This window comes from Pseudonocardia sp. 73-21 (assembly GCF_001899645.1).
GTDB lineage: Bacteria > Actinomycetota > Actinomycetes > Mycobacteriales > Pseudonocardiaceae > Pseudonocardia.
This window is the reverse complement of the sequence record NZ_MKVV01000071.1, coordinates 1-55,937: the sequence shown is the minus strand read 5'-3', so window position 1 is coordinate 55,937 and position 55,937 is coordinate 1. Positions and strand designations below refer to the sequence as shown.

54 protein-coding genes and 3 pseudogenes (1 of these 57 running past the window's edge) are annotated in these 55,937 nt (G+C 72.6%); 25 read left to right on the top strand and 32 right to left on the bottom strand.

The window, feature by feature from the left end:
* Positions 1 to 635: the 5' end (the start) of a glycerol kinase GlpK gene (glpK, locus tag BGP03_RS22735; RefSeq protein ID WP_298796985.1), read on the bottom strand. Its footprint begins 886 nt before the window's first position; only the first 635 of its 1,521 coding nucleotides appear in the window; its start codon is at positions 633 to 635; its stop codon lies beyond the left edge, outside the window.
* A 49-nt stretch (positions 636 to 684) separates the two neighbouring features.
* Positions 685 to 1,515 carry an MIP/aquaporin family protein gene (locus BGP03_RS22730; protein WP_298796987.1) on the bottom strand — a complete coding sequence of 277 codons (831 nt, stop codon included), beginning with the start codon at positions 1,513 to 1,515 and terminating at the stop codon, positions 685 to 687.
* Between the two features lie 144 nt (positions 1,516 to 1,659).
* Here BGP03_RS22730 and BGP03_RS22725 point away from each other — a divergent pair, with 144 nt between their 5' ends.
* The 3 genes from BGP03_RS22725 (at position 1,660) to BGP03_RS22715 (ending at position 4,852) form a co-directional block, all read left to right on the top strand.
* Positions 1,660 to 2,412 (top strand): IclR family transcriptional regulator, encoded by a 753-nt coding sequence (locus BGP03_RS22725; RefSeq protein ID WP_296374780.1) that lies wholly within the window; start codon positions 1,660 to 1,662, stop codon positions 2,410 to 2,412.
* The gene (gene glpK / locus BGP03_RS22720; RefSeq protein ID WP_298796990.1) at positions 2,409 to 3,920 is read left to right on the top strand and encodes a glycerol kinase GlpK; all 1,512 of its coding nucleotides are present in this window, start codon (positions 2,409 to 2,411) and stop codon (positions 3,918 to 3,920) included. The genes BGP03_RS22725 and glpK (BGP03_RS22720) overlap by 4 nt, the downstream gene beginning before the upstream one ends.
* 170 nt (positions 3,921 to 4,090) lie before the next feature.
* Positions 4,091 to 4,852 (top strand): SDR family oxidoreductase, encoded by a 762-nt coding sequence (locus tag BGP03_RS22715; RefSeq protein ID WP_296374784.1) that lies wholly within the window; start codon positions 4,091 to 4,093, stop codon positions 4,850 to 4,852.
* Between the two features lie 214 nt (positions 4,853 to 5,066).
* Here BGP03_RS22715 and BGP03_RS22710 read toward each other — a convergent pair whose 3' ends face one another.
* Positions 5,067 to 5,741: an HAD hydrolase-like protein gene (locus BGP03_RS22710; protein ID WP_298796992.1), complete on the bottom strand. Its 675-nt coding sequence runs from the start codon at positions 5,739 to 5,741 to the stop codon at positions 5,067 to 5,069.
* A gap of 55 nt (positions 5,742 to 5,796) precedes the next feature.
* On the opposite strand from BGP03_RS22710, the gene BGP03_RS22705 reads away from it, so the two are divergent.
* Positions 5,797 to 6,891: a phosphatase domain-containing protein gene (locus tag BGP03_RS22705; protein WP_298796994.1), complete on the top strand. Its 1,095-nt coding sequence runs from the start codon at positions 5,797 to 5,799 to the stop codon at positions 6,889 to 6,891.
* 4 nt (positions 6,892 to 6,895) lie between these two features.
* Here BGP03_RS22705 and BGP03_RS22700 read toward each other — a convergent pair whose 3' ends face one another.
* Genes BGP03_RS22700 through BGP03_RS22690 form a run of 3 tightly spaced genes read right to left on the bottom strand, consistent with a single transcriptional unit; the run spans position 6,896 to position 9,355 of the window.
* Complete coding sequence (locus BGP03_RS22700) at positions 6,896 to 7,741, bottom strand: sucrase ferredoxin (protein WP_298796996.1); 846 nt, start codon at positions 7,739 to 7,741, stop codon at positions 6,896 to 6,898.
* Positions 7,738 to 8,931, bottom strand: a complete 1,194-nt coding sequence (locus tag BGP03_RS22695) for a cupin domain-containing protein (RefSeq protein ID WP_296374791.1) — start codon at positions 8,929 to 8,931, stop codon at positions 7,738 to 7,740. Before BGP03_RS22695 ends, BGP03_RS22700 begins: the two co-directional genes overlap by 4 nt.
* Before the next feature lie 34 nt (positions 8,932 to 8,965).
* Positions 8,966 to 9,355 (bottom strand): BatC protein, encoded by a 390-nt coding sequence (locus BGP03_RS22690; protein WP_299737393.1) that lies wholly within the window; start codon positions 9,353 to 9,355, stop codon positions 8,966 to 8,968.
* 162 nt (positions 9,356 to 9,517) lie between these two features.
* On the opposite strand from BGP03_RS22690, the gene BGP03_RS22685 reads away from it, so the two are divergent.
* Positions 9,518 to 10,318, top strand: a complete 801-nt coding sequence (locus BGP03_RS22685) for a hypothetical protein (RefSeq protein WP_296374880.1) — start codon at positions 9,518 to 9,520, stop codon at positions 10,316 to 10,318.
* Positions 10,319 to 10,399: 81 nt separating this feature from the next.
* Complete coding sequence (locus BGP03_RS22680; RefSeq protein WP_298796999.1) at positions 10,400 to 11,404, top strand: TerC family protein; 1,005 nt, start codon at positions 10,400 to 10,402, stop codon at positions 11,402 to 11,404.
* Between the two features lie 6 nt (positions 11,405 to 11,410).
* Here BGP03_RS22680 and BGP03_RS22675 read toward each other — a convergent pair whose 3' ends face one another.
* A complete protein-coding gene (locus tag BGP03_RS22675) occupies positions 11,411 to 11,728 on the bottom strand; it encodes an antibiotic biosynthesis monooxygenase (RefSeq protein ID WP_298797001.1) in 318 nt (105 codons plus the stop codon).
* A 24-nt stretch (positions 11,729 to 11,752) separates the two neighbouring features.
* Here BGP03_RS22675 and BGP03_RS22670 point away from each other — a divergent pair.
* Positions 11,753 to 12,676, top strand: a pseudogene (locus tag BGP03_RS22670) (glycosyltransferase family 87 protein); the annotation flags it as partial.
* 234 nt (positions 12,677 to 12,910) lie between these two features.
* Here the strand turns inward: BGP03_RS22670 and BGP03_RS22665 are convergent.
* Positions 12,911 to 14,068, bottom strand: coding sequence for a hypothetical protein (locus BGP03_RS22665; RefSeq protein WP_296374797.1), 1,158 nt, complete (start codon positions 14,066 to 14,068; stop codon positions 12,911 to 12,913).
* Positions 14,069 to 14,163: 95 nt separating this feature from the next.
* Between BGP03_RS22665 and BGP03_RS22660 the strand changes: the two genes are divergently transcribed.
* Positions 14,164 to 14,730 carry a MarR family transcriptional regulator gene (locus tag BGP03_RS22660; protein WP_296374799.1) on the top strand — a complete coding sequence of 189 codons (567 nt, stop codon included), beginning with the start codon at positions 14,164 to 14,166 and terminating at the stop codon, positions 14,728 to 14,730.
* Here BGP03_RS22660 and BGP03_RS22655 read toward each other — a convergent pair.
* The 4 genes from BGP03_RS22655 to BGP03_RS22640 form a co-directional block, all read right to left on the bottom strand.
* Positions 14,676 to 15,710, bottom strand: coding sequence for an aldo/keto reductase (locus BGP03_RS22655; protein WP_296374801.1), 1,035 nt, complete (start codon positions 15,708 to 15,710; stop codon positions 14,676 to 14,678). The two genes, BGP03_RS22660 and BGP03_RS22655, sit on opposite strands and share 55 nt — an antisense overlap.
* Positions 15,711 to 15,720: 10 nt before the next feature.
* Complete coding sequence (locus tag BGP03_RS22650) at positions 15,721 to 16,926, bottom strand: FAD-dependent oxidoreductase (protein WP_298797005.1); 1,206 nt, start codon at positions 16,924 to 16,926, stop codon at positions 15,721 to 15,723.
* Entirely contained in the window at positions 16,923 to 17,354 is a 432-nt protein-coding gene (locus BGP03_RS22645; protein WP_296374882.1) for a nitroreductase/quinone reductase family protein, read from the bottom strand. The genes BGP03_RS22650 and BGP03_RS22645 overlap by 4 nt, the downstream gene beginning before the upstream one ends.
* 641 nt (positions 17,355 to 17,995) lie before the next feature.
* Positions 17,996 to 20,299, bottom strand: a complete 2,304-nt coding sequence (locus BGP03_RS22640) for a hypothetical protein (RefSeq protein ID WP_298797008.1) — start codon at positions 20,297 to 20,299, stop codon at positions 17,996 to 17,998.
* 69 nt (positions 20,300 to 20,368) lie between these two features.
* Here BGP03_RS22640 and BGP03_RS22635 point away from each other — a divergent pair, with 69 nt between their 5' ends.
* Positions 20,369 to 20,533: a hypothetical protein gene (locus BGP03_RS22635; protein ID WP_296374807.1), complete on the top strand. Its 165-nt coding sequence runs from the start codon at positions 20,369 to 20,371 to the stop codon at positions 20,531 to 20,533.
* On the opposite strand, the gene BGP03_RS22630 is transcribed toward BGP03_RS22635, so the two are convergent.
* From BGP03_RS22630 to BGP03_RS22610, 5 genes are all read right to left on the bottom strand, one after another.
* Complete coding sequence (locus tag BGP03_RS22630) at positions 20,534 to 21,724, bottom strand: RNA polymerase sigma factor (protein ID WP_298797010.1); 1,191 nt, start codon at positions 21,722 to 21,724, stop codon at positions 20,534 to 20,536.
* 3 nt (positions 21,725 to 21,727) lie between these two features.
* Complete coding sequence (locus BGP03_RS22625; RefSeq protein WP_296374811.1) at positions 21,728 to 22,072, bottom strand: YciI family protein; 345 nt, start codon at positions 22,070 to 22,072, stop codon at positions 21,728 to 21,730.
* 36 nt (positions 22,073 to 22,108) lie between these two features.
* A complete protein-coding gene (locus BGP03_RS22620) occupies positions 22,109 to 22,519 on the bottom strand; it encodes a DUF6069 family protein (RefSeq protein ID WP_296374813.1) in 411 nt (136 codons plus the stop codon).
* A 478-nt stretch (positions 22,520 to 22,997) separates the two neighbouring features.
* Complete coding sequence (locus BGP03_RS22615) at positions 22,998 to 23,642, bottom strand: response regulator transcription factor (protein WP_296374815.1); 645 nt, start codon at positions 23,640 to 23,642, stop codon at positions 22,998 to 23,000.
* A complete protein-coding gene (locus BGP03_RS22610; protein ID WP_296374817.1) occupies positions 23,639 to 25,567 on the bottom strand; it encodes a histidine kinase in 1,929 nt (642 codons plus the stop codon). Before BGP03_RS22610 ends, BGP03_RS22615 begins: the two co-directional genes overlap by 4 nt.
* 179 nt (positions 25,568 to 25,746) lie before the next feature.
* Here BGP03_RS22610 and BGP03_RS22605 point away from each other — a divergent pair, with 179 nt between their 5' ends.
* The 3 genes from BGP03_RS22605 (at position 25,747) to BGP03_RS22595 (ending at position 27,728) form a co-directional block, all read left to right on the top strand.
* On the top strand, positions 25,747 to 26,199 hold the full coding sequence (locus BGP03_RS22605; protein WP_296374819.1) for a nuclear transport factor 2 family protein: 453 nt from the start codon (positions 25,747 to 25,749) through the stop codon (positions 26,197 to 26,199).
* The gene (locus BGP03_RS22600) at positions 26,196 to 26,888 is read left to right on the top strand and encodes a hypothetical protein (RefSeq protein ID WP_296374821.1); all 693 of its coding nucleotides are present in this window, start codon (positions 26,196 to 26,198) and stop codon (positions 26,886 to 26,888) included. The genes BGP03_RS22605 and BGP03_RS22600 overlap by 4 nt, the downstream gene beginning before the upstream one ends.
* Before the next feature lie 213 nt (positions 26,889 to 27,101).
* Positions 27,102 to 27,728, top strand: coding sequence for a maleate cis-trans isomerase (locus BGP03_RS22595; protein WP_296374823.1), 627 nt, complete (start codon positions 27,102 to 27,104; stop codon positions 27,726 to 27,728).
* Positions 27,729 to 27,949: 221 nt separating this feature from the next.
* Here the strand turns inward: BGP03_RS22595 and BGP03_RS36030 are convergent, their stop codons facing one another.
* The 9 genes from BGP03_RS36030 to BGP03_RS22550 form a co-directional block, all read right to left on the bottom strand.
* Positions 27,950 to 28,549, bottom strand: coding sequence for a carboxymuconolactone decarboxylase family protein (locus BGP03_RS36030; protein WP_363094277.1), 600 nt, complete (start codon positions 28,547 to 28,549; stop codon positions 27,950 to 27,952).
* 131 nt (positions 28,550 to 28,680) lie between these two features.
* A complete protein-coding gene (gene trxA, locus BGP03_RS22585; RefSeq protein ID WP_296374825.1) occupies positions 28,681 to 29,046 on the bottom strand; it encodes a thioredoxin in 366 nt (121 codons plus the stop codon).
* Between the two features lie 265 nt (positions 29,047 to 29,311).
* Positions 29,312 to 29,938, bottom strand: a complete 627-nt coding sequence (locus BGP03_RS22580) for a class I SAM-dependent methyltransferase (RefSeq protein ID WP_298797016.1) — start codon at positions 29,936 to 29,938, stop codon at positions 29,312 to 29,314.
* The gene (locus BGP03_RS22575; protein ID WP_298797018.1) at positions 29,935 to 31,386 is read right to left on the bottom strand and encodes a multicopper oxidase family protein; all 1,452 of its coding nucleotides are present in this window, start codon (positions 31,384 to 31,386) and stop codon (positions 29,935 to 29,937) included. The genes BGP03_RS22580 and BGP03_RS22575 overlap by 4 nt, the downstream gene beginning before the upstream one ends.
* A complete protein-coding gene (locus tag BGP03_RS22570) occupies positions 31,383 to 31,601 on the bottom strand; it encodes an SHOCT domain-containing protein (protein WP_296374831.1) in 219 nt (72 codons plus the stop codon). The genes BGP03_RS22575 and BGP03_RS22570 overlap by 4 nt, the downstream gene beginning before the upstream one ends.
* Positions 31,602 to 31,797: 196 nt before the next feature.
* A complete protein-coding gene (locus tag BGP03_RS22565) occupies positions 31,798 to 32,673 on the bottom strand; it encodes a sulfite exporter TauE/SafE family protein (RefSeq protein WP_296374832.1) in 876 nt (291 codons plus the stop codon).
* On the bottom strand, positions 32,670 to 34,043 hold the full coding sequence (locus BGP03_RS22560) for an MBL fold metallo-hydrolase (protein ID WP_298797022.1): 1,374 nt from the start codon (positions 34,041 to 34,043) through the stop codon (positions 32,670 to 32,672). Before BGP03_RS22560 ends, BGP03_RS22565 begins: the two co-directional genes overlap by 4 nt.
* Positions 34,040 to 34,372 carry a rhodanese-like domain-containing protein gene (locus BGP03_RS22555; RefSeq protein ID WP_296374836.1) on the bottom strand — a complete coding sequence of 111 codons (333 nt, stop codon included), beginning with the start codon at positions 34,370 to 34,372 and terminating at the stop codon, positions 34,040 to 34,042. The genes BGP03_RS22560 and BGP03_RS22555 overlap by 4 nt, the downstream gene beginning before the upstream one ends.
* Positions 34,373 to 35,174: 802 nt before the next feature.
* On the bottom strand, positions 35,175 to 36,713 hold the full coding sequence (locus BGP03_RS22550) for a helix-turn-helix domain-containing protein (RefSeq protein WP_298797024.1): 1,539 nt from the start codon (positions 36,711 to 36,713) through the stop codon (positions 35,175 to 35,177).
* A 125-nt stretch (positions 36,714 to 36,838) separates the two neighbouring features.
* On the opposite strand from BGP03_RS22550, the gene BGP03_RS22545 reads away from it, so the two are divergent.
* The 11 genes and pseudogenes from BGP03_RS22545 to BGP03_RS22495 all read left to right on the top strand — a co-directional run.
* Positions 36,839 to 37,837, top strand: coding sequence for an LLM class flavin-dependent oxidoreductase (locus BGP03_RS22545; protein WP_296374838.1), 999 nt, complete (start codon positions 36,839 to 36,841; stop codon positions 37,835 to 37,837).
* Positions 37,834 to 38,949 carry a DUF917 domain-containing protein gene (locus tag BGP03_RS22540; RefSeq protein WP_298797025.1) on the top strand — a complete coding sequence of 372 codons (1,116 nt, stop codon included), beginning with the start codon at positions 37,834 to 37,836 and terminating at the stop codon, positions 38,947 to 38,949. The genes BGP03_RS22545 and BGP03_RS22540 overlap by 4 nt, the downstream gene beginning before the upstream one ends.
* Positions 38,942 to 40,510, top strand: coding sequence for a hydantoinase/oxoprolinase family protein (locus tag BGP03_RS22535; protein ID WP_298797026.1), 1,569 nt, complete (start codon positions 38,942 to 38,944; stop codon positions 40,508 to 40,510). The genes BGP03_RS22540 and BGP03_RS22535 overlap by 8 nt, the downstream gene beginning before the upstream one ends.
* Before the next feature lie 15 nt (positions 40,511 to 40,525).
* Complete coding sequence (locus BGP03_RS22530; RefSeq protein ID WP_296374843.1) at positions 40,526 to 41,377, top strand: xanthine dehydrogenase family protein subunit M; 852 nt, start codon at positions 40,526 to 40,528, stop codon at positions 41,375 to 41,377.
* A 5-nt stretch (positions 41,378 to 41,382) separates the two neighbouring features.
* Entirely contained in the window at positions 41,383 to 41,850 is a 468-nt protein-coding gene (locus tag BGP03_RS22525; RefSeq protein WP_296374845.1) for a (2Fe-2S)-binding protein, read from the top strand.
* The gene (locus BGP03_RS22520) at positions 41,847 to 44,129 is read left to right on the top strand and encodes a xanthine dehydrogenase family protein molybdopterin-binding subunit (protein ID WP_296374847.1); all 2,283 of its coding nucleotides are present in this window, start codon (positions 41,847 to 41,849) and stop codon (positions 44,127 to 44,129) included. Before BGP03_RS22525 ends, BGP03_RS22520 begins: the two co-directional genes overlap by 4 nt.
* Before the next feature lie 32 nt (positions 44,130 to 44,161).
* Positions 44,162 to 46,570 (top strand): xanthine dehydrogenase family protein molybdopterin-binding subunit, encoded by a 2,409-nt coding sequence (locus tag BGP03_RS22515; RefSeq protein WP_298797027.1) that lies wholly within the window; start codon positions 44,162 to 44,164, stop codon positions 46,568 to 46,570.
* A complete protein-coding gene (locus BGP03_RS22510; protein WP_296374852.1) occupies positions 46,567 to 47,442 on the top strand; it encodes a xanthine dehydrogenase family protein subunit M in 876 nt (291 codons plus the stop codon). The genes BGP03_RS22515 and BGP03_RS22510 overlap by 4 nt, the downstream gene beginning before the upstream one ends.
* The gene (locus BGP03_RS22505; protein ID WP_296374854.1) at positions 47,439 to 47,918 is read left to right on the top strand and encodes a (2Fe-2S)-binding protein; all 480 of its coding nucleotides are present in this window, start codon (positions 47,439 to 47,441) and stop codon (positions 47,916 to 47,918) included. The genes BGP03_RS22510 and BGP03_RS22505 overlap by 4 nt, the downstream gene beginning before the upstream one ends.
* Entirely contained in the window at positions 47,915 to 48,229 is a 315-nt protein-coding gene (locus BGP03_RS22500; protein WP_296374856.1) for a hypothetical protein, read from the top strand. The genes BGP03_RS22505 and BGP03_RS22500 overlap by 4 nt, the downstream gene beginning before the upstream one ends.
* Positions 48,230 to 48,710: 481 nt before the next feature.
* Positions 48,711 to 48,874: pseudogene (locus tag BGP03_RS22495) on the top strand (IS5/IS1182 family transposase); the annotation flags it as partial.
* 159 nt (positions 48,875 to 49,033) lie between these two features.
* Here BGP03_RS22495 and BGP03_RS22490 read toward each other — a convergent pair.
* The 5 genes from BGP03_RS22490 to BGP03_RS22470 form a co-directional block, all read right to left on the bottom strand.
* Entirely contained in the window at positions 49,034 to 50,854 is a 1,821-nt protein-coding gene (locus BGP03_RS22490) for a phosphoenolpyruvate carboxykinase (GTP) (protein ID WP_296374860.1), read from the bottom strand.
* A gap of 46 nt (positions 50,855 to 50,900) precedes the next feature.
* Positions 50,901 to 51,758 (bottom strand): hypothetical protein, encoded by an 858-nt coding sequence (locus BGP03_RS22485; RefSeq protein WP_298797029.1) that lies wholly within the window; start codon positions 51,756 to 51,758, stop codon positions 50,901 to 50,903.
* Positions 51,755 to 52,084 (bottom strand): hypothetical protein, encoded by a 330-nt coding sequence (locus BGP03_RS22480; RefSeq protein WP_296374864.1) that lies wholly within the window; start codon positions 52,082 to 52,084, stop codon positions 51,755 to 51,757. Before BGP03_RS22480 ends, BGP03_RS22485 begins: the two co-directional genes overlap by 4 nt.
* A 156-nt stretch (positions 52,085 to 52,240) precedes the next feature.
* Positions 52,241 to 53,236, bottom strand: a complete 996-nt coding sequence (locus tag BGP03_RS22475; protein WP_298797031.1) for a hypothetical protein — start codon at positions 53,234 to 53,236, stop codon at positions 52,241 to 52,243.
* A gap of 135 nt (positions 53,237 to 53,371) precedes the next feature.
* Entirely contained in the window at positions 53,372 to 53,593 is a 222-nt protein-coding gene (locus BGP03_RS22470; RefSeq protein ID WP_296374868.1) for a hypothetical protein, read from the bottom strand.
* A 186-nt stretch (positions 53,594 to 53,779) separates the two neighbouring features.
* On the opposite strand from BGP03_RS22470, the gene BGP03_RS22465 reads away from it, so the two are divergent.
* Positions 53,780 to 54,385: a hypothetical protein gene (locus BGP03_RS22465; protein ID WP_296374870.1), complete on the top strand. Its 606-nt coding sequence runs from the start codon at positions 53,780 to 53,782 to the stop codon at positions 54,383 to 54,385.
* Positions 54,386 to 54,471: 86 nt separating this feature from the next.
* The gene (locus tag BGP03_RS22460) at positions 54,472 to 55,437 is read left to right on the top strand and encodes a potassium channel protein (RefSeq protein WP_298797034.1); all 966 of its coding nucleotides are present in this window, start codon (positions 54,472 to 54,474) and stop codon (positions 55,435 to 55,437) included.
* Positions 55,438 to 55,757: 320 nt separating this feature from the next.
* On the opposite strand, the pseudogene BGP03_RS22455 reads toward BGP03_RS22460, so the two are convergent.
* Positions 55,758 to 55,937, bottom strand: a pseudogene (locus BGP03_RS22455) (cytochrome ubiquinol oxidase subunit I); the annotation flags it as partial.

Below are 55,937 nucleotides of genomic sequence, written 5' to 3'. Positions count from 1 at the left end.
GGGATGTTGAAGAAGCCGAGGAGCTCGTCGTCCCAGTCGAGGGTCTCGAGGTTCATCAGCATCGTGCGGCTGGCGTTGGTCGGGTCGGTGACGTGCACGCCCCCGCTGGTGCCGCCGGTGAGGTTCCAGAGCAGCCAGGTGTCGGTGTTGCCGAAGATCGCGTTCCCCGACTCGGCCGCCTCACGGGCGCCGTCGACGTTCTCGAGGATCCACTGGATCTTGCCGCCGGAGAAGTACGTGGCCGGCGGGAGGCCCGCCTTCTGGCGGATCACGTCGCCGCGGCCGTCGCGGTCGAGTGCGGAGGCGATGCGGTCGGTGCGGGTGTCCTGCCAGACGATCGCGTTGTAGAGCGGGCGTCCGGTGCGCTTGTCCCACACCACGGCCGTCTCGCGCTGGTTGGTGATGCCCAGGGAGACGAGGTCGCTCGCCGACAGGTTGGTCTTGTTCAGCCCGGTCTGGATGACCGACGACGTGCGCTCCCAGATCTCGACGGGGTTGTGCTCCACCCAGCCGGCCTGCGGGAGGATCTGCTCGTGCTCGAGCTGGTGGCGGCCCACCTCGTTGCCGGAGTGGTCGAAAACCATGAATCGGGTGCTGGTGGTGCCCTGGTCGACGGCACCGACGAACTCGGCCATTGAGTTCTCTCCTTCTGCGGTAGCGATGTCCGGCTCTGACGAGCAGGCCTCAGCGGTTCTCGATCGGCTCGGACACCGTGATGTCCTCGCCGGTGGCGGTGGACAGGAAGCCTTCGATCATGTACTTGAACAGTGCCCCACCGATCAGGCCGCCGATGATCGGGGCCACGATGGGTAGCCAGAAGTACACGCTGCCGTGCTGGTCCAGGAACGCGGTGGCGTACCCCGTCACGAACGAGGCGAGCCGCGGCCCGAAGTCACGGGCCGGGTTGATCGCGTAGCCGGCGTTCGCGCCCCACGCCATCCCGATCGCGACGACGAGCAGGCCGACGACCACCGGACCGAGGTTGGACAGCGGGGCGTTGTTCGCGGCCGTCGTCAGCGCGAAGATCACGAAGACGAGGATCGCGGTGCCGACGATCTGGTCGAAGAACGCGGTCGGGATCGTGACCGGCCCGGCCCCGTTGCCCGGCAGCGTCGAGAAGATGCCCTGGGTCTTGTAGGTGTGGCCCGGGTCCATGGCGTTGATGAGGTCCGCGTACACGAACCGGACGATCAGCGCCGCCACGAACGCACCCGCGGTCTGCGCCAGCGAGTAGGGGAGGACCTTCCGCCAGGAGAAGCCCTTGAACGCGGCCAGCGCGATCGTCACGGCCGGGTTGAGGTGGGCTCCCGAGAGCCGCGCCGCCACGTACACCCCGAGCGTGACGCCGAGGCCCCACGCCCACGCGATCGAGTCGTGGCCGCCGAGGCTCTTGTCGGAGCTGGTCACGACCTGTGCGACCACTCCGTTGCCGAACAGGATGAGGATCATGGTGCCCAGGAACTCGGCGCTCAGTTCCCCGACGACCGAGTTCTGCGTTATCGAGTTCTTCGCCATCGAAGCCCTCCGGTTTCTGCCCGCTCCCGTCGCGGGTCGCTGGGGACGCTAGGAATCGACCGGACCTGCGGCAACGCCAGGCGTTCGGCATTGTCGAACGCCCGAACGGGCGAAGGTCACACCAGTCGTCGTAATGTCGGGGTCGTGCCGGGGGCCATCCAGTCGATCGAACGGGCCGCAGCCGTGCTGCGGCTGCTCGGTGGCACGGGCCGGCCGCTCGGCCTGAACGAGATCGCGGCGGCGCTCGACCTGCCCCGTCCGACGGCCCACGGCATCGTCCGCACGCTTCGCGACGTGGGCTTCGTCGACCAGGACATGGACTCCAACCGGTACATGCTGGGCTCGGGCCTGCAGGAGCTCGGCCACCTCCGCGACCGCCACGACCTGCGGGCCGCGGCCATGAACTGGGCCGACGCGCTCGCCGGCAGCAGCGGCCTGGCCGTGCACCTGGGCGTCGTCGAGCACCGGACGGTCCGCCTGGTGCACCACGTCTTCCGCCCCGACGGCAGCCACCAGCGGCTGCGCACGGGCGAGGAGCTCCCCCTGCACGCCACGGCGCTGGGCAAGTGCCTGCTCGCGTTCGCGCCGGTGGCCACGCCCCGGCCCGGTGATCTCGACCTGCACCCGTGGACGGGCCGCACCTGCACCGTCGCCGCCACGCTGGAGAAGCACCTGGCCACCGCCCGGCACCGCGGCTGGGCGGGCGACACCGGCGAGTTCGAGGCGGGCGTCGGCGGGGCCGCGGCGCCGCTGCGGGCCAGCGGCGGCGTGGTGGTGGGGGCGCTGGGCCTGGTCGGGCCGGCGGAGGAGCTGTTCGGGGTGGGCGGCGAGCTGCGCCCGAGGCTGGCCGAGCAGCTGCTAGGCGCGTCCCGCGAGATCTCGGTGGCGCTCCTGTGACCGAGCGCGTCGTCGCCTCCATCGACCAGGGCACCACCTCCACGCGCTGCCTGCTGTTCAACCGCTCGGGCCGGATGCTGGCCGTCGCGCAGCTGGAGCACCGCCAGCACTACCCGCAGCCCGGCCTCGTCGAGCACGACGCGGGCGAGATCTGGCGCAACGTCACCCGCGTGGTGCCCGCGGCCCTGCGCAGCGCCGGCCTGGGGCCGGAGGACCTGGTGGGGCTGGGCATCGCCAACCAGCGCGAGACCACCGTCATCTGGAACCGGCACACCGGCGAACCCCTGGCCCGCGCGATCACCTGGCAGGACACCCGCACCGACGGGATCGTCGCCCGCCTCGCCGAGGACGGCCACGGGCCGCTCGTCGAGGAGATCTCCGGCCTCACCCCCGCCACCTACTACGCGGGCCCGAGGCTGCGGTGGCTGCTCGACCACGTGCCCGGGGCCCGGGAGGGAGCCGAGGCGGGCGACGTCCTGTTCGGCACCGTGGAGAGCTGGCTGATCTGGAAGCTGACCGGCCGCCACGTCACCGACGTCACCAACGCGAGCCGCACGATGCTCATGGACATCCGGCGTCTGGAATGGTCGGACAAGCTGCTCGACGTCCTGGAGGTCCCCCGCCGGATGCTGCCGGAGATCCGCCCCAGCGCGGAGGTCTACGGCACCTGCACCACGGTGCTGCCCGGCGTCCCGGTGTCGGGTGCGCTCGGCGACCAGCAGGCGGCGCTCGTGGGCCAGGCGTGCTTCGCACCGGGCGAGGCCAAGTGCACCTACGGCACCGGCGCGTTCCTGCTGATGAACACCGGGGAGCGGCTCGCGCGCTCCACCCACGGCCTGATCCCGACCGTCGGCTACATGTTCGGCGAACTGTCAGATCGGTCTGGGCTCGTGTACGCGCTGGAGGGCGCCATCGCGATGACGGGGTCGCTGGTTCAGTGGTTCCGCGACTCGCTCGGCATGATCTCCACCGCCGCCCAGATCGAGACGCTCGCGGGCACCGTCGCGGACAACGGCGGCTGCTACATCGTGCCCGCGTTCTCCGGGCTGTACTCCCCGCGCTGGCACCCCGACGCCCGCGGCGTCATGGTCGGGCTGACGTCGTTCATCAACCGCGGCCACCTCGCCCGCGCCGTCCTGGAGGCCACCGGCTGGCAGACGCGCGAGGTCGTCGAGGCGATGGACGCCGACTCCGGGGTGCCCGTCACCCGGCTGAAGGTGGACGGCGGGATGACGGCCAACCACCTGCTCATGCAGTTCGTCGCCGACGTCCTCGACGTGCCGGTGGAGCGGCCGCTGGGGTCGGAGGCGGTGTCGCTGGGTGCGGCGTACGCGGCGGGGCTGGCGGTGGGGCACTGGTCGGACGTGGAGGTGCTGCGCGCCAACTGGCACCGCGCCGCGGCCTGGGAGCCGGCCATGGACCCCGACCTGCGCCGCCGCGAGCGCGAGAACTGGGGACGGGCGGTCAACCGCAGCTACGGCTGGGTGCAGACGCCGGCGGGGGACTGACCGGGCCCGGGCGATCCGGTCGGTCACCACACGGTCGAACGGCAGCAGCGCCGGTGCGGGCCGAGCAGCGGCAGCAGCCGGTGCAGCCCCGCGCCCCGGTCTCGTCCCTGGTGGGCCCGCGCCACCGATCGGTGCCCGCATCCTGCCGCACATCGGGCATGGTGATCCCCATGAAACGAACTGCCCTCGTCACCGGCGCCTCCCGTGGGATCGGCCGCGCCATCGCCCTGCGTCTGGCCGCCGACGGCGCCACCGTGGCCGTCAACTACCGCCGCGACGAGGCGGCGGCGGCCGACACGGTGTCCGCGGTCGAGAGGGCGGGCGGCACGGCCCGGGCCTACCGGGCGGCGATCGGCGACTCCGACGCGGTGGCCGCGATGGTCGACGCCGTGCGCACCGACCTCGGGCCGGTGGACCTGCTCGTCAGCAACGCGGGCACGGCCAGCCGCGGCACGGCGATCGCCGACACCGGCGAGGACGAGTACCTGCGCCTGCTGCGGGTGCACACGCTCGGCCCGCTGGAGCTGGTCCGCCTGCTGCTGCCCGACCTGCGCGCGGCCGGGCGCGCCGACGTGATCGTCGTGTCGAGCGTGATCGTCGACCGGGCCCCCGCGAACGGGGCGGCCTACACGATGGCGAAGGTGGCGCTGGAGGCCGCGGCCCGCACGCTCGCAGCGGAGGAGCGCGGCGCGGGCGTCCGGGTCAACATCGTGGCGCCCGGGCTGGTGGCCACGGACATGGGCGACCGGCTGGTGGCCGCGACCGCGGGCACCACCATCGCCGAGCTCGACGGACGCTTCCCGTTCGGCCGCGTCGCCCGCCCCGAGGACGTCGCCGGGGTGGTGGCGTTCCTGGCCGGCCAGGACGCCGACTACCTCACCGGCCAGCGCATCAGCGTCGATGGCGGGGGCATGCCGGCGGGGATCCTCTGACCCCGGCGGCAGCGGGTGGGGCCGTCGAGGGGAGCCGCGCCAGGCACCGGTGGACGCGCGCGGCGCCGTCGTCGCCCTCGGGCACGTCCCACCCGGTCCGGCCGGCGGGGAGCCCCCGCAGGTGGTTCGCCGGCTCCCGCCGACGGGATGACACGGACGGGGCCGGTCGGACGGCTCCCCCGGTCGGGTGGCCACGTGCGTGCCCCCGATGTCGCTAGGCCGCCGTGACCGTCGCGGACCAGACATCGTCGCCGGTGAGCACCTCGCGCAGGGCCTCGAGGGTGTCCACCACGGTCACCGCGCCGGCCAGCTCGCCGGGCTCGGCGTAGCCCCACCCCACCCCGACGGTGGGCACGCCGTGCTCGCCCGCCCCGTCGACGTCGTGGTGGCGGTCGCCCACCATCACCACCGCGTCGCGGGACGGGTCGAGGGCGAGTCGTTCCAGCACCGACGCCACCACCCTGTTCTTGCCGACCCGGCCGATCGCGTGGTCGGCGCCGCCGACCAGCGTGAAGTGCCCGCCGATCCCGACGCCCCCGACGATGCGGACCGCCAGGTGTTCCGGCTTGGACGTGGCCACCGCGAGCCGCAGCCCCGCGGCCGCCAGCTCGCCCAGCAGCTCGGGCACGCCGGGATAGAGCGGCGTGTGCGTGGCGGCGACGGCGTCGTAGCTGACGCGGTAGGCGGCGATCGTGGCCAGCGTCTGGTCGGGCGTGAGGCCCAGTTCCGGCAGCGCCGTCTCGAACGGCGGGCCCACCAGGCCGCGCAGCTGCTGCGGGGTGAACCGCGTCGGGACGCCGGCCTCGGTGATCGCGGCGGCCAGGTGTTCGGTGATCAGGGACGCGGAGTCGACGAGGGTGCCGTCGAGGTCGAGGAGCACGGTGCGCACTGGTCGCAGCGTACGTGGGCTGGCGGTTCGCCCCGGCGTGAGGTAGTTGTCCGGGGTGACTCTGCGCCGAGTGCTCATCCGGGCCGCCATGACCGTGGAGGACGCGGTGCAGATGGTGCTGTGGCTGATCCTGCGGATCCGCGGCCGGGACCGCCCGATGATCGTCCCGTTCATCGGCCACGGCACCACCCGGCGCATCCGGATCGGCGGCCGCGTCGTGCGCGGCCGGCCGGACGTGGAGGCGCCCGCGGTGGGCGTGCCGGCCGCACCGCTGCCGGGCCCGCGATCGAGGCGGGCGGTGCTGCGCTCCACGCTGGCCAGGTTCCTGACGGTCGAGGTGCCCCGCACGCCGGTCACGGTCGACGCCCCCGGAGGCGCCGCCACCGCCCGCACCGACGACGACGGCTACCTCGACGCCGTGCTCGACGTGCCGGAGCTCGCCCCCGGCTGGCACGACGTCGGGCTGGCCCTGGCCGACGGCACGAGCGCCCGCGCCCAGGTGCTCGTCGTCCATCCCGACGCGCGGGTCGGGCTGGTCAGCGACGTGGACGACACGATCGTCGAGACCGGGCTGTCGCGCGGCTGGCAGTTCCTCAAGGCCACGCTGATGACCGACGTCGGCGACCGCACGCCGCTGCCCGGGGCGGCTGCCCTCTACCGGGCACTGGTCGGCTCCGACCGTCCCGTCTTCTACCTCTCGACCAGCCCGTGGAACCTGCACGAGATGCTGCTGGAGTTCATCGCCCTGCGCCGGTTCCCGCTCGGGCCGATGCTGCTGACGGACTGGGGCCCGTCGCGCAGCGGGCTGTTCCGGATCGGGGCGCAGGAGCACAAGCTGGGGGTGGTGCGCCGCCTGCTCGGCGAGCACCCGCGCCTCGACCTGGTGCTCGTCGGCGACAGCGGGCAGGCCGACCCGGAGATCTACGCCACGCTGGCCCGCGAGCACCCCGACCGGATCCTGGCGGTGTACATCCGGCGCACGGCCACGGCGTCGGCGGCCCGGATCACGGCGCTGGACGAGCTGGCCGCGCAGATCACGGCGGGCGGGGTGCCGATGGTGGCCGTCGACGGCAGCGTCGAGATCGCGGAACACGCGGCGGGGCTGGGGCTGCTGGACCCGTCCGCGTTGAGCGAGGTGCGGGCCGGCTGACCGGTCACGCGGGTTCGAACACCCGCATCCAGCCGGGCGCGGTCGCCGAGCAGGTGAGGGGTCGTCCCGTGTCGACGCGGCGCTCGCGCAGCACCACGGAGACGTCGGGGTCGCGGAAGCGGACGGTCCACAGGTCACCGTCCGCCGTGGCGTCGACGAGATGCAACGCGTCCACCCCGGCGGCGCCGGTCGTGCGGCGCGCGTGGTCCTGAGCGGCCTGGACGGCGGGGGAGTGGCAGGAGCGGCCGCGCACCCAGCGTGGGTCGATCCGTCCGGCGGCGTAGTCCCGGACCACGGCGGGCGCCTCGTCGGCCGGTACGCCGCCGAGCGTGAACCCGTGCGGCAGCAGCACCAGTGCGGGGGCGAAGCGGCAACCGCCGATGTGGCTGCACTCCCAGGTGCGCTCCGGGTCGGCCGCGGCGAGAGCGGCGGCCAGCGGGCGCCCGCGCACGGCGCAGCACGTGTCGTGCCGCCCGTGCGCGCAGACGAGGTGCAGCGGGCCGTCGTACGGATCGCCGAGGGCCCGGGCCGCCGCCACCAGCTCCGACTCCGCGGTGAACGTGCCGGTGCGGATCTCCTCGACGCCCTCGCGGGAGTCGACGCGGAACCAGCGACGCTCGGTCGACGGCGCCGCCCGGCCCGGCCTGCGCACCAGGAGCACCCGCCCGCCCTCGGCCAGCGCCCACGCCGCCAGCGCGTGGACCGCGGCCGGGTCGACTCCCGACTGCGCCAGCGCCACCCGCCCCCAGGGCCCGGGGTGCTCGACGAGGAACCAGCGCCGGGCGGGCGGCGCCGTGCCCTCCCGCGGATCGCCCGTGGCGTCGGCGAGATCGGCGCAACGGGCGGTCACTGCGGCGCAGCCGGCACCAGCACGCCCTCCCGCAGCAGCCGCCGGACCAGCACGATCTGGTCGGCGTCGTCCATGTCCGGCAGGCTACCCACCCGGGCGGGCCCCGCCAGCAGGACGCGGACCGCGGGCCACGTCGCCGCGGGAAGCTCGACCCGCCGGTCGGGCAGCTCCAGCACCCCGTCGACGAACCGGTGGTGCAGCCCGATCCGCGGACGTACGGCGTCGCCGACCGACAGCCCGTCGGCGAACGCCGCCCCGGCCACCGGCCGCACCGGCTCGGGCCGGTTGCCGGTCCAGACCCGTCCGCGCGTCCGGCGCGCGACGGCCTCGGCCGGGATCCGGTCGATCGCGGCGTGCAGGGCCGCACGCACGGCGTCGAGGTGGGGGGCGAGCGCGCCGGGATCGGCGACGTCGAGCCCCAGCGGCAACGACGCCCGCAGCGCCGGATCGTCGCCGACCAGCGCGGTCAGGGCCTCCACCAGCGCGAACCGGGTGACGACGTGCACGCCGACCGTCAGGTGCGCCGACGTCTCGCCGAGCGCCGTGGCGGCGTGCAGCCAGCCCCGGGGCAGGTACAGCGCGTCGCCCGGCTCCAGCACGACGTCGAGCGCGGGCTCGTCGTCGCGCGCCCGGGCGGCGACGGCGGTCGCGTGGTCGTTCCAGGGCTGGCCGCGCAGGGGATCGGCATGGACGGGGGTGTGCACCGTCCAGTGCTTGCGTCCGGCCAGCTGCAGCACGAACACGTCGTGCACGTCGTAGTGGGCGGAGAACCCGCGCGACGACGGCGGCGTCACGTAGGCGTTGGCCTGCACGGGATGGCCGAGCTCGGCGCCCAGACGCGTGCAGAAGTCGATCACCGGCGGCCAGAGGCGGTGCAGGGCCTGCAGGACCACGGTGGTGCCGCCGGCGAACAGGGCGGCGACCCTGTCGTCCCGCACCTGGTCGCCGATCTCCGCGCCCACCCCGCCGGGGCCGGTGAAGGAGGTCGAGTCGACGACCGCGCCGTCGCGGGCCAGCCGCAGGAACGGGGTGCGCAGACCGCGGCTCGACAGCAGCTCGTCGACGCCGTCGAGATCGAGGAGATCGGTGAACCCCGCACCGTGGACGAGCAGCGGCTCGCGCCCCCAGTGCCGCTCGCCGAAGGCGCCGGGGTCGAGGCCGGTGACCCGGGAGAGCGGGCGGTCCGTCACGGACCGCCCCGCCCCCGTCACCGGTCCGGTGACGTCAGTTGGCGCCACTGTCCGCGCCGCCGTCGGCCCCGCCGTCGGAGACGCCGGGGGTGCCGGAGCCTGCGCCGCTGTCGGCCGGGCCCTCGGCGCCGGAGTCGGCGCCGCCGTCGGCCCCGCCGTCGGAGACGCCGGGGGTGCCGGAGCCTGCGCCGCTGTCGGCCGGGCCCTCGGCGCCGGAGTCGGCGCCGCCGTCCGCGCCGCCGTCGGAGACGCCGGGGGTGCCGGAGCCTGCGCCGCTGTCGGCCGGGCCCTCGGCGCCGGAGTCGGCGCCGCCGTCCGCGCCGCCGTCGGAGACGCCGGGGGTGCCGGATCCCGCGCCGCTGTCGGCCGGACCCTCGGTGCCGTCGCCTGCGGTGGTGGTCATGTCGTCGTCGTCGAGCGCCATGTGGTCCTCCTCGTGTCGGGTCACCACGAGCGGTGACGTCGGCGGACTACCCCGTCTCGCCGGATCGAATCACGGTGTCATCGATCTCCACCCGGTAGCGTCCGCACCGTGGATCCCCGAGACTCCGGCCGCGTCGCCCGCGGCCTGGAACCCCTGCACGCGATGACGTACTTCGCGCCCGAGACCGAGCAGCACCTCACCGCAGCCGGCCTGAAGCCGGGACGCATGAGCTACTTCGCGGGCCGAGCCGCGCCGATGGGAGCCGTCGGCGCCGGCGCCGTGGCGGCCACCTTCTACAACTTCAACCCCGCGCTCGTCGCCAGGCACATCCCGGCGGCCTGGTCGCTGGCCACCCCCGACGCGCTCGTCACGGCCCGCTTCGCCGCCGTCGACGCCGCGCTGCGCCGGATGCTGGGCGACGAGGTCGTCGCCTCCGCCGACATGGCCGAGGCCGCCGGGCTCGCCCGCCGCGCCGCCGAGGCGTGCACCGGGGACGGCCGCCCGCTGGCCGCCGGGCACCTGGACCTGGACTGGCCCACCGAGCCGCACCTCGTGCTCTGGCACGCGCTGACGATCCTGCGCGAGCACCGCGGTGACGGCCACATCACGCAGCTGGTCGGCGCGGGGCTGAGCGGTCTCGAGGCGATCATCACGCACACCGCCACGGGCCGGGGCTTCGTGGTGCCGTTCGCGATCGCCAGCCGTGGCTGGTCGCAGGAGCAGTGGGACGCGGGCGTCGCGGGGCTCGCCGAGCGGGGGCTCCTCGACGCCGACGCCGCACTCACGTCCGCGGGCACGGCCCTGCGCAGGGAGATCGAGGACGGCACCACCCGGCTCGCCGCGGCACCGTGGGACCACCTCGGCGCCGAGGGGGCCACCCGGCTGGGTGAGATCGGCGGGTCGCTCGTTCGTGCACTGGTCGGGGCGGGATGCTTCCCGAGCGGCGTCTTCGCCTCCGGTTGAGGCGTCCGTCACGCACGGAACCAGGGGGTCGTGGCCGCCGTTGGGTAAAGCGTCGGTAATGAAGCGAGACCTGGAGGCGTCGTGCTCGAGATCAGTGGGCTCACGTGGGCGGTGACGATCGGGCTGATCGTCGTCCTGCTCGCGCTGGACCTCATCATCGCGGCCGCCCGGCCGCACAAGGTGGGGTTCGCCGAAGCCACGGCGTGGTCGTTGTTCTACATCGGTGTGGCGATCGCGTTCGGCGTCTGGTTCGCCGCGGCGTACGGCGGTGACTTCGGCACCCAGTACTTCGCCGGCTACATCGTCGAGAAGAGCCTCTCGGTCGACAACCTGTTCGTCTTCGTGATCATCATGACGACGTTCGCGGTGCCCGAGAAGCACCAGCACAAGGTGCTGACGTTCGGCATCGTGCTCGCACTGGTCATGCGCGGGATCTTCATCGCGGTCGGCGCCACGCTGCTGTCGCTGTTCTCGTTCATGTTCCTGGTCTTCGGTGCGCTGCTGCTGTTCACGGCGATCCAGCTCTTCCGCCACCGCGACGAGGACCCCGACGTCGAGAACAACGCCGTGGTCAGGGCGGCCCGCCGCTTCCTCCCGGTCACGGAGGAGTACCACGAGGGCAGGCTGGTCACGCGGATCGCCGGCAGGCGGATGGTCACGCCATTGTTCGTGGTGCTGATCGCCATCGGCGGCATCGACCTGCTGTTCGCGCTCGACTCCATCCCGGCCGTGTTCGGCGTGACGGAGGAGGCCTACATCGTCTTCGCCGCCAACGCGTTCGCGCTGCTGGGCCTGCGCGCCCTGTTCTTCCTGGTGCAGGGCCTGCTCGACCGGCTCGTCTACCTCTCCACCGGCCTCGCGCTGATCCTGGCGTTCATCGGCGTGAAGCTGATGCTGCACTGGGCGCACGTCGACATCTCGGCGTCGGTGCCGGAGATCTCCACGCCCGTCAGCCTCGGCGTGATCGTGCTGGTGCTGGTGGTGGTCACGGTGGCCAGCCTGATCAAGACGAGGAGCAACCCGGAGGCGAAGGCCCACGCGGGGAGCCTGCGGGCCACGAAGGAGCCGGCCGAGCGCGAGAGCTGACCCGAATCAACGCAGGCCGGCCCCGCCCAGCGGCGTCAGCTCCACCAGCTCCGGCGGGCCCGCAAGGAGTTCCAGCACGTCGCCGATGCCGACCTCGCCGAGCTCGCCGTTGAGGGCCCGGTCCGACGCCGCCTCGTCGGCCCACACCTCGGTGACCCACACGACGTCGGCCTCGTCGTTCGAGATGTTGATCAGGTAGAGCTCGCAGCCCTCGGCGTCCCGCATGCCGTTCGCGACCTTCAGCAACGTGTCGGCGAGCCGGTTGCCCTGTCCCTCGCGCGCCATCATCCGGACGTACCGGCCGACGCGCCTGTCCTCGGTCATGTAACGACCCTAGGATCACGCGCCATGTCACCGGCGCGCAGGGCCGTCCAGGACGGGGCGTTCCTCGCCCTCACCGCGATGGCCGTCGCCGTGGCCGCCTGGCTGTTCGTCCGCAGCGGCAGCTTCACGTTCACCCGGTTCGTCTCGACGCAGATCACGAGCCACCTCGACTTCGACACGTTCTGGCGCTCGGCGGTGGCGTTCCGGGAGGGCGGCGACATCTACGCCACCGGGGCGACCTACCCCAACCTGAACCCGCCGCTGTTCACCGTGCTGCTCTCCCCGCTCGGGCTCCTCGACGTGTTCGAGGGTTACCGGGTGATGGCGCTGGTGAGCGTCGTGCTGATGGTCGGTTGCCTGGTGGTCGTGGCCCGCGAGACCGGGGCGTCGGCCGGTGACACGGCCGTCGTGACGGCCGCGGTCCTGGTGTCGTCGCCGTTCGTCGCGACGATCGGCCTGGGGCAGATCTACGTCGTCCTCACCGCCGGCCTGACGCTGTACTGGCTGGCCGTGCGCCGCGGGTGGACCCGGGTCGAGCCGGTGGTGCTCGGCGTCGTGATCGCGCTCAAGCCCTCGCTGGCGCTGCTGCTCCTGCTGCCGCTCGTGCGACGCCGCCGGCGCACCGCGGTGGTCGCGGCCGTGGTCGCCGTGGTGGCCTCGGGTGCCGCGTTCCTGCTCGTCGGTCACTCCGCGCTGAGCACGTGGGTGGGGCTGGTGCTGCGCAAGCCGCTGGAGACCTACTTCGACAACGCCTCGCTGCCGGCGACGGTCGTGCGGCTGTTCACGGTGAACGACTGGGGAGACCCGCTGGTGGCGCTGCCCGGTGCCCTCGTCATCGGGTACGTGCTCGCCGCCGCCGTCGTCGTCGGCACGCTGTGGCGGGTCGCCGCGGTCCGGGAGGCCGCGGCCGACGCCGCCGGCATCTGGGCCGTGGCGGCCGCTTCCCTGCTCGCGTCGCCGCTGACCTGGAACAACTACCTGCTGCTGCTGGTGCCCGGCGTGCTGGTCGTGCTCGTCGACGGCCGCCGCCCGGCCGCGTACGCCCTGCTGGCACTGCCGCTGATCGGCATGGAGTGGCCGCCGTTGTGGTTCGGCACCGGGCCGCCGCCCGCGCTGCCGCTCTCGCTCTACTGCGGCATCCTGCTGCTGCACTGGGCGGTGCTGACGGTGGCCGTCCGGCCGTCAGATCGCGTACTGCCAGATCGTCAGCGCGTAGCCGCCGAACCACGCCGACGCGAGCGTCACGGCCACCACCACTGCGACGACGGTGGACCGACGGCGTTTCGCCAGCCCGACCGCGACCGGGAGCAGCAGCACGAAGGCCGGCAGCAGCAGCCGTAGCTTGCTGTTCATCAGCCCGTCCGTGCCCCAGACCGTGACGAGCACGAGCGCGGCGTACACGAGCAGCGGCCACGGCACCCGCATGTGCACGGCGATCACGAACAGGGCCGCCGTCGCGACGATCGCCACCAGCACGGCGACGTCGAAGACCTGGTTCCCGTCGGCCAGCACGTTCGCCGCCCAGCGGGCGGTGGCGCCGCCGCCGTCGAGGTGCCAGCCCCAGCCGGTGCGCTGGATGCGGAACCAGCCGTCGGGCTCACCGGTCTGTGCGGCGACCCAGCCGAGGTAACCGAGCAGGCCGGTGGTGGCGAGCACCCCGCCGGCCCAGGGGCGCCATCCGTCCCGGCGGGCGATGACGGCCGCCAGCGCCGCGAGCACGACGGCGGCCACGAGCGAGCTCGCCGTGGGGCGCACCAGCCCGGCCGCGGCGGTGCACAGCCCGGCGAGCAGCCACCGGCGGCGCAGCACCCCCACGAGCGCCCAGGCGGCGAGCGCGCAGAACAGGGCCTCGGTGTAGGTCATGGACAGCACCACGCCCATGGGCGAGGCCGCGAACAGCGCGACCAGCAGCAGGCCGGCGCGGTGCGACCCGCCCGGAACGAGCTCGCCGAGACGGGTCAGCGCGTAGGCCCCGACGATCCCGGAGACCAGGGAGACGAGCAGGCCGGCGACCAGGAGGTCGCCACCGGCCAGGGGCCCGACGGCCGCGACCGTGGCCGGGTAGCCGGGGAAGAAGCCCAGCGCCGTGAACGGGGTGTGGTGGCCGTAGGCGTCGAGCGCGTCGGCCGGTACGCCGGCGTAGCCGACCCGGGCGATCGTGAGGAGCCAGCCGCCGTCCCACGCGTTCAGGGCGGTGGTGACACCGGTGCCGTCGCGACCCGCCATGATCGCCAGCACGGCGACGCCGACGGCCCGCACCGCGACGTAGACGGCGGCGGGCGCCAGCGCGCGGAGCACCCGGGTGCGGGTGGCCGCCGACGCGCCGAGGACGGTGGGCACCCCGGAATAGTGCCCGGCACGCCGGCGGCAGGAACCGCCGGTCCGCCCGGACAGCGGTCATATCAACGTTCAAGTGTCTGACTAGGGTGGTGTCCGTGAGCGCAGAGAAGTGGCTGAGCCCGGCCGAGGCCGCGGCGTGGCGGGCGTACCTGGTGTCGAACATGCTGCTGATGCGGGCCCTCGACCGGCAGCTGCTCACCGACTCGAACATCGCGCACACCCACTACGGGGTGCTCGTGCAGCTCTCCGACCGCCCCGGCGGCTCCGCCCGGATGACGCAGCTGGCCGCGATCATGGACCATTCCCAGAGCCGGATGAGCCACGCGGTGTCGCGGCTGGAGAAGAACGGCTGGGTGCGGCGCGAGCTGGACCCGATCGACAAGCGCGTGATCCACGTCGTGCTCACCGAGCCGGGGCGTGAGGTGCTGAGCGCGGCCGCGCCCGGGCACGTCCGCTGCGTGCGGGAGAACCTGTTCGACGGGCTGACGCCCGAGCAGGTGGAGAGCTTCCGCGAGGTCTGCGAGGTGATGCTCGACCGCCTCACCGAGGGCCGCGCGGGCGGCTCGCCGAACGCCGGGTTCGACGAGTTGACCGCGCAGCGCGAGGCTCAGGCGGTGCGGCGGCGGCGCAGGAACGGCTCCTGGAGCGACGGCGGCACGTAGCCCTCGTCGAACTGTGACAGCGTGACGCCCGGTGGCACGATCTCGTCGATGGCGTCGAGCACGTCGGCGTCCAGGGTCACGTCGACCGCGCCGAGCTGCGAGTCGAGGTGCTCGAGGGTGCGCGGGCCGATGATCGGCGCCGTCACCGCGGGGTGGGCGAGCGTGAAGGCCAGCGCCATGTGCACCAGGGTCAGCCCGGCCTTCGCGGCCACCCCGGCCAGCGCGTCGGCGGCGTCGAGCTTCGCCTGGTTGGCCGGGATCGACAGGTCGTAGCGGCCCGCCATCCGTTGCCGGCGGTGCGACGTCGGGATCTCCAGGTCCTTGCGGTAGCGGCCCGAGAGCCAGCCGCCGGCCAGCGGGCTCCAGGGCAGCACGCCCATCCCGTACTTCTCCGTGACGGGGAGCAGGTCCTTCTCGATGCCGCGCACGAGCATCGAGTACGGCGGCTGCTCGGTGACGAACCGGCCCAGTGCGCGCCTCTCGGCGGTCCACTGCGCCTCGACCACCTCGTGGGCCGGGAACGTGGACGAGCCGAACGCCCGGATCTTGCCCTGGCGCTGCAGGTCGGTCAGGGCCGAGAGCGTCTCCTCGACGTCGGTGCCCGCCTCGGGGCGGTGCACCTGGTAGAGGTCGATCCAGTCGGTCTGCAGGCGGCGCAGGCTGTTCTCGACCTCCTGGACGATCCAGCGGCGCGAGTTGCCCTTGTGCAGCGGGTGCTCGCCCATCTGGCCGTGGAACTTCGTGGCCAGGACGACGTCGTCGCGCCGGCCGCCCGCCAGCGCCTTGCCGACGATCTCCTCCGACTCGCCCTGGCTGTAGACGTCGGCGGTGTCGATGAAGTTGATGCCGGAGTCCAGCGCGTGGTGGATGATCCCGATCGAGACGTCGTGATCGGGTTCCCCCCACGCGCCGAACATCATGGCCCCCAGGCAGAGGGGGCTGACCTGCATGCCGGTCCGGCCGAGGTTGCGGTAGTCCATGCCCTGGACGTTAGGCCGGTACCGCGAGGACGGCAGGATCGAGCGAGGGCGGGCGCGGACCGTAGGCGTTGGAGCGGGCGGCCCGCCCGCGGATGCCGGGGATCGCGGTCAGCAGCTTGAGGAACGCCGGCGGCGCGATCGGCCTGCCGCGCTCGCGGGCGGCCGCCACGCGCTTCTCGGTGCGCACCTGCTGCGCCTGCACCTCGATGATCGACGGCTCGCGGTCGCGTTGCACGGCGGCGAGGTCGTCCTCGGTCAGGGTGCCCGCGCGCAGGGGCCCGACCAGCCGGTTCGCCGCCGCCACGGCGTCCTGGACGGCCATCAGGATCCCGTTGCCGCCGACGGGGGAGATGACGTGCGCGGCGTCGCCGATGAGCAGCAGCCCCGGCCGGTGCCAGCGCTCGACGCGGGAGATGTCCACCGAGAGCAGCGTGGTCTGGTTCATGTCGGTGAGCAGGTCCACGCGGTCGCCGAGCCACGGCAGGTGCTCACGCAGGAACGCCCTGATCGGCTCCACGCCGGCCTCGCGGACGGCCGGGTAGCCGCCCTTGGGCAGCGAGTAGCCGATCTGCCAGTCGACGGGACCGCTCAGCAGGCCCACGTAGTGGTGCCTGCCGAAGAACAGGTCGACGTCGGCGTCGGGCGGGTCGGTGTCGTGACGGGGCAGCCGGAACCACAGCAGGTCGGTCTGCGCGCCCAGCGAGTGCGCGGGCAGCCCGGCGAGCTTGCGGATCCTGGAGAACCGCCCGTCGGCGGCGACGGTCAGCGTGGCCGGCAGCTCGTGCTCGCCGTCGGCGTCCCGGTAGCGGACGCCGCCGCCGTCCAGGAGGCCGGTGACCTTCGCGCCCAGCTTGAGCTCGAAGCCCGGCAGCCGCTTCGCCCGCTCGGCGACGAAGTCGAGGAAGCGGGCCTGCGGCATGAGCGCGACGTACGGGTACTTGCTCCTGACCTTGCCGTAGTCGGCGGTGGTGACCTCGCCGCTCGGGGTGTGGAAGCGGAAGTAGCGCGCCGGGTGGTGCGGCAGGGCGAGCAGGTCGTCGGCGAGGCCGAGCTCGTCGAACAGCTCGAGCGTCCAGGGGTGCAGGGAGTCGCCGCGGAAGTCGCGGTCGAAGTCCTGACGCGACTCCAGCAGCGTGACGGGGATGCCGGCCCGCGCGAGCAGGTAGGCGAGCACCATCCCGCCGGGCCCACCGCCGGCGACGGCGACGTCCGTCATCGGGGGTCCAGGCGGTAGACCGCGATCGAGTCGAGGTGCTCGGTGATCTCCTCGTGGCTCGCCTCGGGGGACATGGGGAACGCCCGCAGGGCCCACGGCACCTGCATCGCCTTCAGGTAGGCGGAGATGGCGCGCGCGGCGGGTTCCGGGTCGGCCGGGACGGCTCGACGCGGGTCCTCACCGGGGGCGAGTTCGACGTGGGGGTCGGCCTCGATGTTGCGCACCCACGCGCGGCTGCGGTCGGGGGAGATGAGGTGGAGCGCGCCGTCGACCTGCACGACGCCCAGCGGGGTGGCCCGCCGCTCGCCGCTGCGGCGCCCGGTGGTGTGCACCACCCGCAGCGCGTACCCGCCCTCGACGAGCGGCTGTGCGGGCTCGTCGAGGATCTTGCGGCTCGTGGTCGCGTTCATGGCGACGAGATCAGGCATGGTCACGGCACCGAGCGTACTCCCTCGATGAACAAGTGTCTCGACAATAGAGATGAAAAGGGTGATGTGGGCGGTGCCCTTCGTCGTGCCGGTGACCCCGACGTCGGACGGTGCGATGGGAGGCAGGGCGGGCATGTGACCCGCGGCCGCAGCGATCAGCCGCGGAACGCCACCGCCCGGTCACGGATCCGGTCCCACAGGTCGACCGGGATGTCGGTGTAGGCGGACACGTCGTCCACCTGCGCGAAGCGGCCGCCGGGGCGGAGTTGAGGTCGACCAGGCCGCCGTCGTCGTAGTCACGCGGCAGGTCGGGGCGTCCGATCGTGAGGTCGCGGCCGAGCAGCGGGTCGTCGGCGACGATGCGCCGGGCCTCGGCGCGCCGTGACCGGGCGGCCGGCACGGCCGCGACCGCGGGGTCGGTGCCGGCGGGAACGGCGGCGACGGGCCGCAGCGGCGGTACGGAGTCGGGCCGCGGCCAGACCCTGTGGCGCAGCCAGATCTGGCGCACGACGGCCACGAGGACGACGCCCACCGCCATCGGCGCGCCGAGGCTCGCCGGAATTCCGGGTCGGGTGATCGCTAACGTGCTGACGGCCGGTCCGAGGTAGACCAGCGGGCTCAGCCAGTGCAACGGGTTGCCGTTACGCGTCGACGAACGTTCCACCCGTCGGCGTCGCCAGCGTCAGGCGCAGCCGCACCACGGCCTCGGCGTACTGGGGCTCGAGCCAGTAGTCGGAGTGGGCGCGGCGGCACGGATCGGGCAGCGGCTCCTGGTCGGGCACGCCGGCGATCGGGCCGCCGATCGGGTCGGTGACGCGGTGGAGGTTGCGCCAGCGCAGCGCGTCGGGGCCGCCGAGCCGGGCGATGACGGCGGACGTCGTCGCGGCGTTGACGTACAGCGGGAAGAACGGGGCGTACAGGTGCTCCCAGGGCGAGCCGTAGCTGAGCATCGCGAGCCGGTCGGTCCCGGCCGAACCCAGGACGGCGGTCGCGGCGATCACCGCGCCCTGGCTGTGCGGGGCCAGCACGAGCCGGTGGCCCGCCTGGAGGTCCGACGCGATCTGCCCGACGAGCCGGGGCACCGCCACGTCGGAGTAGGTCGGCGGGGCGAACGGATGGAACCACCGAGGCCAGAACGTGCCCACGTCCCACAGCACTCCCACGCCGCGGCGCACACCGCGGTTGGTCAGGCCGGTGTAGACGCGGGTGACGACCGCGGCGGTCGGCAGGAGGATCGCGACGTCGAGCGCGAGGTCGGTGAAGGTCCGCGGCGGCAGCGGGACGCCGAGCACCGCCACGGTCCAGGTCGTGCCGACCGTGATCCCGACCGCGGCGACGACGGCCGCGAGACCGACGACCCGCCCGACCCACGCCGCCCGGTTCGGCGGGAGGTTCGCCCGCCGCGTGGGGGTGGCCGGCAGCCGCCAGGCGAGGACGGCGGCGCCGGCGAGCACCGGCGCGGCGATCAGCACCGCCACGACGACCTCGGTGACGGCGAGGACGCCGCTCGTGCTCTGCCGTCCGTCGTACCCGCGCAGCGCCAGCACGAGCCCCACCACCAGCTGCGTCGCGCCGCAGGCCAGGACCAGCACCGTGATGCCGCCTGCGCTGCCGGTCAGCCGGTGCACCAGCGACCCCTCCGTCGACGGGTGGGACCTCAGCCAGACCGCCCTGACCAGCACGTACACCACCAGCACCGCGACCGTGACGGTGACGCCGACCGCGAGCCACGTGACGTACGGTCCGAGCTCGGGGCAGGACCCCGTGCAGAGTCCGGTCTGCCGCCCGACCTGGCCCGCGAGCCCGGCGCCCAGCATCGCGCCGAGGCTGGCGGCCATCAGCAGCACCGCCGGTGCGTTCGTCGCGGCCCGGCCGTGCCCGGTGCCCAGGCCGACCGCGGTGAGGGCCACGACCCCGACGAGCACCGCGAGCGCGATCCACACGATCGCCCCGTGCAGCGCGTGCAGGGGAGCGCCCGGGAGGAACGTGCCCGCGGGCAGCCCCTCCTGGTGCGCTGCCGCCGTGAGCGCCGCGAGCCCCGACACCGCGCTGAGCGGCCGGACCACGGCCATGGTCGGGCCCATCGCAGTGTGGCCGTCGCCGAGGCTGACCCAGGCCAGCAGCGCGACGACGACCACCACGACGACCCCACCCAGGCCGAGAGCGAGCAGCCCCGTCCACCCCGGGGCCGGCCCGATGGGCCACGCCGCGAGCAGCGCGATCGTGGCGAGGCCCGCGTCGAGGTGCAGCCACCGGAGCGTGACGTTGATGCCGGGGCTGTTCCACATCCGCGCCTGGTCGGTCAGCGAGCACTGCCCGACGGGGTCGTCGTGGTTCTCCCAGGGACGGCGGGCTCCCGGCTGCTGGCGGATCCGGGTCAGCACCACGACACCGACCAGCACCGCCGCCGTGGTCACCGGCCCGATGGCCACCGGCCAGCGCAGCCACTGGACCACCACCAGGTCGGCCACCACGATCTGGGCGGAGACGACGAACACCCCGGTGACGAGCAGACCGATCGCGCGCACCAGGAACGACGCGAGCCGGACCTCCCACCCGCGCCCCAGCGGTGACCGGCCGACGATCATCCAGCCGGCGAGGTTCGCGAGCATGAACGGCAGCAGTAGGAGGTAGAACGCCTGGTACCAGTGCCCCGAGGTCAGCGAGCTCCAGGAGAACGCGCGCAGGGTCGGGTCGACGGCGGGCGGCTCCCACACCGAGACGTCCCCGGGCGCCGGGTCGGCGATGCACTCCGTGTCGGCACCGACGGTGCCGCGGGACGGGACGACGGGATCGGCGCCGCCCGTCCCGCGGACGCCCGTGGCCTGCAGCCGCGCCGAGAGCCCGAGCATGCTCTCGGGCGAGCTGCCCGCCACGCCGTGCACGCGCAGCTCGTGGTCGTCACCGGGCGACAGCGCGGGCAGGCCCTTCGGAGTTCCGGACATCGCATCCTCCACGTCACGCCGGGCGGGTCCCTGCACTGAGAGAACCCGCGAGCTGCGCGTGATACTGCCGTGGGCACCACACCCGGGTCGGGAGGTCCGGAGGACGGGCTGATGGCCACGGCCGTCGCCCTCCGCGCGATGGCACCCCGGCTCGACGGGCTGAGCGCCGCCGAGCGGGAGCTCCTCACCGAGTGGCCCGGCCGCCCGGTCTCCGCTCCGCCGGGCGGTGCATGATCATCGTTCGCCGAGGCGGGCGCGGCGGCCCAGCAGGAACGCCCGCTCGGTGTGGTTGCCGGCCAGGGCCGCGGCCTCGTCGTAGGCGGCGCGGGCCTCGTCGGTGCGGCCCAGGCGGGCCAGCAGGTCGGCCCGGGTGGCGGGCAGCAGGTGGTAGCCGGGGATGTCCAGGTCCTCGACGACGGAGAGCGCGGCCGCGGGCCCGTGCACCTCGGCGAGAGCCACGGCCCGGTTCAGGGCCACGATCGGCGTCGGGGTGTGCGCGACGAGCTGGTCGTAGAGGGCCAGCACCTGCGGCCAGTCGGTGGCGGGCCCGTCGGTGTGCACGGCGTTGATGGCGGCCTGGATCTGGTACGGGCCGGGCCGGTCGCGACGCAGGCAGCGCCGGACGAGCTCGTGGCCCTCGGCGATCAGCTCGCCGTTCCAGAGCGTGCGGTCCTGCTCGGCGAGCGTCACGAGCTCCCCGGACGGTCCCACGCGGGCCGCCCTGCGGGCCTCGGTGAGCAGCAGCAGTGCCAGCAGTCCGAGCACCTCCGGCTCGTCGGGCATCAGGTCGGCGAGCGCGCGGGCCAGCCGGACGGCCTCGCCGGACAGGTCGGTGCGCAGCAGCGGGCCCGTCGACGCCGCGTACCCCTCGTTGAAGATCAGGTACAGCACCGTCAGCACCGGGGGCAGCCGGTCCGGAAGCTCCGCCTCGCCCGGCACCCGGTACGGGATGGCGGCGTCGCGGATCTTCTTCTTCGCCCGCACGATCCGCTGGGAGATCGTCGCCTCGGGCACGAGGTAGGCGCGGGCGATCTCGGGCACCTCCAGCCCACCGAGCAGACGCAGGGTGAGCGCGGTCCGCGCGGACGGGGAGAGGGCCGGGTGACTGCAGGTGAAGATCAGTCGCAGCTGGTCGTCGCGCACCGGTCCCACCTCCTCGGGTCGGTCGTCGGGCTGGTGCAGCAGCAGGGCGTGGACGTGGCGTTCCTCGCGGGTGGCCTCGCGGCGGAACCGGTCGACGGCCCGGTTGCGCGCGGTGGTGACGATCCAGCCGCCCGGGTTGGGCGGCAGCACCTCCCACTTCTCCAGCGCTACCGCGAACGCGTCCTGGACGGCCTCCTCGGCGAGTCCGATGTCGCCGAGGAGGCGCGTCAGGGTGGCGACGCAGCGGCCGTACTCGGCCCGGTAGACGCTGCTGAGGTCCACCCGTCAGCTCTGGCTCAGGCCGTCGAAGGGGCGCACCTCGATCGGGCCCCAGCACGCCTCCGCGCACTTCTGCGCCCAGGACAGCGCCTCGTCGAGATCGGCGACCTCGATGACCCAGAACCCGCCGAGCTGCTCCTTCGTCTCGGCGAAGGGCCCGTCGGTCATGGTGGTGGCCCCGTCCTGGACGCGGACGACGGTGGCGCTGTCGGAGGGCCGCAGCCCGCCGCCGAACACCCAGATCCCCTTCGCCTGCATCTCGTCGTTGACCACCCCGACCCGGGCGAGGGACGCGTCCCGGTCCGCGCCCGTGGGCGGGGGGACGCTCTCGTCGTTCAGGACACTCATCATGTACCGCATGGCGATCGCTTCCTCGGTGGTCGTCGGTCAGGACAGGCGCCGGGCGACGGCGGGGATCACGATGACAGCCGCCACGACGTGGGTCAGCATCAGCAGCAGCTTGGTGGACACGGCGGCGTCGGCCAGCGCGTCGGGCACGAGCGACAGCACGGTCAGTGCGACGGTCGTGCGCAGCCAGGCGGTGCGCGGCCGGTGGGCGAACTGGCGCAGCGCCACGGCGATGACCAGCCCGAGGACGGCGAAGATCACCGTCATGACGGCGAACCCGGACGCCGGGATCGGCATCCCGGACACGTCGGTGCTGATGCCGACCGCCTGACCGGCGGTGGCCACGACCGCGGTGGCGACCGCTGCGGCGACGGTTGCGGCGGAACCGGTCCGGAGAAGCGCGGCGGCGGTCGGGGTGGGGGCGTGGGTGGCGGAAACGGTGGTGGACACGGGGACCTCCGGTGGTGGGGGGACCGACCCGGTTGCCGGTCTCTCACCATGGCCACGAACGGGCCCGCGCTCGTTCGACATCCCCGCGGAACATTTCTCGGAGAATCGTGCGCCGGACGGTCCGCTCCCGTTACGTCTCAGCGTTCCGGCGGTCGGGCCCGCCAGCCCGTTCTGGGCCTGGTCCGGGCTACACCGCCCGAGGCGGCGCCACCCCGGCGGTGGTCCGGACGCAGGGCGACGAGCAGGGTCTCGGCGCAGAACACCACCCCGACCCCCCTCCGGATCGGGGACGACGCCGCAGGTGATGGCGACGCAGGTGGCCGACGCGATCTCGTCGAGGATGACCGTGGCCCGGCCGAGGAGCTCGAACCCGGCCCCGGTGAGCGCGACCCTGCCGGGTGCCCGGTTCCCGTTCGAGCCGCCGGATCAGCTCGCTCAGGGTCGGTTGGCCGAGGCGTTCGTCGTCGTCGCGGACGCGTCAGTCCGAGCGGCCGAGTCCGGCGTCGCGGGCGGCGATGACCGCCTGGGCGCGGTCGGCCAGTCCGAGCTTGCCGAGGATGCTGGAGACGTTGTTGGCGACGGTCTTCGTGGACAGGCCGAGCCTGGCCGCGATGTCGGCGCTCGGCATGCCCGCTGCCACGAGGTCCAGGATGTCGAGCTCGCGCGGGGTGAGCTGTGGGAACGGCCGCGCCGCTGGGGTGTCGCGTCCGGAGAGCCGGCCGAGCACGCGCCCGGCGACCTCGGGCGCGAACAGCACCTCCCCGCGGGCGACGGCGTGTACGGCTCGCGCGATGTCCTCCTGCTCGGCTCCCTTGAGGAGGTAGCCGCGCGCCCCGGCCTTCATCGCGGTGAACAGCGAGTCGTCGTCGTCATGCATGGTGAGCACGCAGACCGCGACCCCCGGGGCGACGCGGGCGAGCTCGCGGGTTGTTCCGAACCCGTCGAGGTCGGGCATCTGCAGATCGACCAGCGCGACGTCCGGGCGGTGCAGTACGCATTCCCGGACGGCTTCGCGGCCGGTGCTCGCGACGCCGACCACGTCGAACTCCTCGATCGAGGCGAGCAGCGCCACGAGCCCCTTGCGCACGACCGGATGGTCGTCGGCGACGACGACGCGGATCATGGGAACGCCAGGGGAAGGGAGACCACGACCCGGCCGCCGCTGCCGGTCGGCCCGGCGGTGCAGTGGCCACCGAGTTCGGCGGCGCGCTCGCGCATCCCGGTGAGGCCGACGCCGATCCTCCACTCGCCGTCGGAGGAGCCGTCGTCGAGTATCTCGACGGTGAGCGCGTCGGCGCAGGCGAGCCGGACGATCACGGTGTCGGCGTCGGAGTGGCGGGCGGCGTTGGTGAGCGCTTCGGTGGCGATGCGGTAGGCCGCGACCTCGATCGCCGCAGGCAGTACGGGCGGGTCCGGTGGCGCGTCGACCGTCGCGTGCAGCGGCGCGCCGTCGGTGCGGGTGCGCGTCCGTGCCGCGCGGGCCCGCAGCGCGCCGACGAGGCCGAGCTCGTCGAGCGCGGGCGGCCGCAGGTCGTCGATGATGCGGCGGATCTCACCGATCGCGACCCGGGTGTCGGCGCGGAGCTCGCCGAGCAGTGCGGTGGCCTCCTCCGGGGCGCGGACGGCCAGGTTCGCCGCGGCGTCCGCCGTCATCGCCACGCCGGTGAGCAGCGGTCCGAGCCCGTCGTGCAGGTCGCGGCGCAGGCGACGGCGCTCCTCCTCCCGGGTGCTGACGAGCCGTTCGCGCGAGGTCTGCAGGTCGTGGGACAGCCGTGTCGCCTGGACCGCCGTGGCGAGCGGCCCGGCCAGCAGGTGCAGGATCCGCCTGTCTCCTGCCGCGAGGCGCTTCTCGCCCGACCGCAGGCCGACGAGGAGCCGGCCGTTGCCGGTGATGGGGATGTCCGCGGTGAGGGGGACCGGCCGCCCCGATGCGGCGGCGACCTCGTCGCCGACCCGCACCTCCACCCACGGGAGGTGCAGGGATTCGCGGATCTCGTCGAGCGTGTCGGTGAGCCCGACGCCGAGCCGTCCACCGACGCGTGAGGCGACCCGCAACGGGTCCCTCCGCTCGCCGTAGAGCATCCGGTCGACGGAGCGCTGCAGCAGCGCGCGAAGCGGTAGCACGGCGAGCGCGACGATCAGCGCCGACGCCACACCGGACAGGACGACCACGAGCGCCGCGTACGCACCCAGCACGAGCGCGGACAGCAGGATGTAGGCGACCCCGCGCGCGAGAACGAGCCTGATGTCGAGCAGCTGGTGCCGCAGGATGGCGACGGTGATGGCGATCGGCAGCAGCGGAATGGTGAACAGGACCGCGATGGGTGTGCCGGCGATGAGTGCCCAGGGTGTGACCGCCGCGAGGACGACGACAGCGGCGGCGACCAGCCACAGCAGCTGCCGGCGCAACTGCTCGTCACCGCGTCGGTACCGGACGGTGAGCGCCGCGACACCGATGACGACCGCCAGTGCCCAGCGCAGCTCACTGAGCGTCCACAGGGGACCGAGCTCGCCGTAGGAGGGCAGCGTCAGGTAGCCGCGTGGCAGCCCGGGCACGGTGTCGTCGGCCAGACCGACCTCGGCCACGAACAGCGGTGCCGTCAGCGCGATCGTCCACGCCACCGGGCGCCAGCGTCGTGAGGGCAGCTGCCCGTCGGGGAGCAGGAGCAGCGACAGCGGCAGCACGAGACCGATGTGCCACGGCCACGCCCACGAGAAGACCGTGACGGCCGAGCGGACGATCCACAGGGGTGCGTCGTGGTCGTGCAGCAGCTGCGCCGCGGGCACGGCGACCGCACTGAGCAGCTGGAGCACACCACCGAGGGCGTAGAGCCAGCCAACGGGGTGGCGGGGGCGGTGGTAGGCGATGAGCGCGCCGCAGAACGCGAAGCTCATGCCGATCACCGCGTTGCTGACGACGAAGGAGCCCACGGCCTGGGCGACCGACCAGCCGGATGCGAGTGTGGCCGCGACGGCGCCGCCCACCTCGACCCCGGCGAGAGCCGCGAGGCCGATCGCTGATCGCCCGCTCGCCGAACTGCCGGACATGTCGGCTCCTCCCATCCCGGTCGCACCCGAAGTGTGCTCGCGGAAGCACGGCTGCGTCCGGGAGATCCTCCCGGGTCACCGGGCATCTGCCCAGATCGTCGGGTGCGCTGCCCTGTCGGTGGGACGCGCGTGGAGCGAACGTGCTCACCACACAACCGAGCGCGAGGAGGCGGTCTGCGATGCACGAACTGGAGGAGTTCCTGACCACCACGGTGAAGGCGGTGAACGACGCCGACCATGCGTTGCACAACGGCGATCCCGAGCCCCGGATCGCGTTGTGGACCACGCACGACCCGATGACGGTGTTCGGTGCGCTACCGGTCGAACGCACGGGGTCGGCCGAGTGCGTTGCGCTGTTCCGGTCGCTCGCGTCGCGGTTCACCGACGGCCGACGGTTCGATGTCGAGATCGTGGCGGCCGACGTCGTCGGTCAGATGGCCTACACGGCGGCCTACGAGGACTCCGTAGCGTCCTTCGACGGTGGTCCGACCATGCACAATCGGCTGCGCGTGACACAGATCTACCGGCGGGAGAGCGGTGGGTGGAGGCTCGTGCACCGGCACGGCGATCACGTCCCCGGCTTCCCCCGGCCGGTACCGACCTCCGAGCAGGCCGCGGAGCGGTCGGCATGAGCGCGCCGGTGGCCCGGCTCGCCCGACCCACAGCGGTGATCCTGGCGGTCGCGATGCCCCTGGGGCCGGCTCTGATCGCGGTGCTGCGCGCGATCATGCCGACGTTCTCCGCGGGGACCGCGGCGGAGACGGTGCAGGCGGTGGCCGACGCACCCGGTCGCCACAGCGCCACCGTGTGGATCGGGACGGCGGCGCTGCTCGTGCTGCTGCCGGGCGTGCTCGCGGCGGCCCGGCTTACCCGCGCCGCCGCGCCCCGACTGACCTGGTGGGCAGTGGGGCTGCTGGTTCCCGGCTACACGATGCTCGCCTTCCTCGTCGCCGGTGACGCCGAGATGTGGTCGGCCGACGAGGCCGGCCTGGGGGCCTCGGCGTCGGCGCAGTTGCTCGACCACGGACATCCGGCGGTGGCCCTCGCCCAGGTTGTCTTCATCGTCGGACATGTCGTGGGAACCGTGCTGCTGGGCCTCGCGCTGCTGCGCTCCCGGAAGGTGCCGGCGGTCGTCGCCTGGGTGCTGACGATCTCCCAACCACTGCACTTCCTGGCGCTCGTCGTCCTCGGAGTCCAGGCGCTGGACGCCTCCGCGTGGGCCCTGACCGCGATCGGTATGGGCGCAGCCGCGTGGGCGCTCCTGCGCGAGGAATCGGGGACCGTCCCGATGTCACCGGCCAGCGCTCGCGTACCTGGCTGAACGAAGAAATGCATCAGCAGCCGTCGGACAGGCGGTAGGAGGAGGTGGCGTTCCATGTGGCGACCCGATGGTTGGAGTACTCGGTGCCGGCTCGGTGTCCTGGTACCGCACGGTGACGTGGGCCCGGAATCGGAGCTGCGGGCGATGGCGCCCGCGGCCATCGGGATCCACGCCGCGAGGGTGCCGTTCGGTGCGATCACGGCGGGTGGGGTGATGGACCCGACGATCCCGTTGGCGCCGGTGCGTGCCTTTGCCGGGCCACCCGGCGTCGACGATGCCACCCAGCTGCTGTCGACAGCACCGGTGCAGGCGATCGGGTACGGCTTCACCAGCTCCGCCTACGTCATCGGCGCCGCGGGTGAGGACGCGATGATCGCGCGCCTCCGCGATCAGGCCGGCGGGCTGCCCGTCGTCGCCCCGTGCGCAGCGGCAGTGACCGCCCTGCATGCGATGGGCGCCCGTCGAGTGGCCGTGGTGAGCCCACCGTGGTTCGACTCCCAGCTGAGCGATCTCGGTCGCGACTACTACCGGGCGGCCGGGTTCGAGGTGGACTTCTCCGCCTCCTGCGGTCTACCGAGCGGGCAGGACCTGATCACCCCGGAAGACCTGTACGGCTGGGTGCTGGCACAGGTGCCCGACAGCGTGGACGCGGTGACGATCGGTGGCAACGGCCTGCGTGCGGTGGGCGTCATCGAGGCGCTGGAAAGTGCACTCGGGCGCCCGGTGCTGACGGCCAATCAGGTGCTTCTGTGGGCCATGATGGCGGTCGCCGGTGCAGACCCCCACACGGTGAACGGGTACGGGCGGGTGTTCGGCACATCGCCTGACAGACCGGTCTGACACCCGGCGGCCTTGACCAACCCGGGTGCTCGGCGCCCTCGACCAGTCGGAGGGTTTCGTCGCTGAAGGTGCTGCAGGCGGTCAGTGCCCGCAGAACCCGACCCCGACGAGCGCCACGAGAGCCGGTCCGATGGTCACGGCGGCGACGAACAGGACCGTCATGACGTCGCAGCCTCAGTGAGGCTCCCGTCCTACCCACCGATGTGCTCTGCCGGTAGGAGCTATCTGCCTGGACCGGGCGGGTATCGGCGAGCCCCGTCGCCATTGGTCGGCCCGTCCCGATGCCGAGCTTCTCCGTGAAGGGCGGGATGGGCGTCGTTGGCGACGTCGAGATCGTGGAGCAGGCCATCGAGGAGGGCGTCACCGAAGGGGTCGGTCTGTACGGTCGTGGTCTCCGCGTCGGGCGCGACGTCCTGCGGCTCGGACCCGACGGGAGATCGTGCGTCGTGGTCGGCGCAGGCCGGGGTCCGGTGCGGGGGTGTCGCCTCCGCGAACTCCCGGAAGGCGGCGAAGGCGCGGGGCCCGTACACGGTGGCGGGTCCGCCGTTCATCAGGATGGCGACACCGATCGCCTCGGCGACCTCGTCGGCCGTCGCGCCACTGCGCGCGGCACCGTCGGCGTGGGCGGCGATGCAGCCGTCGCACTCCCTGGTCACGGCGATCGCGAGTGCGATGAGCTCCTTGGTGCTCGTGCTCAACGCGCCCGGTCCGAGCACGGCGCCGTGCAGTTGTGCGTAGGCCTTGTAGGTGTCGGGTATCGCCCGACGCAGCTCGCGCCCGAGCGTGCGCGCCTCCCGTTGCAGTGCGGCAGCGTCTCCCATGTCGACCTCCAGTGGCGTGGTGTGCTCCGGTCGGGGTGTCCTCGGCCGCCAGCATTCCGGGCCCGGTCGACCATGGCATGAGGCCTTCTCCCCGGTGGGACCGGTCCGTCCGGTCCGACGGAGCGGGTCGGTCAGTTCTCGGGCTGTTCGGCGAGCGTGCGCCGGACGTCGTTCATGTCGACGCCCCGGATCTGCTCGATGAGCTGTTCCAGAGCCGGCTCGGGCAGCGCGCCGGGCTGGGCGTACAGCACGACCCCGTCGCGGATGGCCATCAGCGTCGGGATCGAGGAGATGCCGAACGTCCGGGCGAGCTCGGTCTGGGCCTCCGTGTCGACCTTGCCGAACACGACATCGTCGTGCTTGGCGGCTGCCTTCTCGAAGACCGGGCCGAACATCCGGCACGGTCCGCACCACGATGCCCAGAAGTCGAGGAGCACGATCCCGCCGTCCCCGACGGTGTCGTTGAAGTTCTCGGTGGTCAATTCGATCGTCGCCATGGTTGCACCTCTCCTGTTCAGATACCCCCCACAGTATATCGAACGCGCATCCTGTCCGTGCTGTTCCCGTCCGGTGACATGGTCAGCCCGCGGGGCGGATCGTCCGGACGACGGTGTCGACGGCGAACCGCTCGGCGGCTCTACGACATGATCCACCTGGGCGTGAGTGCGACGTCCACGGTGCGCAGCCTCCATCTGACGGCGGCCTGCCCGGTCGCGACGCCGGCGGACCGGCAGCCCGGACCTCACTCCGAGGTCCGCCTGGTCAGGGAGCCGACCGGCGCTGCAGCGCGAGCCAGTTGAAGGACTGGTCGGCGCCCGACGGGGTGGTGTGGTGCTCGCGACGGCGGGCCAGCTCCACCCACCGCGAGGTGCCGCCGAGGGCGTCGAGCAGCTCGTCGGGCGAGTAGCGGGCCGTCGGCAGACCCGAGCAGGCCGTCGGCCCGTCCTCGGCGAAGGTGCCGATCACCGCGACGCCATCGTCCTGCAGGGCGGAGTCGAGCAGCGCGAGGTAGCGGGCCCGCGCGTCGGGGTCACGGAGGAAGTGGAACACGGCCCGGTCGTGCCATACGTCGAAGGTGCGGCCGGGTCGCCAGACCAGAAGGTCGGACACCACCCAGTGGACCCGCTCTGCAGCAGCCCCGAGTCGCTTCCGCGCGACCGCGAGCCCCTGTTCGGACACGTCCAGCGCCGTCACGTCGGTGTGACCGCGGGCCAGTACCGCGTCCACCAGTCGAGATGCGCCCGCGCCGACGTCGATCAGGGATCGCTCCGGGCCGACGTGGATGGCGTCGAGCAGGGCGAGTGACAGCGCGGGTGTCTCGGTGAACCAGCTGACTCCCCGTTCGCCGCGGTCGGTGTACACGGTGTCCCAGTGTTCGGCGTCGATCATGCGACCACCACGGTGGCCATCATCCCCGCGTCCTCGTGGTCGAGGATGTGGCAGTGGTAGACGCTGCGCCCGGGAACGGTGGTGAAGGGGATCCGGAGGCGGACCCAGCCGCGGGGCGGGATGATCACGACGTCCTGCGGGGTGCCCGTGGTGGTCCGGCCGTCGCTGGCCGCGGTCACGGTGAACGGCCACACATGGATGTGGAACGGGTGGGCGAGCGGACTGCTGTTGGTGACGGTCCATTCCTCGGTGCTGCCGAAGGCGATGGTCTGGTCGTCGCGGTTCGGGTCGAAGGAGCGCCCGTCGATGGAGGCGCCCATGCCGCCGCCCATGCCGTCGCCCATGCCCATCCGGAAGTCCGTCGTCCGCTTCCGGGTGACCGGTGCGGTGACGGGGGCCTCCGCGGTGAGGGTGGCGGGGAGTGACGCTGCTGCGCGGGGCGGGCCGGTGGTGACCAGCGTGGCCAGCGTCGTCGATGCGGTGCCGGTGGCGCCGGGGCCCATCATGGAGCCGCGGTCGTAGGCGGCGGTGACGAGCGCGGACCGGCCGGTGTCCCGGGGGCGGACGAGGAGGTCGGCGCGGTTGCCCGGGGCGAGGACGAGAGTGTCGTGGGCCGCCGGGCGCGGGAAGAACGAGCCGTCGAGGGCCATCTGGTCGAGCTGGTGGCCGTCGAGGTGCAGGGCCAGGAAGCGGGACGTGCAGGCGTTGACGATGCGCCAGCGCTCGGTGCTGCCCGGTGCGGCGGTGATGGTGGGCTGGTGCTGGCCGTTGACCAGCACCAGCTGTCCCTCCCGGCCGTTCGCCCGATCGGTGGCGGTGGCCGGGACGACGGCCCCGGCGTCGTCGAGGGTGATGTCGGTGATCAGCAGCAGCCGGTCGGTGGTGACCGGGACGTCGGGTCCGCGGTCGACGATCAACCCGCCCACCAGTCCGCCGTAGAGCTGGTCGGCGACCATCCCGTGGTGGTGGGGGTGGTACCAGTGGGTGCCGGCCGGATGGTCGGCGGGGATCTTGTAGAGGTAGTCGAACGACTCGCCGGGATCGACCCGCACGAAGGGGTTGTCGCTGTTGCCCCGGGGGGACACGCGCAGGCCGTGGGTGTGCAGGTTGGTCGGCTGCTGGAGACGATTGGTGAGCCGGACGGCCAGTTCGTCGCCGGGGCGCACGCGCAGGGTCGGGCCGGGGGAGCCGCCGTTGAAGCCCAGCGCGGAGGTGTCGCGGCCGGCCAGCCGGGCGCCGGCTGCGGCGGTGAGTTCGACCGCGAGCCGGCCGTCGCGGCTGTCGAGTACCGGGGGCTGGACGAGTTCTGCACCGCTGGCGCCGGGCAGGAACGTGGCGGGGGCCGCGGTGGCGCTCGCGATCCATCCGGTGGCGCCGGTGACCAGCCCGACCGCGCCGAGCCCTCCCAGGACCAGAGCGCGGCGGCGGCTGATCGGGGCCGGTGTCACAGGAGGTCGGCTCGACGGCGGTAGTCGTCGGCGTCGATCTCGCCGCGCGCGAGGCGTTCGTCGAGTATCTGGCGGGCCGACCGGTTCGGGACGGCCGGGCGTCCGGAACCTCGGCTCTGGACCATCCGGTAGGCGAGGTAGCCGAGCAGTGCGAGCCCGACGACGACGAGGGTCGGCCAGATCCAGAACCAGCTCATCGCTGTTGTACCCATCATGGTGGTGCGGTCCTTCCGGTCTGTAAGGGGTTCGACGGTCGTCGTCCCGCGTCGGGAGGACGAGGGGCCCTCGCCCTCTCCTGCCGGGCCGGAGGACCTCAGTCCTGGGCCAGGGAGTCGAGTGCGGCGGGCAGGCGCGTGGAGGCGTCCCTGGCGACGGCGGCGAGCTCGGCGTGGGGGTAGCCGTTGGTGGCTGTCACGGTACTCCCGCCGCCGTGTGTCCGATGGAGCGCAGCGGGCACCGTGGCGAGATCAGTGCGCAGCCGGCGGCTGCGACGGCGAGGGCTCCCACTGCGGTCCCGGCGGGCAGGAGCGCGGCTGCCGGCAGCTGCTGGAGCAGGACGAACGTGCCCATGGCGAGGACGAACCAGCCGAACGCCCGGCGTAGGGCCGCGGCGGGGACCCGTGCCGCGTAGTGCGCTCCGATCAGGGCGCCCACCACGGCGGCACCCGTCACGGTGAGGGTCAGCGGCCAGTCCAGGGCCGCTGCACCCAGGTGCCCGGTGAACCCGGCTGCCGACTGCAGAGCGATGACCAGCAGGGAGGTGCCGATGGCGGCGGGCATGGCGAGCCCGCCCAGCAGTGCGAGTGCCGGCACGACCAGGAACCCGCCGCCCGCTCCGACCAGCCCGGCGACGGCTCCCACGGCCGCGCCGGTGAGCAGTGTGCGGACCGGGGAACGGGCGGGGACGGCTACGGAGCCGGCGCGGCGGCCGCGGAGCATCGCGACGGCGGTGGCGATCATCATGACTGCGAAGCCGCCCAGCAGGACGGGACCGGGCAGATGCCCGCCGACCAGTCCGCCGGCGAAAGCACCGGCCATGGCCGCGGCGCCGAACACCAGGCCGGTGCGCCACTGCACGGTGCCGCGGCGGAGGTGGGGGATCAGCCCGGCGAGCGAGGTGACGCCGACGACGAACAACGACGTCGTGATCGCGCTGCCGGTGGGCACGCCGGCGACGTAGACCAGCAGCGGGACCATCAGGATCGAACCGCCCCCGCCGAGCAGGCCGAGGGTGACCCCGACCAGCACGGCGAGCAGGGCGACGAGGGCGACGGTCATGACGCTCATGCCGCGGCCCGGTCGGTGGTCGCCGTGAGCCCGGCGGCGACGGCCTGTGTGAAGTCGTCGTCGACGGCGACGACGTCGTGGCCGCGGGCGTGCAGCAGGGAGGCGACGATGCTCGCGCGGTAGCCGCCTGCGCAGTGCACCCACACCGGTCCGGCGGGGATCTCGTCGAGCCGGGTGAGGATCTCGTGGATCGGGATGTGCACCGATCCGGCGATCGCGGCCGTGGCCCGTTCGGGGGTGCGGCGGACGTCGAGCACGGCCGGGTCGTCGCCGGCGGCGAGCACGGCGGCGAGATCGGTGAACGTGGCGCGACGGAACGACACCGGTGTGCCGGTCCAGTCGGTGGGGCCGCCGGTGGCCATCGCGGCGGGCCGGTCGATGCCGACCCGGACGAGCTCGCGCTGGGCGTCGGCCACCTGGACGGCGGTGTCGCCGAGCAGGGTGATCGGGGTGCCCCAGGGGATCAGCCAACCGAGGTAGGTGACGAACTGCCCGGTGAGACCGACGTTGATGCTGCCGGCGACGTGCCCGGCGGCGAACGCGGTGCCGTCGCGCAGGTCCACGACCCACTCGCCGGCGTCGATGCGTCGGCGCAGCTCGCCCGCGTCGGCCACGGCGGGCGGGGTGAGGTCCGGGGTGTCGGGGCCGGCGCTGTTGGCCGGGGCCATGTGGGCGTAGTAGGCGGGGAAGGCGTCGAGCCCGGCGAGCAGGTCGCGGACGTAGTGCTCCTCGTCCAGGGTGAGTGCGGGATTGGCGCGGGTCTCGTCCCCGACGGTGCCCGCTGTGCCGCTCGCCGTCGCGCTCGCCGAGCAGAAGCTGCCGAACCCGTGGGTCGGGTGCAGGGTCGCGGCGTCGGGCAGTTCGGTGGCGAGACGGCGGGCGGAGTGCCACTGGGCGTGCACGAGGGTGTCGGTGTGGTCGGGCCCGAGGAGGTCCGGGCGGCCGGTGGCACCGAACAGGAGGGAGCCCCCGCTGAACACCGCGATCGGATCGGCTGCCGCGTCGAGCAGTGCATAGGACAGGTGGGTGTGGGTGTGGCCGGGGGTGTGCAGCGCCTTCACGGCCATGTCCGGGCTGATGGTCACGACGTCCCCGTCGTGCAGGCCGGTGCGCTCGAAGGCCACGTCGTCGTCGGCGCTGAGGAGGTAGGCGGCTCCGGTGGCCCGGGCGAGGGCGAGCCCGCCGGTGACGTAGTCGTTGTGGATATGGGTCTCGAACACGTGGGTGATCGTCACGCCGGCGTCGGCGGCGACGGCCAGGACCCGGTCGATGTCGCGCTGGGGATCGACCACGAGTGCGACCCGCCCGTCGTGGGCCAGGTAGCTGCGATCACCCAGCCCGGTGGTCTCGATCGTCAGGATCTCGATCATCGTGTCGCCTCGGTCCCGATGCCGCGCTCGACCGGCTGTCCGTCCTGGATCCAGGCTGCGGTGCCACCCCGGACGTTCACGGCCCGGATGCCCGCTCCGAGCAGCATCCGCGTGGCCTGGGCGCTGCGACCACCGGACTGGCAGACCACGTACACCGGGGTGTCCCGGGGCACCTCGTGCATCCGCGCGCCCAGCACCTTCAGCGGTATCAGCCGAGCGCCGGGCACGTGGCCGGCGCGGTACTCCTCGGCCTCCCGCACGTCCACCACCACCACGGCGGCGGCCGCACGCACCTGGGCCAACTGCTGCTGATCGATCTCCGGCAACATCTCTGAACCTCTCCGTCGGATGTACCCCCTGGGGTATCTGCGGCAACGAGGAAGGCGGCTCATTGATGCCCTAGGGGGTATCAGTGTGACGGACGCCACATGATACCCCATAGGGTATATTGGGACTCTCGCCGAACGATGGAGGTTCACATGTGTCAGCGGGCGACGTGCCGGAACTGCGGCAAGGCCACCTACCGCGGGTGCGGGCAGCACGTCGAGCAGGTCCTGGCCGGGGTGCCGGCATCACAGCGTTGCAGCTGCGCACCGACGTCGGGCTCGGGCGGTATGTGGCGGCGGTTGTTCCGCCGCTCCTGAGTGTGATCAGGGGCCGATGTCCCCGGAACGCGTCAGCTGGTCGGTGGGAATGCCGTTCCGGTCGGGACGGGCGCGGTCTGGCAGCGGGTGTCGAGGGTGTCGATCAGCGTGAGCACGCGGGCGACGGCCGGGTTGCCCTGCGCCTGACGCCGGGCGGACCGCGACCACCGGGACCAGGCGCATGTCGTTCTGGTCGACGACCGGGATGCCGTCGAGGTCGACGTCCATCCCGCGCACGGCGCAGATCTCGTCGACGCGGAGGCCGGAGCCGAGCACGAAGCGGATCAGGTCCGGGAGGTCCGCGCGGATGGCGATTTTGTCGGCGTCGACGTAGGCGAGCAGGGCCGGCGTTCCTCGGCGGTCAGGCGGCGCGGGGTGGCTTTGCGGTGCCCCGTCATCGCGGCGTCTGTGTTGTTCGCTTTGGCGGCTTCCCGGTACCCACTGTTCGCCGGATACACCGGACGTGCACTCGGTGGGAACGATGTCGTCAACCAGAGTCGGTGCCGCGGTGGGCCGTGCGTGCGCCGCGGGGCATGGACTGGGCGTAGCAGGCGAGGTAGACGGCGAGGAACTGGTTGGGATCGTCGAGGTCGATACCGAGCACGTCGAGGACCTTCGTGATCCGGTACGCCACGGTGTTGCGGTGCAGGTAGAGTTGTGCCGCCGTACGTCCGACGGACCGGTTGGTCTCCAGGTAGACCCGCAGCGTGGTGCTGTACTCCTGCTGCTTCGCCGGGCTGAGCGCGTTCAGCGGTGCGAGCAGGTCCTCGATGCTCTGCCGCACCGAGCTCGACGAGTACCACTCCACCAGCAGCCGGCTCAGCCCAGGCGCGTCGAAGAGCACGGGTTCGTCGAAGGCGCCGCGGAGCCGGGCGCTCTGGAGCGCGGAGTCCGCCTCGGCCCGGGAGGCCTGCAGGCCCGCCAGCCCCTCGTGCGCGCCGCCGATGCCGCACAGCACCCGCACCGCGGGGAACGTCTGCACGACACGGTCGAGGACGGTCTGCGCGGCGGACCGCAGTCTCCGCAAGCCAGCCGGGCCGTCAGGATGGTTGCGGTTGCGCAGCAGCAGGACCCCGCCCGCCCGTGGCGCCATGGTCCAGCTCCCGTCCTGCTGCGCCGCGGTCTGTGCCGCCACCCGGCTCAGCGTCTGGGAATAGTGGTAGGCGGTGACCGGGTCGTCCTGCGCCACGGCGAGCAGGTTCGCGAACTCCACGTCGACCACCTGGTTCCACGTCTCCACGTGGATGCCGATCGCCGCGGCCCGCCGGAGCAGCGGGCCGCTGTCCTCGGTCGCCGTGTCGAGCAGCTGGTTGAGCAACTCGCCCGCCGAGAGCAGGGAGAGCTGCTCGGCGCGGTCGGCCTCGGTGGCGTGGCGCGTCATGGCCGCCGCGATCCGCCACATCGCGAGCTGGGCCAGCGAGTCCTCGGCCACGACCGTCGGGGTGCGCTGGAGCCAGTGCCCACCGCGGTCGGTGAGTACCGCGGGGATGCCGACGAGCCGGGGATCGCGGGTGCCGAGTGCGAGCCCGAACAGCTCGGCTGCGCCGGAGCGCACCAGCAGCTCCTCGCCGTCGATGTCGTGGGTCTCCAGGCGGTCGACCTCGTCGCACACGCGAACGGCCCGCTCCAGCAGCGTCGGGACCTGTGTGTCGAGCATCCGGACGACGACGGTGAGCACCGCTGTGACGTCGGTGGCGCGGGTCAGCCGGATCAGCGGCAGGTCCTCGCGGCGGGCCAGTGCGAGTGCGCTGAGGGAGGGCTTCGGCGCGTCGGACTGCAGGACGAGACCCGCGACGCCGCGCAACCGGCGCAGCGCCACGTCGAGCTTGTAGCCCTGGGCCTCGCTCGATGCGGTGCGGCTCAGGATCACCAGCGACCCCGGCGGGCAGTCGCCGAGATCGCGCAGGTCCTCGGCGAGCCAGGCGGCCCGGACCTCCCGGTCGGGTGACCCGACGACGAGCTCGGCCAGCCCGGGTGTGCGCCGTTCCAGTTCGTCGAGCGCATCGGAGACGGTGAGCCGGATCATGGCTCACCCTGACCTGTGCCGGCCGCACAATCAACCCGCTGATGCTGTGCCGATCGCACATGGCTCGACCGCGCCCCGGGCAACTAGCTTCGAGACGGAAGCATTCGCCGAGAAAGGGGAGGCTCGTGACGGACATCCGTCGGCTCGGGATCCTGCTGCTCAGCACCACCGCTCCGGAACGTCTGCCGGAGCTTGCCGCCCTGTGCGAAGAGCTCGGCTTCGACGAGGTCTGGCTCGCTGAGGACTACTTCTTCTACGGCGGACTGACCGCCGCCGCGCAGGTGCTCGCCGCCACCACCCGGGTCAGGGTGGGTGTCGGTGTCGTCTCCTGCGTCGCTCGCCACCCGGCCGCCGCCGCGATGGAGATCGCCTCGCTGGACCGGGCGTACCCGGGCCGTTTCCTGCCCGGGATCGGTCACGGCGTCCCGGCCTGGGTACGGCAGATGGGACTCACCCCGAGGTCCCCGATGCGCGCCTTGACCGAGGCGGTCACCGGCATCCGTACGCTCCTGACGAGCCGCGAGCCCTACACCGTCGAGGGTGAGTACTTCACGTTCCGCGATGTGTCGCTGTTCCACCCGCCGGCCACCGAGGTGCCGCTCTACCTGGGCGTGATCGGTGCCAGGGGCTGCGAGCTGGCCGGGCGGATCGCCGACGGCAACGTGCTGTCCGTGCTCGCCCCCACGGAGTACGTCAGCTGGGCGCGGTCGCTCGGCGAGAAGGGTAGGAGCGAGGCCGGTCGCAGCGGCACGTTCAGCGTGCCCACCTACGTCCTGACCTCGGTCGGCCGGGACCGGGACTCGGCCAGGGCCGCGGTCAAGGAGTCGCTCGCGTTCTACCTGGAGGCTGTCGGCCCGACGCCCCTCACCGGCTCCATCGGCATCAACGAAACCATCGCGGAGCTGATCGCCGCGGGCGGCTATCAGGCGCTGCTCGACGGCATGCCGGAGGAGTGGATCGACGTCCTGGCGATCTCCGGCGGGCCCGACGAGGCCGCCGCCCGGATCGAGCAGTACTGGGCCGCCGGGGCCGACAGCGTCGTTCTCTCGCCGCAGCCCGCGGACGCGACCGAGGCCCAGCTGCGGCTGATCGCGGCCGACGTGCTCCCCAGGCTGAGCCGGTGACGGCCACCCACATCAGCCCGGACGACCTGCCCGCCCTCTCCGTCGGCTGCACGGTGTTCGCGGGCGGTGGCGGTGGGGACCCGCGAATCGGCGAGCTGATGGCGATGGTGGCGATCCGGGAGCTCGGGCCCGTCGAGGTGCGGCCGCTCGACGGCTTCGACGACGACGACCTGATCATGCCCTGCGGAATGATCGGCGCCCCCACGGTGATGATGGAGAAGATCCCCAACGGTGCCGAGGGCCGGGTCATCCGCGAGAGCTACGAGCAGCAGTTCGGCCGGCCGGTGGCCGCGGTGATGCCCTTCGAGATGGGTGGCATCAACGGGGTGCTGCCCGTGGCCTGGGCGGCCTACGCGGGTCTGCCGCTGCTCGACGCGGACTTCATGGGCCGGGCGTTCCCGGAGCTGCAGATGCTGACCCCGCACCTGTACGGGATGCCGGGCTCGCCCGCGGTGATCACCGACGAACGGCTGCAGACCATCGTCTTCACCACCCGCGACAACATCTGGCTGGAGAAGCTCGTGCGCAACGCCGTGGCGGCGATGGGCGGCTCCGCGTGCGGCGGGCTCTATCCGATGACGGTCGGCCAGGCCCGGCGCCCGGCGATCTCGGGCACGGTGACCCGCGCGATCCGCATGGGGGAGGCGATCCTGGGCGGCGGGGACGATCCGCTCGCGGCGATCGCCGAGGTGGCCCCGATGGTGCGGCTGGGGCAGGGCAAGGTGATCGACATCGAGCGGCGGACCAGCGGCGGGTTCGTCCGTGGCTCGGCGCTCATCGACGGCCTCGGCGACGACAAGGGCCGGCTGTTCCGGCTGGAGTTCCAGAACGAGAACCTCGTGGTGATCGAGGACGGCGAGCCGCTCGCGACCGTCCCGGACATCATCACGCTGCTCGACGTCCACACCGGCCACGGGATCGTCACGGAGATGATCCGTTACGGCCAGCGGGTCGAGATCGTGGCGTTCGACTCTCCGGCCGTCTGGATCACCGCCGACGGGCTCAAGGCGGTCGGGCCACGGGCCTTCGGATACGACTTCGACTTCGTCCCGGTCGCCGAGCGCGCATCCGGGTCGGCGCCGACGCGCGTGGCGGGGGGATTCCGTGCCTGAACTCATGGGCGGTCTGCGCGTCGGTATCGACGTCGGTGGCACCAATACCGACGCCGTCATCATGGACCCGCAGGACCGGCTGCTGGCGAAGGTCAAACACCCCACCACCCCGGACGTGACGACGGGGATCCTGTCGGCCCTGCAGCGCGTGCTCGGCGAGGTGGACGGTGCGGCCGAGCGGGTCACCCACGTCATGCTGGGCACGACGCATGCCACCAACGCGATCCTGGAGCGCCGCAACCTGAACCGGGTCGCGGCGGTACGGCTCGGCGGCCCGGCGACGCAGGCCATCCCGCCGTTGTCGAGCTGGCCCCCCGACCTGCGGATGGCGGTCTCCTGCGGGGAGACCATCGTCGACGGCGGCGTCGAGATGACCGGGGAGCCCATCGTCGCGCTCGACGAGGACGCCGTGTGCCGGTTTCTGGAGAGCGTGCGCGAGCAGGCCGAGGGCGTGGCGGTCTCGGGGGTGTTCTCCCCGGTGCTGTCCGACCAGGAGTTCCGCGTTGAGCAGCTGGTCAGGCAGGTGCTCGGTGACGTCCCCGTGTCGCTGAGCCACGAGATCGGCTCACTGGGGCTGCTCGAACGGGAGAACGCCTGTGTGCTCAACGCGGCACTGGTCGCGGTGGCGGGGCGGGTCACCGACGGACTGAGCAACGCGATGCGCGCGCACGGCATCGCCGCCGAGGCCTATATCGCGCAGAACGACGGCACGCTGATGAGCCTGGACTACGTCCGGCGCTACCCGATCCTGACCATCGGCAGCGGCCCGACCAACAGCATGCGGGGCGCGAGCTACCTCACCGGGTCGACGGACGCGCTGGTCGTCGACGTCGGCGGCACGTCCACCGACATCGGGATCCTGTCCTCGGGGTTCCCGCGGGAGTCGTCCACGGCCGTCGAGATCGGTGGGGTCCGCACCAACTTCCGGATGCCCGACCTGGTGTCGCTGGCACTCGGCGGCGGCACGATCCTGCGCGAGTCCGGCGGCGTCGTGGAGCTGGGCCCCGGGAGTGTCGGCTTCCGGCTGACGTCGGAGGCACTGGTGTTCGGCGGATCGGTGCCGACGCTCACCGATGCCATCGTGGCGTCGGGGCGCGGCGGCGGGATCGGGGACGCCACCCGGACCACGGCCCACACCGACCTCCTGCTGCGCTGCCTGGCCGCCTGTGCCGTCCGCATCGAGGAGGCGGTCGACCGGGTCAAGACGTCGGGCCGCGAGCTGCCGCTGATCGCCGTCGGCGGAGGCAGTGGGCTGATCCCCGAGACCCTCGCCGGGGTGGCCGGCGTGCACCGCCCGGAGAACTACGACGTGGCCAACGCCATCGGGGCTGCCATCGCGTCGGTGTCCGGCGAGGTCGACCGGGTGTTCAGCTACGGCAAGGACGGCCGCGACGACGCGCTGGCCGAGGCCGTCCGGCTGGCGCGCGACGAGGCGATCCGGGCCGGTGCCGATCCCGCTCACGTCGAGGTGGTGGAGATCGACGAGGTTCCGCTGGCCTACCTCACCGAGCCGGTCGCCCGGGTCCGCGTCAAGGCGGCCGGCCCCCTGAAGACCCACTGACCACCAGGAGCTGTGATGGAGCTGCACGCAGTCGACTCTCTCGATGCGGCCCTCGACGTGCTGGCCACGCGCGGTGAGCGCTGCCAGGTCCTCGCCGGTGGCACCGACGTGATGGTCCAGCTCGCCCGTGGGGAGATCACGCCCGCGGCCCTGCTGCACGTCGAGCGGATCGAGGCGCTGCGAGGGATCGAGGTCGACGGCCCGATCACCCTCGGCGCCCTCGTGACGCACCGCGAGCTGGCCAAGGGCGTCCTGGGGGACGGCTTCCGTTCGGTCGCCGAGTCCGCCGCCACCGTGGGCGGGCGGCAGACGCAGGTGGTGGGCACCATCGGGGGCAACGTCTGCAACGCCTCGCCCGCCGCAGACACCGTGCCCGCCCTGCTGGTGCACGACGCGACGGTGACCCTGCGCAGCAGCGCCGGGAGCCGGACCGTGCCGTTGAGTGCGTTCCTCGTCGGGCGCCGGGCCACCACCCGCGCGCCCGATGAGCTGCTCACCGCGATCGGCATGCCAGCGACCGGGGAGGGCAGCGGCGACGTCTACCTGAAGGTGGGCCGGCGAAGCGCCATGGAGGTGGCGATCGTCGGTCTCGCCATGCGGCTGCGGTTCGACGAGGCCGGCACGGTCACCGAGGCCAGGGTCGCGCTGGCGTCGGTCGGGCCCCGCCCGCAGCGCGCCACCGGCGCGGAGGCGGCGCTGGTGGGCGGCCCGCTCGAACCCGACCGCGTCGACGCAGCCGCGTCGGCCGTCCTGGACGGCGTCGAGCCCGTCGACGACCTGCGCGCGACCGCGGCCTACCGGCGCCGCGTCGTCCCCGGGCTGCTGCGCCGGGCGGCCGGGATCTGTGCACAGCGAGCGGGAAGGTGAGTGCGATGGAGCTGTCGTTCACGGTCAACGGGAGGCCCGCGGCCCTCGAGGTCGACGCCGCGGACACCCTGCTCGGCGTACTGCGGGACCGCTTGAGGCTCACCGGTACCAAGGAGGGCTGCAATGAGGGCGAGTGCGGTGCGTGCACCGTCCTGGTCGACGGGCTGCCGGTCGACTCCTGCATCTACGCCGCCGGAGCGGCGGCCGGGCGCAGCGTGGAGACCGTCGAGGGCCTGAGCGGCGACCAGCTGGGCGCCGCGTTGCAGGCCGCGTTCATCAGTGCGGGTGGGGTCCAGTGCGGCTTCTGCACTCCTGGCTTCATCACCACGCTGGTCGCGGTCCTGCGCGAGGACGACAAACCCTCCGAGGACGAGGTCCGCAGGGCGCTGGCCGGCAACATCTGCCGCTGCACGGGTTACAGCCAGATCGTCGACGCCGTCGCGGCGACCGTAGCCGGGAGGGTCGCGGGATGACGGTCATCGGCGAGCGTGTGCCCCGCGCCGACGGGCAGGCGAAGGTCAGTGGCGAGGCCGTCTACGGCGTCGACCACGAGGAACCGGGGATGATCTGGGGTGCGCTGCTGCGTTCCCCGGTCAGCTCGGGGACGATCACCCGGCTGGACACCGCGCCTGCGCTGGCGATGCCCGGCGTGCACGCCGTGATCACCGCGGCCGACGCCCCCGACGCCTACGCGGGCTGGGTGCTGCGCGACCAGCGGCTGTTCGCGTCCGACCGCGTGCGCTACGAGGGCCAGCCGATCGCGGCGGTCGCTGCCGAGACCCTCGCGCAGGCCCGCGCAGCCGCGGCGGCGATCGTGCTGGACGTCGAGGCGCTGCCGGCCGTTGTCGACCTGGAGCAGGCGATGACCCCGGACTCGCCGTTGGTGCACCCGGACTGGGAGTCCTACGTGCCGGCCGCGGGCCCGGACTTCCCCCGCCACGGCAACGTCGCCGCCGAGTGCATCGCCGACCCGCCCGGGGTCGACGAGGCGTTCGCCCGGGCCTATCGGGTGATCACCGATGAGTTCGTGGCCCAGCGCCAGTACCAGGCCTACATCGAGCCCAAGAGCGCCGTCGGCATCTTCCGCGGCGGGCGCTACACGGTGCACACCGCCCACCAGTTCCCGTTCAACGTCCGCGACCGCGTGGCACAGTTCCTCGACGTCCGCCCCTCGGCGGTGCGGGTGGTCGGCCACACCATCGGCGGCGGCTTCGGGGCCAAGCTCGACGCGGGCCTGGAGCCCTACGCCGCGCTCCTGTCGCGAGCGGCGGGCGGGCTCCCGGTGAAGCTCGTCAACACCCGCACCGAAGACCTGCTGACCTGCCCCAGCCGAGAGGGGGCGATCACCCGGATCCGCTCGGCGGTGGCCGCCGACGGCACCATCCTGGCCCGCGAGCTGGAAGTGATCGCCGACAACGGCGCCTGCAGCGGCGAGATGCCGTGGCTGGCCGCGATCGCGCTGCACTGCGCGCGCGGGGTGTACCAGGGCGGCCCGACCCGGGTGACTGCCCGGCTCGTCTACACCAACACCGCCCCGACGGGTGCGTTCCGTGGCGTCAACGGCACCTATCTCTATCACGCCGTCGAGCGGCACATGGACCACATCGCCGCCGAGCTGACGCTCGACCGCCGTGACTACCGGTTGCGGCTGCTCTTCGGGGACGGCGAGGAGCTGCTCAACGGCCAGGTACTGCACGAGGCCGGCATCCTGCGCCAGGGCTTCGACGCGCTGGAGGCCCTCGCGCCGTGGGCTGATCTGGAGGCGGGCCGCCGGCCCTATCGCGGCATCGGCATCGGCGCGGCGTGGTGGCTGACCAACCCCGGGCCCGGCAGTGCTGTGGTCTCGCTGCGTGAGGACGGCACGGCCGCGGTGGTCACTGCGGCCAACGACAACGGCTCGGGCGCAGTGTCGATCGGGGTCACCCAGATTGTCGCCGAACGTCTGGGCATCCCGCCGGAGGACGTGTTCGTCACGCTGCCCGACACCGACATCGCCGGCTACGACGGGGGATCGCAGGGCAGCCGCACCACCCGCGCCGTCGGCAAGGCCGCGCTGATCGCGGCCGACGAAGTCGTCGAGAAGATCAAGGCGGTGGCTGCGGGGTTGCTCGAAGCGGCACCGGACGACCTGGAGGTCGCAGAGGGCAGCGTCCGGGTCAAGGGCGCCCCGGGCACTCGCGTCCCGATCGCGATGGTGGCGAGCACCGCGCTGAACACCGTCGGCCCGCTGCAGGGCACCGGCTCGTTCGTCACCCCGTTCCCGGATTTCAACCCGAGCTGCGCGAGCGGGCTGCTGTTCCCGTCCTTCCCGACGCCGACCTACCACGTGCACATCGCGGAGGTCGAGGTCGACCCGGTGACCGGCACCGTGCGCGTGCTGCGTTACCTGGTGGCGCAGGAGGTCGGTCGGGTGATCAGCCCGGACGGCACATACGGCCAGGTCTCCGGAGCAGTCGCCCAGGGCATCGGCTACGCGCTGCACGAGAGCCTGCGGATCGGCGAGGACGGCCGCTACCGCGAGCGGACGCTGGAGAGCTACCGGCTGCCACTGGCCGTCGACATCCCCCGGGTCGAGTTCGTGGCGCTGGAGCATCCCGACCCGGACGGCCCGTACGGCGCCAAGGGGGTGGCGGAGGGCCCGGTGCTGCTGCCCGCCGCCGTGATCGCCAACGCGGTCTGCGACGCGATCGGCCGGCCGTTGAACAGCATCCCGATCACGCCGGAGGAGGTCCTTGCCGCCATCCAAAGCTGAGCCCGCCGTCCGACACCGGCAAGGAGAGCCCCATGACCATCGTTGAACCCCCCGTCACGACCCAGACCCGCTACACCGGCACTCCCGTCCGCCGCACCGAGGACCCACGGCTGCTCGCCGGCCGCGGCGAGTACGTCGACGACGTGACGGTCCCGAAGATGATCGAGGCTGCGGTCCTGCGCAGCCCCGAGGCGCACGCGCGGATCCTGAGCATCGACACCAGCGCGGCGCGTGCGCTCCCCGGCGTGTTCGACGTCATCACCGGCGCCGACCTGGCTGCCGTCGCCGGGCAGCAGCCGGTGATCTGGTTCCCGATCCCCGATCAGCGGATCGCGAAGACCCACGCTCTGGCGACCGACCGGGTGCGCTGGGTCGGCCAGGCAGTCGCGGCCGTCGTCGCCGTCGATCGTTACGTCGCCGAGGACGCACTCGAACTGATCGACGTCGAGTACGAGCCGCTGCCTGTGGTGGCCGACCTCGACGCGGCGCTGGCCCCCGACGCCCCGAAGCTCTACGACGACTGGCCCGACAACGTGAGCGGCTCGCTCACCTACACCTTCGGCGAGCCCGACGAGGCCTTTGCCGCGGCCGACGTCGTGGTGAAGGAGAGCTTCAACCACGGCCGGGCGTTCGGCTGCCCGCTGGAACCGCGCGGCGCCATCGTCGACTGGGATGCGTTTTCCGACACGATCGACGTGTGGCTGTCCACCCAGGCGCCGAACCTGGCCAGGGACCTGCTCTCGGAGGTCCTGGGGGTGCCGGTACACAAGATCCGCGTGCGGACGCCCAACCTCGGCGGCGGTTTCGGCAACAAGTTCGACTTCTACGGCGAGGAGGTCATCGCCGCGGTCCTGTCCAGGCGCACCGGCCGCCCCGTGAAGCTGATCGAGGACCGCCGCGACAGCTTCTTCGCCACCTCACACTCCCGCGACCAGCGCCTCGACTTCGAGATGGCGCTGACCAACGACGGCACGATCGTCGGCCTGCGCGGGATCTCCTACGGGGTGCTCGGCGGCGCGCTCGGGACCGTCGGCTCCGGCCCGCCGTGGGCATCGGTGTTGACCTGCATGGGGCCCTACAAGATCCCCAACCTGGACGTGACGGTCAAGGCCGTCATGACCAACCGCTCGCCCTACGGCTCCTACCGGGGCTGGGGTGTGCCCAAGGGCAACATCGTGCACGAGCGGCTGATCGAGATCGCCGCCCGCGAGCTCGGCATGGACCGCGCGGAGATCCGCCGCAAGAACTTCCCCGCTCCCGAGGAGTTCCCGCACTTCAGCGGGGTGGCGTTCACCTACGACAGCGGCCGTTACGCCGACTGCCTCGACCTCGCGATGAGCAAGATCGAGGAGCTGGGCTGGCGGGAGCGCCAGGCGCAGGCTCGCGCCGAGGGACGCTCGGTCGGGATCGGCTACTCGTTCCACGTCGAGCCGAGCGCGTACGGGCCCAGCCGCATCCTCAACCTTGTCGGCCTCGCGCACTCCGGCTTCGACGAGGTGACCCTGCGGATGGACTCGATCGGCAAGGTCACCGTCTACTCCGGACAGATCAACATGGGTCAGGGCACCCACACGATCTACGCTCAGCTCGCCGCCGACAGCCTCGGCGTCCCGATGGACGACATCGTCGTCGTCACCGGCGACACCGACTCCTGCCCGTACACCGGCTACGGCACCGGTGGCAGCCGGGCGGCGCCCCTGGGCGGCGCGGCCATCATCCGGGCGGGGGAGCGGCTACGGGCGAAGCTGCTGCGGATCGGCGCGCAACTGTTGGAGGCCTCCCCGGACGACATGGAGATCGTCGACGGGGTGCTCAGCGTCCGCGGCGCGCCTGGCCGGTCGGTGACCACCCGCGAGATCGGCGACGCGGCTTACCGCCGCCTGCTCGACCGGCTGCCCGAGGGGGAGATGCCGACCCTGGAGGAGGTCGACGTCTTCGACCCGCCGAACATGGCGACGTCCTACGGCTGCACCGCGCTGCTCGCCGAGGTCGACCGCGAGACCGGCATGGTGTCGTTGATCGACTGCCTGCAGGCCCACGACTGCGGCACAGTGATCAACCCGATGCTGGTGGACGGCCAGCTCGCCGGCGGGCTGGCCCAGGCACTGGGCGGGGCGTTGCTGGAGGAGCTGATCTACGACGACGAGGGCCAGCTGCGCACGGCGAGCTTCATGGACTACCTGCTGCCCACCGCCATGGAGATCCCGCCGTTCCACTTCTACCACCAGGAGACGCCCGCGCCCGACATCCCTGGCGGCATCAAGGGTGTCGGCGAGGCCGGCACCATCGCCGGCGTCTCGCTGGTCGGCAGCGCCATCGACGACGCGCTGAGCGACCTCGGCGTCACCGTCACCCGGTTCCCCGTCACCCCGCCGCGGCTGCTGGACCTGATCCGGGCAGCCCAGATCTCAGCATCACAGGCGAAGGAGGGCTCGGCATGAAACCCCCACCCGTCAAGTACGCGCGTGCCGGTGACGTCGCCGAGGCGGTCGCCCTGCTCACCGAGCACGGCTCCGACGCCAAGGTGCTGGCCGGCGGCCAGAGCCTCATCCCGCTGATGAACTTCCGGCTGGCGCGCCCGTCGGTGCTGATCGACATCAACCGGGCCGCGGGCCTCGACGGGATCCGCGTCGAGAACGGGAGCCTCGTGATCGGGGCCATGGCGCGGCAGCGTGACGTCGAGACCAGCGACGTCGCCGCCGGGGCCGTCCCGCTGCTGCCGCAGGTGCTGCGCCACGTCGGGCACGTCACCAACCGCAACCGCGGCACGGTCGGTGGCAGCCTGGCCCACGCCGATCCTGCCGCCGAGCTTCCGGCGCTGGTCACCGGCCTGGGCGGGGAGCTGCTCGTGCAGGGTCCCGGTGGGAGCCGGTTGGTGGCCGCGGAGGACTACTTCCTCGGCACGTTCACCACCGCCATGGAGTTCGACGAGGTTCTCACCGGTGTGCGGCTGCCGCGGTTGCCCGCCGGCACCGGCGTGGCCGTCGAGGAGTTGGCCCGCAGGCACGGCGACTTCGCCATCGTGGCCACCATGGCTGCGATCCACCTCGCCGCCGACGGCACGGTGGATCTGGTCCGGCTGGCGGCGAGTGGGGTGGCGTCGGTACCGGTCCGGCTGCACGGCGCGGAGGCGGTGCTGGCGGGGATCGCGCCGACGGCCGAGGCGATCGACGCGGCCGCCGAGACGGTGGCCGGCAGCATCAAACCGACCGGCGACGTCCACGCGCCGGCTGACTACAGGCGAGACATGGCCGGCCTGCTCGTGCGGCGGGCCCTCCGGACGGCGATCCAGCGAACCGAGGTGGCGGCATGAGCGACGACAGCCAGGCGGTGTCGGTGACCATCAACGGTCACCTCTACTCCGGAACCTGCGAACCCCGGCTGACCCTGGCGGACTTCATCCGCCACGAGTGCGGCCTCACTGGTACCCACCTCGGCTGCGAACACGGGGTGTGCGGGGCCTGCACGATCATCGTGGACGGCCGCAGCACGCGTGCCTGCCTGATGCTCGCGGTGCAGGCCGACGGCTCCGAGATCACCACCGTCGAGGGCCTGGCGAACGGTGCCGAGCTCAACCCACTGCAGGAGGCGTTCTGGAACAACCACGGTCTGCAGTGCGGCTTCTGCACGCCCGGGATGCTCATGTGCGCCACGGAGTTCCTCGAGGGCAACCCCGAACCGACTGCCGACGAGGTCCGCGAATGCATCTCCGGCAACCTCTGCCGGTGCACCGGCTACGCGTCCATCGTGGCCTCGGTGCTCAGCGCGGCGGAGGAGCTCAGGCGATGACCCACCGCGTGTACTTCCTGAGCAGACTGCACGACGGAACCGACCCGGCCACCTACGAGGGGTGGATCCGGACCGGCGACTATCCGGTGGCGCGGGCACATCCGGCGATCGTGTCCTACGACGTGACCCGGATCGACTCGACAGTCGACGGTGCCGGTGCCCCGTCGATCGACTATCTCGAGGTGCTCGAGGTGACCAGCCTGCAGGAGTACCAGCAGGCGATCGCCACGCCCGAGTTCGAGAAGCTCCTCGCGGAGTGGGCGACGTTTGTGGCGTCCGCAGAGGCACTCCACGGTGCGGTGATCGAGTAGCCGGTCAGCTCTTGTCCGCGCAGGTGGGTACACGCAGGTGCGAGCTGCCGGGCCGCGAACGGCGATGGCACCTCGCGGCCCGGCCACTCAACTGTTGGTCGATCCGATCTTGCTCATCAGCCGCAGCACGTTCTGATCACCTGTCGCCGTCGAGCTCGACGACCGTGCCCTCGACCTTGATCTTCGCCATGATCACGTAGCACGCCTGGACTGCGGATAGTTCGTTCGTATCCCCGGCGCCCGGTCGCCCTGCTGGATCAAGGCGGCTGTCGATTCGGCGACGCAGAAAGGGTCGGGGCTGCACTGTCTCGCGGGTGGCGGCCCGGTGCAGTCGACGGGCCTGACACACCACTGCGTCGCCGGGTTCATCGACCGGGTTCACTGATCACGAGCCGCCTACCAGGGCGGCCCGATGATCCGGGTCCCGCAGCGGCGTCGCCGGGTCGACCCCGACACCGGCCGCTACCGGCGACTCTCCCCGGCGCAGAAGGACGTCAACACCCCGCACGCCGCCAGCGTGGGCCGGGTGAGCGGGTCAACGCCGAGCTGAAGAACTGGCGGATCCTGCGCAAGATCCGCTCCAGTCCCAGCCGGGCTTCCGGACTCGTTGCCGCAGTTCACACCCTCATGATCGCCAGCACCTGATCAGGTTGGCAAAGGCTCAATGTCGCCTCTTGCCGCTGATGTGTCGTCCGCTGGGGACGTGTGGGCTCCGGCGCGTTGCGTGAAGGTGGAGGCGGAGCCCGGCCGGGTCGCCAGGGAGGGGTGGTGTCGCCGGCCGGGTCCCGCCGCTGGAGGAGGGCGCTAGCCCAGCCGGTAGCGCAGGTGGTCGAGTTCGTCGCGCAGCACATCGGGCAGCTTGGCTCCGACGGTGTCGAACCACTGCTCGATCAGCGGCAGCTCGGCAGCCCATTCGTGGCTGTCGACGGCCAGCGCCGCCCGCAGGTCCGCGGCGGGCACGTCGAGGCCGTCGAGGTCGAGCGCATCGGGGGTGGGCACGAACCCGATCGGGGTGTCGACCGCGGCGGCGGTCCCCTCGATGCGGGCGATCGCCCAGGCCAGGACCCGGGAGTTCTCCCCGAACCCGGGCCAGAGGAACCGGCCGTCGTCGCCGCGGCGGAACCAGTTGACGTAGAAGATCTTCGGCAGGGCGCCGGCGTCGGCGTTCTTGCCGGTGTCGATCCAGTGCCGCAGGTAGTCCCCGACGTGGTAGCCGATGAACGGCAGCATCGCCATCGGGTCGCGGCGCACCACTCCGACCTGCCCGGTGGCCGCCGCGGTGGTCTCGCTCGACAGGGTGGAGGCGAGGAATGTGCCGTGCTGCCAGTCGCGGGCCTCGGTGACCAGCGGCACCGTGGAGGCCCGGCGGCCCCCGAAGAAGATCGCCGAGATGGGAACTCCTTGGGGGTCGTTCCACTCCGGGGCGAGGATCGGGCACTGGGATATCGGGGTGCAGTAGCGGGAGTTGGGGTGCGCGGCCGGTTCGCCGCTGGCCGGCGTCCATTCCTCGCGTTTCCAGCTGAGCAGGTGCTCGGGCGGGGTGTCGGTGGCGCCTTCCCACCACACGTCCATGTCGTCGGTGAGCGCGACGTTGGTGAAGATCGTGTTGCCCTGGCCCAGGGTGGTCATGGCGTGCGGGTTGGTCTTCTCCCCGGTACCGGGGGCGACGCCGAAGAACCCGTACTCGGGGTTGACCGCGTACAGCCGACCGTCGCGGCCGAACCGCATCCAGGCGATGTCGTCACCGAGGGTCTGCACCGTCCAGCCCGGGATGGTGGGACGCAGCATGGCCAGGTTCGTCTTGCCGCACGCCGACGGGAATGCGGCGGCGACGAAGTGGACCTTCTGGGCGGGCGAGGTGAGTTTCAGGATGAGCATGTGTTCGGCGAGCCAGCCCTCGTCGCGGGCCATCACCGAGGCGATCCGCAGCGAGTAGCACTTCTTGCCCAGCAGCGCGTTGCCGCCGTACCCGGATCCGTAGCTCCAGATCTCCCGGGTCTCCGGGAAGTGGGTGATGTACTTGGTCGTGTTGCACGGCCACGGCACGTCGGGCTGGCCGGGCTCCAGCGGTGCGCCCACCGAGTGCAGACCGGGTACGAACTCGGCGTCGCGGCTGAGCAGCTTCAGGGCGGCGGTGCCCATCCGGGTCATGATGTGCATCGACACCACGACGTAGGCGGAATCGGTGATCTGCACGCCGAGCTTGGGATCGGTGGCGCTGAGCGGGCCCATGCAGAACGGCAGCACATACATGACCCGCCCGCGCATACAACCCCGATACAGCCGCCGCAGGCGCTGCTTCATCTCCGCGGGGTCCATCCAGTTGTTGGTGGGCCCGGCGTCGGCCTCGTGGGTCGAGCAGATGAACGTGGAGTCCTCGACCCGGGCCACATCGGCCGGGTCCGAGGCGCACCAGAACGAGTTGGGCTTGGCCTCCTCGGACAGCTGCACGAACGTGCCGGCGTCGACGAGCTTTCGGGTCAGCCGCTGCCACTCCACCGCCGATCCGTCACACCACACGACCTCGTCGGGGGTGGTGAGTTCGGCGACCTCACGGACCCAGTCGAGCAGCCGCCGGTGGTCGGTGGGGGCCTGGTCGAGACCGGGAAGGGCTGCTGCGGTCATCGCGTGTCTCCTCACGGGCGCAGGCCGCTGTCGCCTGCGCCCCTTGTCATCGAACGAGATGCGGGTACGGGAAAGCGGCATCGGCCCGGGTCTGACCGGGATGGGTCGGCTCGGATCGGCCGGCTTGGGGCAGGCCGGGCAGGGGCTGTCCGGCGGGGGTCGGTTCGGCGAGGGCCCGCGCGCAGGCTAGACAGGTGGCGACGTCCGGAGGGCCCCATGCGTGGGCGGCGGCGAGCAGGCCGGGCAGGGCGAGCAGCGGGGCGCGGGGATCGTCGAGGGTGATGCGTGGGATCGGGGGGTCGAGCGCGGCGTCCTGGCTGCTCAGCGCGGCGGAGCCGAGCAGGTCGATCACGACCGCGCCGCGGCGGGCGAAGGCGCGCAACGGGAAGTTGTGGGCGTCGCCCAGGTTCCAGCTGTCGATCTCCCCGATCCCGGTGGCCACGGCGAGCGCGGCCACCAGGGGATTGTGTTGGGCGCCCGCAATGACCACGCGTGCGGCGGCGGGGGCGGTGCCGGCGCGGTCGAGGGTGCTCAGCAACGCGGCGATCAGAGCGACCGCGGTCGTCTGCCGGTCGGTGATCACCGCCACGGTGTTGGCGAGCGCGCTCTGGGCGGCGCGGCCCCGGACCGGGTTGGTGTGCATGAGGTAGACCGCGCTGAATCCGGGGGCCGCCCGACGTAGTTCGGCGGTCAGCTCCGCCACGTTGTCCGCGGTGATCAGCATCGCGGTTGCCCCCGTCCCGCTGTGCTCGCGCACCAGGGCGGCGGTGCTCAACAGTCCGCTCAGCACGCTGGTTCCGCCCTCGCGGTGGAAGTCGCTGCCGTCGCTGACCACGGCCAGGCCGCGGGTCGCGCAATGGGAGACGACCGACTGCGGAGGAGGTGTCGTCCGGGGTGTCGTCACGGGTGTCGCCGCCCGCAGCTGCGGGGTGTCGCCGCGGGCGGCGTTCCCGGGTTGTCCTGCTCGGCGCCACCGGTCAGCGGGCTGGCCCAACACCGCGCTCGGTGCACCCCGATCCCGGGCCGCGGGGCCGGCTGGGCGCAGTGGCCCGATGCCCCGCGTGGCACCGCCGGGCGCCGCGAAGGGGCCGCAGCGAGGTCCGTCATGTCGGTCAGGTCCTGCAGGAGGGCCCGGCGCGGATGGGCCGTGCGCGGCAGTCCCACCCGGTCGGCGAGGGCGAGGGTGCGCCGAACCGTCTCGATGTGGTTGTGCGGGTCGGGGTTCACCATTGCGCATCTCCTCCGTCGCTCCAGGACTCAACAGTATTCGCACTTTACAAGGTCTGCAAGTGTTCAGCTTGTGAGGTGAGCCATGCGCGACGACACGGCGGTGTGGACGGCGTGGTCGGCGGGTGTGTGAGGGCTGCGGCGAGGATGGGTCCTCGGCTATGGCCGGGTGAGGGCGAGATGCAGCGTGACGGCGCCGGCGATGGCGTCGGCGACGTCGGGGGTGCCGGTGGCGGGATCCCGGTCGGGTACGCCGTGCAGGCGGCGGCGGGCCGGCGTGGCGTGGGCGACGGCGCGGGCGACGGCTTCGTAGATGCCCAGGCCCAGGGGCGGCGCGGTGGCGGGGTACTCAGCGAGGGCCCGTAACAGTCCGGGCGCGATGAGCATGCGGCCGTCGTCCAGGGCGCGCGGGGTGATCACTGATCCCTCGGGGCGGTCGAGTTCGAACCCGACAGCGCTCAACTCACCCTGCTCACCCAGTGCGGGTGCTCCCATGGGGTTGCTGCCTGTGGGGTTGCTGTCCGGGGCATGCTGGAGGTCGATGACCACGTCGGCGTCGCGGGCTGCGCGATGCAGCGGGAACCAGGCGGCATCGGGGGTGTTCCACAGGGTGATGTCGGGAAATCCGGTCGCGAGCAGCAGTGCCGACAGGATGGGCATGCGGGTGGCGTCGGCGATCAGGATCCTGGCGCGGTACTGGTCGCGGCCCAGACCGCGCAGGTAGACCAGGGCGGCGGCGGTCAGCGCGATCGCCGTGGCGTCCTCGTCGGTGAGCACCGGTCGGCCACCGGCTTGCTCCACGAGTCGTTGCACCGAGCGGGCCCGTGTCGGGCTGGTGCGGGTCAGCAGGACCGCGGTGATCTCGGGCGGGAACTGGCGGATCTGCTCGGCGACCGTGTCGGTGGCGTCCCACTGGGACGCGGGCCTGGTCACGGCGGGGATCCTGGCCAGTCTCTGGAGGGTTGCCGCGTCACCGGCCAGGATGGTGGCCAGTGGTCTTCCCGGCTGCGCGGGCGGGCCGTGGCCGGTGCCGTCGCCGATGACCGCGACCTGGCGCAGTGCCCGCCCGGCCGGATGGAGCGGTCGGGGACTGTCCACCCCGCCGCCGGGGTTCGCGGGCCGACCGTCGTCGGGTATCGCCGGCGAGGCTGTCATCGGGCACCTCGGTCCGCGCGGACCTGGCCGGCGCGGGCGGCCAAGCTCAGCCGGAACTGCATGATGGGCATTTCCATTCCTCGGGTGCGCTTTCTGGCCATCGGCAGCAGGGTTGCGCACGGTGGACGGGCCCCACTACGGCCACGCCACATGGACAGGAATCGCCACCTGGCCCGGTGGAGTCGGTCCGCGGGAGGAGTCGCAGGTGTCGAGGTCGACACCGTGGTGCCCGGCGGTGTCGAGCAGGTTCTGTAGACGCGCCCGGTGCAGATAGGTCTCGTAGGGAAGCCCCACCGCCCGGTCGGCGGCCAACCTCGTCAGGACGACGTCGACCTCACCGTGCAGCTTCGTGATCACGCTGTCCAACTCCTACGACTCGTCCGACACGAACAGTCCGAACGATATCGTGACTTGCGAAACATTGCAACTGAGAAAGTGCTGGGGTTGGCATAGTCTCCCGGGGGACGTGGTTCGTGGAGGTTTGCCGACCCCTCGTGCCGCGGACCGATCGGGTGGATGGACAGGATTCGAAGGGGAACCCTCATGTATGTGCGGATCAACACGATCTTCGGTGACGTGAGCAAGGTCGACGCGGCGGTCGAGTACATCGAAACGTCGGATCGGCCGGTGGTCGAGGCGGCGGCCGGCAACAGTGGTCTGGTCACCCTGGTCGACCGGGACGCCGGCCTGATCGTGGCCGCGTCGTACTGGGACGAGCCGCTGCACTCCTCGGAGGCCGTGCTGACCCGGGTGCGGGAGGGGGCGGTCGCGGTCGCCGGGGGGGATCTCAGCGTGGAGAGCTTCGAGGTGGTGGCCGGGGCGCAGCCGGCAGCGGCGCAGCCGGGGGCGGCGGTGCGTTTCGGGCGCCTGCAGATCGAGCTGGCCAGGATCGACGAGGCGGTCTCGTTCTTCGATGAGCAGGTGCTGCCCGTGCTCACCGCATGCAGCGGTCTGTGCAGCATCCAGATGGTGCTCGACCGCAGTTCGGGGGCCGGCATCGTCGCGACCGCCTGGACGGACACGGCCGCCGCCGACGCCGCCGGGGAGGCCGTGGCGCGGCTTCGTGGCAGCGCCACCGACCGGGGCGGGGTCAAGTTCCTGCAGGTCGAGGCCTACACGCTGATCCGCAGCTCCATGCGGCTGAGCTGAGTGGCTGACTGAGCGCCCGGGGCGTCACCGCGGTGCGCAGGAGCGACCCGGGTGATGGGTCTGGCCGGGCGGCGAAGGATCCGGTGGTGCGTCTCAGTGGCCGGTCGTGGCTGCTGGCCGCGGGCATCATCGTCTTGTTGGGGTACGGCGTGCTCGGCTATCTGCTGTTCGGGTTCGATCTGGTGGACGCGGTCTATCTCACGGTCTCGACCCTGACCACGGAGGGGTTCGCGACACCGGTGGCCTTGTCGGACGCCGCGAAGATCTTCACGGTGAGCCTGTCACTGTTCGGGGTGTCGGTGTTCGTCGTCGTGCTCGGGGTGCTGGCCACCGGGCTGGTCGACGGGCAGCTTGTCGCGAGGTCGAGGAGGCGGTCCATGCAGCGACGTATCACGGGGCTGCGGGGGCATCACATCGTCTGCTCCTACGGCCGGGTCGGGCGTGCGGTGGCCCGTGAGTTCGAAGCCGACGGTGTTCCCTTCGTCGTGATCGAGGTGAAGCCCGAGCTGGAGCCGGAGCTGCGCCGAGACGGTGTGCTGTTCCTGCTCGGAAACTCCTCATCGGAGGATCTACTGCGTGCGGCGGGGATCGAGCATGCGCGGGGGCTGGTGTGTGCGGTGGACTCCGACGCCGAGAACGTCTACATCACGTTGGTGGCCCGGTCACTCAACCCCACCATCGCCATCGTGGCCCGGGCCTCGGAGGATGCCGCGGCGGACCGGCTCTACCGGGCGGGGGTGGAACGGGTGGTGTCGCCGTACGCCACGACCGGGCGGCGCATGGCGTTGATCGCGCTGCGACCCGAGGTGGTCGACTTCTTCGATCTTGCCCGCAGCGGCGCGGCAGCGCTGCGGATGGAGGAGTTGATGGTCCCGGCCAATTCGGGGCTGGTGGGCCAGACCGTGCAGGAGCTGAGCGGTTCGGCCACCGCGCTGCTGATCCGCCGAGCCGGCGGCGAGCTGCTGCCCAACCCCGCCGGCGAGACGATCCTCGAGCCCGGCGATGTGGTGGTGATGTTCGGCGAATCAGACACCCGGCGGCCGCCGGGCTAGATGCCGGCGCCCCGCCGGGCCCAGGCCTGCGCGATCGGTATCGCTGCTGGCGCAGGGCGGAACGGGGTCGTGGGGGACCGGTCCCGCCGGGGCCGGTCGTCGTGGGGACATCGCAGGGGGAGCTTGTGACCGATGCTGTCGCTGACCACCGCGATGGTGCCGACCCTCCGCCCACCCCGACGGGGGTGGGGTGCTCCTCCCGGTCGGCTGCCGGTTGCCGGCGCTCATCGGGGCTCCCATCAGCTCCCGTTCGCCGTTGGGCGGGTGCCGGGCGCGGTTCGAGCGCCGTTGCACGGGGGTGTTCCTGCCCGGGCAGGCCGCTAGCGCGACCGGGGGTCGTCGCCGGGTGTCTCCTTGCGGGCGACCGCGAGCGCGGCGACCTCGGACGGGGCGGCGTGGCCGCCGGCGTGCGCCTCTTCGCGGAAACGTTGCACCAGGTGCGGGTAGTGCAGCTCGAACGCCGGACGCTCCGACCGGATCCGGGGCAGCTCGGTGAAGTT

Coding starts and splice junctions, on each gene's coding strand:
- BGP03_RS22730 (WP_298796987.1), bottom strand. CDS start 1,515: ATGGCGAAGAACTCGATAACGCAGAACTCGGTCGTCGGGGAACTGAGC.
- BGP03_RS22715 (WP_296374784.1), top strand. CDS start 4,091: ATGAAACGAACTGCCCTCGTCACCGGCGCCTCCCGTGGGATCGGCCGC.
- BGP03_RS22690 (WP_299737393.1), bottom strand. CDS start 9,355: ATGGCGCTCGACGACGACGACATGACCACCACCGCAGGCGACGGCACC.
- BGP03_RS22685 (WP_296374880.1), top strand. CDS start 9,518: ATGACGTACTTCGCGCCCGAGACCGAGCAGCACCTCACCGCAGCCGGC.
- BGP03_RS22675 (WP_298797001.1), bottom strand. CDS start 11,728: ATGACCGAGGACAGGCGCGTCGGCCGGTACGTCCGGATGATGGCGCGC.
- BGP03_RS22655 (WP_296374801.1), bottom strand. CDS start 15,710: ATGGACTACCGCAACCTCGGCCGGACCGGCATGCAGGTCAGCCCCCTC.
- BGP03_RS22650 (WP_298797005.1), bottom strand. CDS start 16,926: ATGACGGACGTCGCCGTCGCCGGCGGTGGGCCCGGCGGGATGGTGCTC.
- BGP03_RS22645 (WP_296374882.1), bottom strand. CDS start 17,354: ATGCCTGATCTCGTCGCCATGAACGCGACCACGAGCCGCAAGATCCTC.
- BGP03_RS22640 (WP_298797008.1), bottom strand. CDS start 20,299: ATGTCCGGAACTCCGAAGGGCCTGCCCGCGCTGTCGCCCGGTGACGAC.
- BGP03_RS22625 (WP_296374811.1), bottom strand. CDS start 22,072: ATGATGAGTGTCCTGAACGACGAGAGCGTCCCCCCGCCCACGGGCGCG.
- BGP03_RS22615 (WP_296374815.1), bottom strand. CDS start 23,642: ATGATCCGCGTCGTCGTCGCCGACGACCATCCGGTCGTGCGCAAGGGG.
- BGP03_RS22610 (WP_296374817.1), bottom strand. CDS start 25,567: ATGTCCGGCAGTTCGGCGAGCGGGCGATCAGCGATCGGCCTCGCGGCT.
- BGP03_RS22605 (WP_296374819.1), top strand. CDS start 25,747: ATGCACGAACTGGAGGAGTTCCTGACCACCACGGTGAAGGCGGTGAAC.
- BGP03_RS22600 (WP_296374821.1), top strand. CDS start 26,196: ATGAGCGCGCCGGTGGCCCGGCTCGCCCGACCCACAGCGGTGATCCTG.
- BGP03_RS22595 (WP_296374823.1), top strand. CDS start 27,102: ATGGACCCGACGATCCCGTTGGCGCCGGTGCGTGCCTTTGCCGGGCCA.
- BGP03_RS36030 (WP_363094277.1), bottom strand. CDS start 28,549: ATGGGAGACGCTGCCGCACTGCAACGGGAGGCGCGCACGCTCGGGCGC.
- trxA (WP_296374825.1), bottom strand. CDS start 29,046: ATGGCGACGATCGAATTGACCACCGAGAACTTCAACGACACCGTCGGG.
- BGP03_RS22580 (WP_298797016.1), bottom strand. CDS start 29,938: ATGATCGACGCCGAACACTGGGACACCGTGTACACCGACCGCGGCGAA.
- BGP03_RS22570 (WP_296374831.1), bottom strand. CDS start 31,601: ATGATGGGTACAACAGCGATGAGCTGGTTCTGGATCTGGCCGACCCTC.
- BGP03_RS22565 (WP_296374832.1), bottom strand. CDS start 32,673: ATGAGCGTCATGACCGTCGCCCTCGTCGCCCTGCTCGCCGTGCTGGTC.
- BGP03_RS22560 (WP_298797022.1), bottom strand. CDS start 34,043: ATGATCGAGATCCTGACGATCGAGACCACCGGGCTGGGTGATCGCAGC.
- BGP03_RS22555 (WP_296374836.1), bottom strand. CDS start 34,372: ATGTTGCCGGAGATCGATCAGCAGCAGTTGGCCCAGGTGCGTGCGGCC.
- BGP03_RS22550 (WP_298797024.1), bottom strand. CDS start 36,713: ATGATCCGGCTCACCGTCTCCGATGCGCTCGACGAACTGGAACGGCGC.
- BGP03_RS22530 (WP_296374843.1), top strand. CDS start 40,526: ATGGAGCTGCACGCAGTCGACTCTCTCGATGCGGCCCTCGACGTGCTG.
- BGP03_RS22525 (WP_296374845.1), top strand. CDS start 41,383: ATGGAGCTGTCGTTCACGGTCAACGGGAGGCCCGCGGCCCTCGAGGTC.
- BGP03_RS22520 (WP_296374847.1), top strand. CDS start 41,847: ATGACGGTCATCGGCGAGCGTGTGCCCCGCGCCGACGGGCAGGCGAAG.
- BGP03_RS22515 (WP_298797027.1), top strand. CDS start 44,162: ATGACCATCGTTGAACCCCCCGTCACGACCCAGACCCGCTACACCGGC.
- BGP03_RS22510 (WP_296374852.1), top strand. CDS start 46,567: ATGAAACCCCCACCCGTCAAGTACGCGCGTGCCGGTGACGTCGCCGAG.
- BGP03_RS22505 (WP_296374854.1), top strand. CDS start 47,439: ATGAGCGACGACAGCCAGGCGGTGTCGGTGACCATCAACGGTCACCTC.
- BGP03_RS22500 (WP_296374856.1), top strand. CDS start 47,915: ATGACCCACCGCGTGTACTTCCTGAGCAGACTGCACGACGGAACCGAC.
- BGP03_RS22490 (WP_296374860.1), bottom strand. CDS start 50,854: ATGACCGCAGCAGCCCTTCCCGGTCTCGACCAGGCCCCCACCGACCAC.
- BGP03_RS22480 (WP_296374864.1), bottom strand. CDS start 52,084: ATGGTGAACCCCGACCCGCACAACCACATCGAGACGGTTCGGCGCACC.
- BGP03_RS22475 (WP_298797031.1), bottom strand. CDS start 53,236: ATGACAGCCTCGCCGGCGATACCCGACGACGGTCGGCCCGCGAACCCC.
- BGP03_RS22465 (WP_296374870.1), top strand. CDS start 53,780: ATGTATGTGCGGATCAACACGATCTTCGGTGACGTGAGCAAGGTCGAC.